At 71.8% G+C, this 55,286-nt stretch carries 55 protein-coding genes and 1 pseudogene (2 of these 56 running past the window's edge); 19 read left to right on the top strand and 37 right to left on the bottom strand.

Going from position 1 to position 55,286, the window contains the following annotated elements:
* The 10 genes from ACZ3UD_RS05235 to ACZ3UD_RS05280 form a co-directional block, all read right to left on the bottom strand.
* Positions 1-1,364, bottom strand: partial view of a transglycosylase domain-containing protein gene (locus ACZ3UD_RS05235; protein ID WP_465582464.1) — the 5' portion only. Its footprint begins 724 nt before the window's first position; the window shows 1,364 of its 2,088 coding nt (coding positions 1-1,364); its start codon is at positions 1,362-1,364; its stop codon lies beyond the left edge, outside the window.
* Between the two features lie 646 nt (positions 1,365-2,010).
* Positions 2,011-3,144, bottom strand: a complete 1,134-nt coding sequence (locus ACZ3UD_RS05240) for a methyltransferase domain-containing protein (protein WP_465582467.1) — start codon at positions 3,142-3,144, stop codon at positions 2,011-2,013.
* A gap of 62 nt (positions 3,145-3,206) precedes the next feature.
* Positions 3,207-4,289 carry a hypothetical protein gene (locus ACZ3UD_RS05245; protein WP_465582470.1) on the bottom strand — a complete coding sequence of 361 codons (1,083 nt, stop codon included), beginning with the start codon at positions 4,287-4,289 and terminating at the stop codon, positions 3,207-3,209.
* On the bottom strand, positions 4,214-4,666 hold the full coding sequence (locus ACZ3UD_RS05250) for an NUDIX domain-containing protein (RefSeq protein ID WP_465582473.1): 453 nt from the start codon (positions 4,664-4,666) through the stop codon (positions 4,214-4,216). The genes ACZ3UD_RS05245 and ACZ3UD_RS05250 overlap by 76 nt, the downstream gene beginning before the upstream one ends.
* A 292-nt stretch (positions 4,667-4,958) precedes the next feature.
* A complete protein-coding gene (locus ACZ3UD_RS05255; RefSeq protein ID WP_465582476.1) occupies positions 4,959-5,810 on the bottom strand; it encodes a helix-turn-helix domain-containing protein in 852 nt (283 codons plus the stop codon).
* Complete coding sequence (locus tag ACZ3UD_RS05260) at positions 5,807-6,319, bottom strand: DUF6879 family protein (protein WP_465582479.1); 513 nt, start codon at positions 6,317-6,319, stop codon at positions 5,807-5,809. Before ACZ3UD_RS05260 ends, ACZ3UD_RS05255 begins: the two co-directional genes overlap by 4 nt.
* Positions 6,303-6,494 carry a hypothetical protein gene (locus ACZ3UD_RS05265; protein ID WP_465582482.1) on the bottom strand — a complete coding sequence of 64 codons (192 nt, stop codon included), beginning with the start codon at positions 6,492-6,494 and terminating at the stop codon, positions 6,303-6,305. The genes ACZ3UD_RS05260 and ACZ3UD_RS05265 overlap by 17 nt, the downstream gene beginning before the upstream one ends.
* Positions 6,495-6,736: 242 nt before the next feature.
* Positions 6,737-7,144, bottom strand: coding sequence for a hypothetical protein (locus ACZ3UD_RS05270; RefSeq protein ID WP_465582485.1), 408 nt, complete (start codon positions 7,142-7,144; stop codon positions 6,737-6,739).
* Between the two features lie 160 nt (positions 7,145-7,304).
* Positions 7,305-7,505, bottom strand: coding sequence for a DUF397 domain-containing protein (locus ACZ3UD_RS05275; protein ID WP_465582488.1), 201 nt, complete (start codon positions 7,503-7,505; stop codon positions 7,305-7,307).
* Complete coding sequence (locus ACZ3UD_RS05280) at positions 7,498-8,361, bottom strand: helix-turn-helix domain-containing protein (RefSeq protein ID WP_465582491.1); 864 nt, start codon at positions 8,359-8,361, stop codon at positions 7,498-7,500. The genes ACZ3UD_RS05275 and ACZ3UD_RS05280 overlap by 8 nt, the downstream gene beginning before the upstream one ends.
* Before the next feature lie 264 nt (positions 8,362-8,625).
* Between ACZ3UD_RS05280 and ACZ3UD_RS05285 the strand changes: the two genes are divergently transcribed.
* Genes ACZ3UD_RS05285 through ACZ3UD_RS05295 form a run of 3 tightly spaced genes read left to right on the top strand, consistent with a single transcriptional unit; the run spans position 8,626 to position 9,355 of the window.
* Positions 8,626-8,988: an ATP-binding protein gene (locus ACZ3UD_RS05285; protein ID WP_465582494.1), complete on the top strand. Its 363-nt coding sequence runs from the start codon at positions 8,626-8,628 to the stop codon at positions 8,986-8,988.
* Positions 8,985-9,236, top strand: coding sequence for a hypothetical protein (locus tag ACZ3UD_RS05290; protein WP_465582496.1), 252 nt, complete (start codon positions 8,985-8,987; stop codon positions 9,234-9,236). The genes ACZ3UD_RS05285 and ACZ3UD_RS05290 overlap by 4 nt, the downstream gene beginning before the upstream one ends.
* On the top strand, positions 9,224-9,355 hold the full coding sequence (locus ACZ3UD_RS05295; protein ID WP_465582498.1) for a hypothetical protein: 132 nt from the start codon (positions 9,224-9,226) through the stop codon (positions 9,353-9,355). Before ACZ3UD_RS05290 ends, ACZ3UD_RS05295 begins: the two co-directional genes overlap by 13 nt.
* Positions 9,356-9,416: 61 nt before the next feature.
* Here the strand turns inward: ACZ3UD_RS05295 and ACZ3UD_RS05300 are convergent, their stop codons facing one another.
* The 5 genes from ACZ3UD_RS05300 to hisC form a co-directional block, all read right to left on the bottom strand.
* Positions 9,417-10,022 (bottom strand): hypothetical protein, encoded by a 606-nt coding sequence (locus ACZ3UD_RS05300; protein ID WP_465582500.1) that lies wholly within the window; start codon positions 10,020-10,022, stop codon positions 9,417-9,419.
* A 13-nt stretch (positions 10,023-10,035) separates the two neighbouring features.
* Positions 10,036-11,247 carry an ABC transporter permease gene (locus ACZ3UD_RS05305; protein ID WP_465582502.1) on the bottom strand — a complete coding sequence of 404 codons (1,212 nt, stop codon included), beginning with the start codon at positions 11,245-11,247 and terminating at the stop codon, positions 10,036-10,038.
* Complete coding sequence (locus ACZ3UD_RS05310) at positions 11,244-12,047, bottom strand: ABC transporter ATP-binding protein (RefSeq protein ID WP_465582504.1); 804 nt, start codon at positions 12,045-12,047, stop codon at positions 11,244-11,246. The genes ACZ3UD_RS05305 and ACZ3UD_RS05310 overlap by 4 nt, the downstream gene beginning before the upstream one ends.
* Positions 12,048-12,049: 2 nt before the next feature.
* Positions 12,050-13,462, bottom strand: a complete 1,413-nt coding sequence (locus ACZ3UD_RS05315) for an efflux RND transporter periplasmic adaptor subunit (RefSeq protein ID WP_465582506.1) — start codon at positions 13,460-13,462, stop codon at positions 12,050-12,052.
* Between the two features lie 257 nt (positions 13,463-13,719).
* Positions 13,720-14,805 (bottom strand): histidinol-phosphate transaminase, encoded by a 1,086-nt coding sequence (gene hisC / locus ACZ3UD_RS05320; protein ID WP_465582508.1) that lies wholly within the window; start codon positions 14,803-14,805, stop codon positions 13,720-13,722.
* Positions 14,806-15,141: 336 nt separating this feature from the next.
* Here hisC and ACZ3UD_RS05325 point away from each other — a divergent pair, with 336 nt between their 5' ends.
* The 3 genes from ACZ3UD_RS05325 to ACZ3UD_RS05335 all read left to right on the top strand — a co-directional run bounded on the left by ACZ3UD_RS05325 (position 15,142) and on the right by ACZ3UD_RS05335 (position 18,895).
* Positions 15,142-16,299, top strand: coding sequence for a LacI family DNA-binding transcriptional regulator (locus tag ACZ3UD_RS05325; protein WP_270145572.1), 1,158 nt, complete (start codon positions 15,142-15,144; stop codon positions 16,297-16,299).
* A gap of 158 nt (positions 16,300-16,457) precedes the next feature.
* Entirely contained in the window at positions 16,458-17,789 is a 1,332-nt protein-coding gene (locus tag ACZ3UD_RS05330) for a metallophosphoesterase (protein ID WP_465582510.1), read from the top strand.
* A gap of 248 nt (positions 17,790-18,037) precedes the next feature.
* Positions 18,038-18,895, top strand: coding sequence for a hypothetical protein (locus tag ACZ3UD_RS05335; RefSeq protein ID WP_465582511.1), 858 nt, complete (start codon positions 18,038-18,040; stop codon positions 18,893-18,895).
* Between the two features lie 85 nt (positions 18,896-18,980).
* On the opposite strand, the gene ACZ3UD_RS05340 is transcribed toward ACZ3UD_RS05335, so the two are convergent.
* On the bottom strand, positions 18,981-19,949 hold the full coding sequence (locus ACZ3UD_RS05340; RefSeq protein ID WP_465582513.1) for an aldo/keto reductase: 969 nt from the start codon (positions 19,947-19,949) through the stop codon (positions 18,981-18,983).
* Positions 19,950-19,962: 13 nt separating this feature from the next.
* Positions 19,963-20,559 (bottom strand): NADPH-dependent FMN reductase, encoded by a 597-nt coding sequence (locus ACZ3UD_RS05345; protein WP_465582515.1) that lies wholly within the window; start codon positions 20,557-20,559, stop codon positions 19,963-19,965.
* Between the two features lie 101 nt (positions 20,560-20,660).
* On the opposite strand from ACZ3UD_RS05345, the gene ACZ3UD_RS05350 reads away from it, so the two are divergent.
* A complete protein-coding gene (locus ACZ3UD_RS05350; protein ID WP_465582517.1) occupies positions 20,661-21,497 on the top strand; it encodes a helix-turn-helix domain-containing protein in 837 nt (278 codons plus the stop codon).
* 58 nt (positions 21,498-21,555) lie between these two features.
* Here ACZ3UD_RS05350 and ACZ3UD_RS05355 read toward each other — a convergent pair whose 3' ends face one another.
* The gene (locus ACZ3UD_RS05355) at positions 21,556-22,443 is read right to left on the bottom strand and encodes a LysR family transcriptional regulator (protein ID WP_465582519.1); all 888 of its coding nucleotides are present in this window, start codon (positions 22,441-22,443) and stop codon (positions 21,556-21,558) included.
* Positions 22,444-22,579: 136 nt separating this feature from the next.
* Between ACZ3UD_RS05355 and ACZ3UD_RS05360 the strand changes: the two genes are divergently transcribed.
* On the top strand, positions 22,580-22,966 hold the full coding sequence (locus ACZ3UD_RS05360) for a VOC family protein (RefSeq protein WP_380608927.1): 387 nt from the start codon (positions 22,580-22,582) through the stop codon (positions 22,964-22,966).
* 79 nt (positions 22,967-23,045) lie between these two features.
* Here the strand turns inward: ACZ3UD_RS05360 and ACZ3UD_RS05365 are convergent, their stop codons facing one another.
* The 4 genes and pseudogenes from ACZ3UD_RS05365 to ACZ3UD_RS05380 form a co-directional block, all read right to left on the bottom strand.
* On the bottom strand, positions 23,046-24,323 hold the full coding sequence (locus tag ACZ3UD_RS05365) for a hypothetical protein (protein WP_465582522.1): 1,278 nt from the start codon (positions 24,321-24,323) through the stop codon (positions 23,046-23,048).
* A gap of 251 nt (positions 24,324-24,574) precedes the next feature.
* Positions 24,575-24,775, bottom strand: a pseudogene (locus ACZ3UD_RS05370) (redoxin domain-containing protein); the annotation flags it as partial.
* Between the two features lie 85 nt (positions 24,776-24,860).
* Positions 24,861-25,013, bottom strand: coding sequence for a thiamine biosynthesis protein ThiC (locus tag ACZ3UD_RS05375; RefSeq protein ID WP_465582524.1), 153 nt, complete (start codon positions 25,011-25,013; stop codon positions 24,861-24,863).
* An 11-nt stretch (positions 25,014-25,024) separates the two neighbouring features.
* Positions 25,025-26,026, bottom strand: a complete 1,002-nt coding sequence (locus ACZ3UD_RS05380) for an ArsR/SmtB family transcription factor (RefSeq protein WP_465582526.1) — start codon at positions 26,024-26,026, stop codon at positions 25,025-25,027.
* A 111-nt stretch (positions 26,027-26,137) separates the two neighbouring features.
* Here ACZ3UD_RS05380 and ACZ3UD_RS05385 point away from each other — a divergent pair, with 111 nt between their 5' ends.
* Positions 26,138-27,430: an MFS transporter gene (locus ACZ3UD_RS05385; RefSeq protein WP_465582528.1), complete on the top strand. Its 1,293-nt coding sequence runs from the start codon at positions 26,138-26,140 to the stop codon at positions 27,428-27,430.
* A 60-nt stretch (positions 27,431-27,490) separates the two neighbouring features.
* On the opposite strand, the gene thiC is transcribed toward ACZ3UD_RS05385, so the two are convergent.
* From thiC to ACZ3UD_RS05405, 4 genes are all read right to left on the bottom strand, one after another.
* Complete coding sequence (gene thiC, locus ACZ3UD_RS05390) at positions 27,491-29,299, bottom strand: phosphomethylpyrimidine synthase ThiC (protein ID WP_465582530.1); 1,809 nt, start codon at positions 29,297-29,299, stop codon at positions 27,491-27,493.
* Positions 29,300-29,590: 291 nt separating this feature from the next.
* On the bottom strand, positions 29,591-29,791 hold the full coding sequence (locus tag ACZ3UD_RS05395) for a DUF5326 family protein (protein ID WP_380608924.1): 201 nt from the start codon (positions 29,789-29,791) through the stop codon (positions 29,591-29,593).
* 193 nt (positions 29,792-29,984) lie between these two features.
* The gene (tenA, locus tag ACZ3UD_RS05400) at positions 29,985-30,653 is read right to left on the bottom strand and encodes a thiaminase II (RefSeq protein WP_465582532.1); all 669 of its coding nucleotides are present in this window, start codon (positions 30,651-30,653) and stop codon (positions 29,985-29,987) included.
* Positions 30,654-30,677: 24 nt separating this feature from the next.
* Positions 30,678-30,995, bottom strand: a complete 318-nt coding sequence (locus ACZ3UD_RS05405) for a cupin domain-containing protein (RefSeq protein WP_380608921.1) — start codon at positions 30,993-30,995, stop codon at positions 30,678-30,680.
* 107 nt (positions 30,996-31,102) lie between these two features.
* On the opposite strand from ACZ3UD_RS05405, the gene ACZ3UD_RS05410 reads away from it, so the two are divergent.
* Entirely contained in the window at positions 31,103-31,483 is a 381-nt protein-coding gene (locus ACZ3UD_RS05410) for a phage holin family protein (protein WP_465582535.1), read from the top strand.
* A gap of 188 nt (positions 31,484-31,671) precedes the next feature.
* Positions 31,672-32,214, top strand: coding sequence for an NUDIX domain-containing protein (locus ACZ3UD_RS05415; RefSeq protein ID WP_465582537.1), 543 nt, complete (start codon positions 31,672-31,674; stop codon positions 32,212-32,214).
* Here ACZ3UD_RS05415 and ACZ3UD_RS05420 read toward each other — a convergent pair whose 3' ends face one another.
* From ACZ3UD_RS05420 to pdhA, 4 genes are all read right to left on the bottom strand, one after another.
* The gene (locus ACZ3UD_RS05420) at positions 32,215-33,987 is read right to left on the bottom strand and encodes a globin domain-containing protein (protein ID WP_465582539.1); all 1,773 of its coding nucleotides are present in this window, start codon (positions 33,985-33,987) and stop codon (positions 32,215-32,217) included. It lies immediately after the preceding gene.
* Between the two features lie 265 nt (positions 33,988-34,252).
* Positions 34,253-35,578, bottom strand: coding sequence for a dihydrolipoamide acetyltransferase family protein (locus tag ACZ3UD_RS05425; RefSeq protein WP_465582832.1), 1,326 nt, complete (start codon positions 35,576-35,578; stop codon positions 34,253-34,255).
* Positions 35,579-35,583: 5 nt separating this feature from the next.
* Positions 35,584-36,546 (bottom strand): alpha-ketoacid dehydrogenase subunit beta, encoded by a 963-nt coding sequence (locus ACZ3UD_RS05430; protein ID WP_465582835.1) that lies wholly within the window; start codon positions 36,544-36,546, stop codon positions 35,584-35,586.
* Positions 36,547-36,623: 77 nt separating this feature from the next.
* Positions 36,624-37,763, bottom strand: coding sequence for a pyruvate dehydrogenase (acetyl-transferring) E1 component subunit alpha (gene pdhA / locus ACZ3UD_RS05435; RefSeq protein ID WP_465582541.1), 1,140 nt, complete (start codon positions 37,761-37,763; stop codon positions 36,624-36,626).
* A gap of 164 nt (positions 37,764-37,927) precedes the next feature.
* Here pdhA and ACZ3UD_RS05440 point away from each other — a divergent pair, with 164 nt between their 5' ends.
* Positions 37,928-38,374, top strand: a complete 447-nt coding sequence (locus ACZ3UD_RS05440) for an Lrp/AsnC family transcriptional regulator (protein ID WP_072656332.1) — start codon at positions 37,928-37,930, stop codon at positions 38,372-38,374.
* 20 nt (positions 38,375-38,394) lie between these two features.
* On the opposite strand, the gene ACZ3UD_RS05445 is transcribed toward ACZ3UD_RS05440, so the two are convergent.
* Positions 38,395-38,979: a TetR/AcrR family transcriptional regulator gene (locus ACZ3UD_RS05445; protein WP_465582543.1), complete on the bottom strand. Its 585-nt coding sequence runs from the start codon at positions 38,977-38,979 to the stop codon at positions 38,395-38,397.
* Between the two features lie 147 nt (positions 38,980-39,126).
* Between ACZ3UD_RS05445 and ACZ3UD_RS05450 the strand changes: the two genes are divergently transcribed.
* From ACZ3UD_RS05450 to ACZ3UD_RS05460, 3 genes are all read left to right on the top strand, one after another.
* A complete protein-coding gene (locus tag ACZ3UD_RS05450; protein ID WP_465582545.1) occupies positions 39,127-40,392 on the top strand; it encodes a glycosyltransferase family 39 protein in 1,266 nt (421 codons plus the stop codon).
* Positions 40,393-40,543: 151 nt separating this feature from the next.
* The gene (gene paaN / locus ACZ3UD_RS05455; protein WP_465582547.1) at positions 40,544-42,244 is read left to right on the top strand and encodes a phenylacetic acid degradation protein PaaN; all 1,701 of its coding nucleotides are present in this window, start codon (positions 40,544-40,546) and stop codon (positions 42,242-42,244) included.
* Between the two features lie 149 nt (positions 42,245-42,393).
* On the top strand, positions 42,394-43,881 hold the full coding sequence (locus ACZ3UD_RS05460) for an FAD-dependent monooxygenase (RefSeq protein ID WP_465582549.1): 1,488 nt from the start codon (positions 42,394-42,396) through the stop codon (positions 43,879-43,881).
* Positions 43,882-43,940: 59 nt separating this feature from the next.
* On the opposite strand, the gene ACZ3UD_RS05465 is transcribed toward ACZ3UD_RS05460, so the two are convergent.
* Positions 43,941-44,507, bottom strand: coding sequence for a CGNR zinc finger domain-containing protein (locus ACZ3UD_RS05465; RefSeq protein ID WP_465582551.1), 567 nt, complete (start codon positions 44,505-44,507; stop codon positions 43,941-43,943).
* A 255-nt stretch (positions 44,508-44,762) separates the two neighbouring features.
* Here ACZ3UD_RS05465 and ACZ3UD_RS05470 point away from each other — a divergent pair, with 255 nt between their 5' ends.
* From ACZ3UD_RS05470 to ACZ3UD_RS05485, 4 genes are all read left to right on the top strand, one after another.
* Positions 44,763-46,931 (top strand): S53 family peptidase, encoded by a 2,169-nt coding sequence (locus tag ACZ3UD_RS05470; RefSeq protein ID WP_465582553.1) that lies wholly within the window; start codon positions 44,763-44,765, stop codon positions 46,929-46,931.
* Between the two features lie 313 nt (positions 46,932-47,244).
* Positions 47,245-48,279, top strand: coding sequence for an XRE family transcriptional regulator (locus tag ACZ3UD_RS05475; RefSeq protein ID WP_465582555.1), 1,035 nt, complete (start codon positions 47,245-47,247; stop codon positions 48,277-48,279).
* Positions 48,280-48,482: 203 nt separating this feature from the next.
* On the top strand, positions 48,483-48,953 hold the full coding sequence (locus ACZ3UD_RS05480) for a VOC family protein (protein WP_465582557.1): 471 nt from the start codon (positions 48,483-48,485) through the stop codon (positions 48,951-48,953).
* Positions 48,954-49,001: 48 nt separating this feature from the next.
* The gene (locus ACZ3UD_RS05485) at positions 49,002-49,913 is read left to right on the top strand and encodes a pyridoxamine 5'-phosphate oxidase family protein (protein WP_465582559.1); all 912 of its coding nucleotides are present in this window, start codon (positions 49,002-49,004) and stop codon (positions 49,911-49,913) included.
* A 247-nt stretch (positions 49,914-50,160) separates the two neighbouring features.
* Here ACZ3UD_RS05485 and ACZ3UD_RS05490 read toward each other — a convergent pair whose 3' ends face one another.
* From ACZ3UD_RS05490 to ACZ3UD_RS05510, 5 genes are all read right to left on the bottom strand, one after another.
* Positions 50,161-50,910, bottom strand: coding sequence for a TrmH family RNA methyltransferase (locus tag ACZ3UD_RS05490; RefSeq protein ID WP_465582838.1), 750 nt, complete (start codon positions 50,908-50,910; stop codon positions 50,161-50,163).
* A gap of 40 nt (positions 50,911-50,950) precedes the next feature.
* Positions 50,951-53,062, bottom strand: a complete 2,112-nt coding sequence (locus ACZ3UD_RS05495) for an FUSC family protein (RefSeq protein WP_465582561.1) — start codon at positions 53,060-53,062, stop codon at positions 50,951-50,953.
* Between the two features lie 9 nt (positions 53,063-53,071).
* Positions 53,072-54,376 carry an HTTM domain-containing protein gene (locus tag ACZ3UD_RS05500; protein ID WP_465582563.1) on the bottom strand — a complete coding sequence of 435 codons (1,305 nt, stop codon included), beginning with the start codon at positions 54,374-54,376 and terminating at the stop codon, positions 53,072-53,074.
* A gap of 53 nt (positions 54,377-54,429) precedes the next feature.
* Entirely contained in the window at positions 54,430-55,113 is a 684-nt protein-coding gene (locus tag ACZ3UD_RS05505; RefSeq protein WP_465582565.1) for a DUF5819 family protein, read from the bottom strand.
* 103 nt (positions 55,114-55,216) lie between these two features.
* Positions 55,217-55,286 carry the 3' end of a rhodanese-like domain-containing protein gene (locus ACZ3UD_RS05510; RefSeq protein WP_465582567.1) on the bottom strand. Its footprint extends 1,145 nt past the window's final position, so only the last 70 of its 1,215 coding nucleotides appear in the window; its start codon lies off the right edge, out of view — the gene reads right to left on this strand; it ends in the stop codon at positions 55,217-55,219.

Raw genomic sequence — 55,286 nt, forward strand, 5'->3', positions numbered from 1 at the left:
GCCATCTTCAGCTGGTAGGGGCCCTTCTCGCTCGCGGACTCGTTGGGCACCACCGTCTTGGGCCGGGCCTCGTTCTTCCAGGTCCCCTCGCAGGTCTTCATCGTCGGGTAAGGGAGCTCGTGCGGGGAGTCGTACTGCTGGGTCGCCGGCAGGCCCGCCTCCAGCGCCGCGGCCGCGACGATCGGCTTGAAGGTGGAGCCGGGCTGGAAGCCGTTGCCGCCGCCCATCGCCAAGTCGACGTTGAGGTTGACGACGGTCTGGTTCTTCTCCGTCACCAAGCCGTACGGGCGGGTCTGCGCCATCGCGAGGATCTTGCCTGTACCGGGCTCCACCATGGTGGCGGCGGCGGAGACGCTGTCGGTGACCTTCACGTTGCTGCTCACCGCGTTCTGGGCGGCGGCCTGCTTGTCCGGGTCCAGCGTGGTGTAGATGTTCAGACCGCCGGTGTCCCAGAGCTTCTTGCGCTCCTCGGCGGACTTGCCGAAGGCCGGGTCCTGCTTGACCACGTGGCGGACGTAGTCGCAGAAGAAGCCCATGCCGGCCTTGGCGGTGATGCAGCCGTTCTGCGGGTCCTTGTACTTCAGGCCCAGCGGGGCGGCCTTCGCCTCCTTGGCCTGGTCGGCGGTGATGTGCTTGTTCTCCAGCATCTTGTCGATGACGGTGTCCCGGCGCTTCTGCGCGGCCTGTGGGTGCAGCTTCGGGTCGTAGGACGACGGGTTCTGCACCAGCCCGGCGAGGGTGGCGGCCTCGGCGACGGTCAGGTCCTTGTTGCTCTTGCTGAAGTAGCGCTGGGACGCGGCCTCCACGCCGTAGGCGCCGTTCCCGTAGAAGGTGATGTTGAGGTAGTTGGTGAGGATCTGATCCTTCGGCAGGTCCTCCTCCAGCTTGATCGCGACCTTGAGCTCCTGGATCTTGCGGCCCAGGGTCTTGCGCTGGGCCTCCAGGACAGCCTCCTTGTCGTCGCCGGCCTTCTCCACGTTGACGTTCTTCACGTACTGCTGGGTCAGCGTGGAGGCACCCTGGGCGGCGGTACCGCTCTCCGCGTTCTTGCTGAGCGCGCGCAGGACGCCCTTGAGGTCGACGGCGCCGTGCTCGTAGAACCGGGCGTCCTCGATGTCGACCTGGGCCTGCCGCATGAACGGCGACATCTGGTCGGCCGTGAGGACGGTGCGGTCACGCTCGTAGACCTTGGCGATCAGACCGCCCTTGGCATCGAAGATCTGCGTCGCCTGGGCTAGCGGCGGAGTCTTGAAGTCGTCGGGGATCTCGTCGAAGCCCTCCGCCGTGCTCTTGGCGGTCAGCCCGATGCCGCCGGCGACGGGCAGGGCGAGGCCCGCCAGCAGCACACCGGACAGGACACTCACACCCAGGAAGGTCGCCCCGAAGCGGGCCAGCCGAAGCGGCCCGTTGCGGGACGGGCGGAGATCCGCGTCATCGGACGAATTCCGTATCGGAGGGAGATTCGATTCCATTCCGGAATGCTAACCCTGGAACCTCGCTGGTCGAACGGTTTTTCGCGCACAGTTGTCACGGCTGTGCAACAGCCATCGGAATCGACTCGAACAAGTCAAGTCGTGTACGTACTGAATGAATATGGCGAAATTCGGCAGACTGAACCGGACCAACTCACCCCGCGTGCGCGCCACTCCCCTCCCGCGCCCCTGTCATCTCTTTGATGCCGCGAGCGGGGCGAAACGTTGCATGCGTCCGAGCAATCCGTCCCGAGCTCGGGCGACCCGTCGCCCACCCGATCCACCGGGGCGGCCGGCTCGCTCCAAGGCCGGTGGAGCGGCCCCCGCCCTCCCCGCCCGGCCAACCGACCGACGGCACCTGCCCTGCCGGTTATGAGGCTAGTTTTCCGTTCTATGGGAGTTCCTGCCCCATTTTCGGCAATGCAGCGTCAACCACTCCGCAGCACTTCGCCCCGCCGAGCACAAGCTCGGCGGGGCGAAGTGGTCAGGGCCCGAATGAACCGACGGCACCCGAGGAGCAAGGCGCCGCCGGAACGATTCAGAAGTCCCAGCGGTCCGACGTGCCATCCGGAGCGGTGTGACTCACGAATTGCCCCTCCGGCGCGGCTTCGACCGTGAACCACTCCCGGCGGGGGCGGTTCTGAGCGAGCCAGGTTCGATGAGCCGCCTCGATGGTCTGCCAGAGGTCGTGCGGGCCGGTGAGCGCGACGGTGGACGAGCCGTCGGGGTGGTCCTGTCCATGGGCCACCGAGCCATCTGCGGGGTCGTGGAGGTTGCTGCCGTCGCGGATGACCGTCGGCCTCAGGTGAAGGCCTGCCCAGAAGGAGAATCCGGGATCATCCAGTACTCGGGCGCTGATCTCGGTGATCCGCTGACGTCCCGCCTCCGGTTCCGGGACCCGCCGGCAAGTGCCTTCGCCGGACCGCAGCGGCATGAAGGCGGCCGGGCGGTGGAGGAAACGCCCGACCGCGCGTCCGTCCGTCAGTTTGGTCAACCGAGCCACCGCACCACCCATCGGAGCAACGATGAGACCGCCCGGAGCGCACTGGTCGAGCCAGGCCTGAGGGAGACGGCGGACGGAGCAGGTGGCGATGATCCGGTCGTACGGCGCGCCGCTCGGGTGTCCGTCGGCTCCGTCGGCCCGGACGACGGTCGGCTCGAAGCCGGCCTGGTGCAGCCGACTGCGGGCGGTGCCCACCAGTTGGTCGGTGCGGTCGACCGTGGTGACGCCGGACGCTCCTGCGAGGTGACAGAGCAGGGCAGCGTTGTAGCCCGTCCCGGTCCCGATCTCCAACACCCGGTCCCCGGGCCGGACATCCAGCGCGTCGAGCATGTCGGCCATCAGGCTCGGCAGCGTGGACGAGGAGGTCGCCACCCCGCGCCGCCCCTCCGGCCCGGCGTCCTCCGCGTGCACGCCGTCCACCTCGGTGACGAGCACCTGGTCCGCGTACACCTCCCGAAGCCAGGCCTCATCCGCCACATCCGCTGCACACCAAGGCCGGTGGAGCCCGCCCTCCTCCCGGTAGAACACCGGGACGAACGGATGCCGGGGCACGTTCAGGAACGCCTCGACCACCCGCGAGGACAGCACGGCACACCCGCGCTCGACCTCCGAGGCCAGGGCGATCCGCGCTTGCAGGAGTTGTGCTTCGTCGTAGTGGGCGGTCGTCATGCGGGGTCGGCCCCTTCCAGGTAGTCATAGATGGCGGCAGTGATGGGCCCGGTGCTGCGTCCCTACTTGTTCGGGTCAGGCCCTGTGTAAGCCGGTGAGCGGAAGGTGCGACGGAACGCTTCGGGCCCGTGCCGCTCATCGAGCCAACTCATCAGGCCGGAAAGGTCACCGCTGATCACGGCGGCGATGATGAGCGTGTGCAACATGTCCGCATCGGTGCCGGCCATTTCGGCAAGGAAGCGCTGATAGCGCGCGCCGACGCCGCGCTCGTATCCGGACATCGCCAGGTGGAAGCGGTTGGCAATGTCTGAGTCGGCGTCATCGAAGTCGCTCGGCTCCAGCCGGCCTGTGGTGTCCCGGAATGCCACCTGGTCCGGCGATGCGATGCGCTCGGCCAGACCAAGGCGGTCGGCCACAGCGGCGGCAATCGTCCGGGCCTCGCGATCGGTTGCCCCTTCCATCACGATGCCCAGGTTCCGCGTCGAGGCAGTACCGCTGCTGTCCCGCGCCGAGTACGTTCGCCCTTGTGGATCAACCCGGTTGATTCCATAGCGGCTTCGAATAACCTGCCCGCCCCGGAGTCGGTACTCCCGGAACGACCCCCAATGCAGGCAGTCGTGCGCGTAGGCCCGCAGGAGATCGAGCGCGACCAGCTCCGGCGACGCCAGTTGTGGATCGTTCAGCCGCCCGTACCTCGTGATGACCGACGCCAACTGCTCGTGCCGGTAGCCCTGGTTCGGGTAGTGGAAGCCGCCGAACGCGTCGGGCCGGGTCGAGCGCACCCCGACCCACACCCGATCGATCGGGAGCAGTTGACTCAGCCCCAACACCCGGTAACGGTTGGCCAGTAGATCCGCCCCTTGACGGAACACCTCCCGGGATTCCTGGTCGAGCCAGGTGTCCAGCACCCAGTGAAGCAGCGAGAACGTCACGTGCGGGTGCGCCCGGTCGAGTGCGGCAGTCGCCCGCCGCGCGGCCAGCAGATGGGCCAGCTCGGCACGCTCGGCCGCGCCGCCACCCAGGTATTCGTTCGGGCCCAGGCAGGACGGTGTGAGCGAGCGGCCGAGGGTCAGTACGACCGACGCCTGATCAACTGCCGGTGCGAATCCTGCACTCCCTCGGGGAGATTGTCCGGTGAGAACCATTGAGCCTCCAGGATCTCGAACGAGGCCGCCTTGATCTGTCCGCTCACGTACAGGGCCTCGTAGGCAACTTCAACGCGTAGCTTGTAGCCACTCTTCAGGTGTGCCAGCTCGCACACCTTCACCATGAGTCCGGTCTCCTCCCGGACCTCACGCACGATCGTGTCCTCAAAGCTCTCGCCCGCGTTCGCGTAGCCGGTCGGCAGGCCCCACTGCCGGCCCTCCGGCCACATCCGGTGCTTCAGCAGCAGCACCCGGCCGTCCTGGTCGCGGACGATGCCCGTCACGCCGACCATGAACTTCGAGTGCCACAGCCACAACACGCGCCACTGCATCGGACCACGAATGATCCGCCAGAGCTTCGCAGCGATCTTCTTCATGGCTCACCCTTCGTCCGGCGGGCCGACCGCGCGGCGCGCACGATCGGCCCGCAATCCCGCACACCTGATGGCAGCGGACACGCTTGTCTCCCCTTCGCCCGGCGATGTGAGCGAGAAGCAGATTAGGGGAATTACCGACAGCCGCTCAATGATATTCGCGATATCACATAAAGACATCGCGACACCCGCGACAGCGACCAGGTCGCCCAGGTCCGAGACCTTGGCACAGGAGGTTGGACCGGCCGACTTCCTGCGGTTCACTCCACCTTGGAAGCGGTGTGAACCTGCTGCCCTACGAGCCCCGCCGGAACTCCTCGGACCACTGTTCCAGCAGGACTCTGGCACCGGCACCGCGCCGCGAATTCACATAGAAGAAATCAAACAGCCGCCGATAGTGATCTATGTCCTTCGGGTCGCGCAGAACAACGCGCCCGGTGAAGAGTTCGATGGTTACCAGATTGGCATCGTAGACCGTGAAGATATGGAATGGCACATCGGAGATCTGGGCAGTCAGCGGGATGATTCCAACATTGACGTTCGGAAGTCGAGAGATGGAGGCGATCCGGTCCAGCTGAACTGCCATGACCGCAGGAGCGCACAGCTTCCAGCGGACAGCCGATTCGGTCAGCAGGAAGTCGAAACGCTTGCTCTCGTCGTAGAGAATGCCCTGTCGTTCAAGCTTCAGTGCGATGGCTTGGGACACATCACCGTCGACAGGGTCGATCGGCGGGCTCATGGCTGTGCGCATGTACTCGGGTGTCTGAAGCAGCCCGGACGGCATGGCCGGCAAGAAGTAGCGGATGTGCTCGGCCCTGGTTTCGAGGGTGGCCAGTTCACGCTGCCGAAGATGCAGTCCACGACGGACCGATGCCCGAACGTCCTCGTACTCGGCATTGGCCGCGCTGGCCAGTTCAAGCAGTTCCCGAGCCAGATCGTCATCGACGCCCAGCGCGTTGATGATCTGCTGGACATCGACAACTGACGGCAAGGCCTTCCCGGTCTCGATCCGAGAGATCTTGCTCTGGCTCATGCCACAACGCACGGCCAGCCGTTCACCGGAAAGGCCGGAGGCACGCCGGAGATCCTTGACCGCCGCTGCAAGGTCTCGACGTTGTTCTCCGGCCCTACCGGGATCGAGGGTCAATCTGCGGTGTACTCCGCGAACGGGACCGAGAGGGACACCGCCAGATCACGCCAACGCCGATACTGTTCCAGGTCCGGGTCTTCCAGGAGATCTCGGCCGATCTGCGTACCGTCCGGCCGGTACCTCATGTCGACCACCTTGGTGTCGTCGAACATCCAGAAGTCCTGGTCCGGCAGGCCGGGGTCCTCCCGCTCGGTCAGGTCCAGGATGCGGATGTCCTCGCCGGCCTTGACGTTGTAGGCGTACGCGGCGAACTCGTAGCGCAGGTAGTCGGACAGCGGTCTGGTCAGGATGTGTACCCGCCCGATCCGGCGACCGCTCGCACGGTAGTTCCGCACGCGGGCGAGCCACGGATCGTCTTCCGGGATATGGAGCTCTCCCGTCGCCAGGAACTCCTGGAACTCCTCGTCCTCGCCAGGCATGGCGTAGCTACTCCGGGTTTCCACGCGAAATGCCTCGCGCTCGAAAGAGTCGAAGAAGGTGCGCCAGGCGTCACCATCCAAGAGCACGAAACGCCTCCCTCAACACGTCCTCGGGGATCTCCACTACGGCCTCGCCCTCGGGGGTCTGCCGCTCGACCGTATAGCCCTGGACGGCGATGGTGCCTCGGTCCGTGGTGTAGACCGTCGGGCAGTCGTCGTTACGGCAGTCCGGGTCGCCACCTGCGATCCTCTTGAGCTCCACTGTTCCCCTCCACGTTCTTATGCGGATTGGTGACTAGGACCCTAGGGAGCGCAGGTGAGCCCGGCAAGTGGCATTCACGTTCCTGCATAGACTCGTCAGCGGCTCGCCCGCGAGGAGGAACAGGCAGGTCAATCTCCCTACTGGGACCACCAGTTCGCGAACGGATGCGACCCCTCGCGCGGCTGAGCGCGAGGGCCGTAGCGGGGACCGCGTGGGAAGTCGGGTGGGTCGAGTTCCTGTGCTCACTTCGTCTTGGGGAAGGCGGAGGTGCGGGTGAGGATCGCGACGGGGATCAGGGCGAGGGCGGACAGGCCCTGAAGGACGGCGTACCAGGCCGGGCAGATGCCGGGGATCAGGTCGACGGCGATGATGGCGATCGGCATCACGGTGGAGATGGTCCGGATACGGTCGAAGGCCTTGGCGGAGCCGCCCTCGGCACGGGCGGTCACACGCAGGAGCACCGGGGCCAGGGCCGGGAAGATCACGCCGCGGATCCACATGAACGGCGTCGTCCCGTGGTCGAGCCAGGCCATCACGGCGACCGTCGCGAGGGTGATGACGCCGACCGCACCGAACAGCGTGATGCACTTCTTCGCCGTGGTGAAGGCGTCCTGGGTACGGGAGTTGCCGAGGGTCGCCGTCGCGGTCATCGCGATGTTTCTGTCCTCCGTGTCGTGGTGGTAACGACGTTACGGAGCAGGCGATCGGGCCAACACCGGTCTGGCCCCACACCTGGGGTGGGCCCAGACCCACCCTGCGGCCTTACCCGGCGGCCCCTTGCGAAGAGCAAGGGGCCACCGGAACGATTCGCTAGACGTTGGCGATCAGGTGGTCGAACTCGCCCGCCTGCGCGCCCTGGAGGAACTTGGCGAACTTGAGGGGCGTGGTGCGGACGATGACATCGCCCTCGTCGGACTCACGGAGTTCGATCAACCCATCGATGGCACGCACCTCGACACAGTTGTCGCTTGAGGCCGAGTAGCTGGACTTCTGCCACGCGGAGCTAGACATGCTGGCCTGCCATTTCTTCCTTGATCGACTGCATGAGGTCACGTGACTTCTCTTCGGAGAGCGCCGTGGAGTCCATCATGGCAAGGAGGGCTCGGAACCTTGTGAGGTGGGCTGGACTGTCGAAGAGCTGACCGCCATGACCGGTGTCCATCTGCGCCGCGTCCAGGTCAGTGATCGGCCCTTCGGCATAGGTGAAGTTCTCGCATGGGCTCGGAACAGCACCGGCAGCGAATGGCACGACTCGGACGGAGATGCTGGGCTGCTCCGAGTCCGCGATGAGAGCGTCGATCTGCTCGACGTTGACCCTCGGATCACTGAACTGCATGCGCAGTGCCGCCTCGTGAATGAAGGCAGAGTACGGCGTCGCTCCAGATCGGATGATGCGCTGTCGCTGCATGCGGAAGGCCGTCTTGAGATCGACCTCGTGGCGGAGCGGCGGTGGATAGGCCTGAGCGAACAACGCAGCCGTGTAGGCACCGGCCTGGAGCAGCCCCGGGATGAAGGTGGTCCCGTAGACCGAGAGTCGACGAGCATGACCTTCCAGTTCGGCGATGTCCAGGAAGTCCGTTGCCAGCGTTTCTCGATACTCCTCCCACCACCCGGGCTTGCCTCGCTCGGTGATGATGTCGGCGAGCGCGTCGATCAGAGGCTGGTTGGAACACATGCATGTGGTCGCGATCGTGTGCAACCGCTCCACGCTGATGCCGATCTTCCCCGACTCCATCTGCGTCACCTGGGCCGGGTTCATGCCGACCGCACGGCCGAGCTGGCTGCCACCGAGGCCAGCCTGCTCTCGCATCCTTCGCAGCTCTGTTCCCAGCCTGCGCTGACGAAGTGTGGGGTTCGTACGAGCCATAGACCCCAGTCTGCCGCGCCTGCCGGACGCGGGTCCATCTGGGGCGGTTGGCCACGATCGAGGGAATATTTGAGTTCCATGGAAAATTTTCCATGACCGTGAGTTATCGTCGTTCACAGCTCGATCCGACGGATCGTCAGTAATGCCTGCATTCAGGGCAGTAGGCGCCTGCTGCCCGCGCACCGAAGAGCAACCACTCGTGGCCTGGCTCACGGCGGCGCATCCGTCGTCTCCTCCTCACACCACCGCCTCACGGAGGTTCCCGTGTGCACCCGTAACACCCCCTCGCTCACCCTCTCCAAGCAGGCCCTGCGCAACGCCCTGACCCGCAGCAACTGCGACCCCGAGACCATCTTCAACGCCGAACTCGCCCTCGCCGAGCTGATCGTCAACGCCTGGCGGTACGGCGACACCACCGCCCCCGTCGTCTTCTTCTCCATCCTCGGCCGCACCCTCCACGTCTCCGTCTCCGACGAGTCCGACGCCCTCCCCCACCAGCGCACGCCCGCCGACCTCGCCGAAACGGGCCGTGGCCTCCAGCTCGTGGAGGGCCTCACCCACCGATGGGGCGTCGCCCCCCAGAAGCGCGGCAAGAGCGTCTGGTACGAGCTGGACTTCGCCTCGTGACCCGCGCGCCCATCGCCCCCGACGACCCCCGGATGCGCGACTACACCAGACCCCAGATCACTGCCCTCCTGGGCGAGTTGCACCGCCGAGGCATCCCGCACGGACTCCTCTGGGGCTCCGCCGCCACCCCCGAGACCACGCTCGACGGCCGCATCCTGGTCGACTTCGGCAACGCGCCTGTCAGCACCCTCCTCAACCTCCTCCACCTGCTCCGCGACCTGGACCGGAACGAGGCGTGGACCCCGTGAGGTTCTTCGTCGGCGCCGTCCTCCTCGCCCTCCTGGCCCTCGCGCTCGCCACCGTGGTCCTCGGTGTGATCGCGACCCTGAAGATGCCGCGCCCCAACGACAGCGAAGAACCCCGCTGAACAGGCGGAGGCCCTCGCCCCAAACAGGGCGAGGGCCTCGCGGGCGTCCGACGGCTCCGGGTCAGCCGCCGGACGGGTTCCGGTTACCGCCTCCGAAGCCACCGCCACCGCCACCGCCACCGAAACCGCCGGCAGCGGCGCCTTCGACGAGCTGGCTGGCGTTGTAGCCGCCGTTGGAGTCCGGCGTGCCGACGACCGTCACACTCTGGCCGGGCTGGAGGTCGGCGACCTTGCCCTCCTTGTTGAGCTGGACCTTGGTCGAGTCCGCCGTCGTCACCTTGATGGTGTTGCCGTTGGCATCCGTCAGGTACACGGTGTTGCCGTCCACGGCCTTGACGGTGCCCCGCGCGAAACCGGGCTGCGAGCCGCCCTGTCCGCCCTGACCACCCTGGCCGCCCTGACCACCTCGGCGCCCGCCGCCCTGCCCGTACCCGCCCGCCGCAGGGGCAGCAGCCGAAGCAGCCCGAGGAGAGGAGGACTTCCCGCTCGGAGCCTGCCCCTGCTGGTACCAGACCCCGCCGGCGAAAGCCACGGTGGCGATCACTCCACCCGCCAGCACCAAGCTCAGCCAAGGCAGCTTCCGCCTCGGCGGCGCCGCCAGCTCCCCACTGACGTCCCGCGCGTCCGGCGGAGTGGCGAGCAGTGCAACCTGATCGGCCTGATTCATCGAAGAACTGCTCCTACTCATGCCGGAGGGCGTCGATCGGCCGCAGCGAGGCGGCCCGGTTGGCGGGGTAGCTGCCGAAGAACAGCCCGATGGCGACGGCGATGCCGAACGCGCCGAGCACCGACTCGGGGATCACCACCGGCTTGATGCCGACGATGCTGAAGTGCGAGCCGGCGATCCCGGCCGCCACGCCCAACCCCGCGCCGACCACCGACAGCAGCGTCGACTCGGTCAGGAACTGCCCGAGGATCACGGCCCTCGGCGCACCCAGCGCCTTGCGGATGCCGATCTCACGCGTTCGTTCCGTCACCGTCACCAGCATGATGTTGGTGATCCCGATCCCGCCGACGAGCAGCGAGATCGCCGCCACCGCACCCAGCAGCACGGTGAAGGTCTTCGTCGTGCTCTCCCGGGCGGTCAGCAGGGACGCCTGGTTGGTGATCCGGAAGTCCGCCTTCGTCGGGTCGGTGATCGCGTGCGTCCCGAGCAGCACCCGGGTGATCTCCGACTGCGCCGCCGTCGTCGTGTCGGCCGACGAGGCCTGCACCAGGATCTGGTTGACCGGCCCGAAGCCCGTGAACGCGTTCTGCACCGTCGGCAGCGGCGCGATCACCACGTCGTCCGGGTCGGTGAAGCCGCTGCCGCCCTTGGCCTGCAGGACACCCACCACCGTGAACGGCGTGCCACCGAGCACGATCTTCTTCCCGACCGGGTCCTCGGTGTCGAACAGCTGCTTGGCCGTCGTGGCGCCGAGCACCGCGACCTTGCGCGACCCCAGCACGTCGTCATCGGTGAAGTACTCGCCGTGCGCGACCTTCTGGTTGGAGGTCTCGAAGTACGCCGGGTACGTGCCCACGATCGAGCCGGGACTGTACGAGATGTCGCCGTACAGCGCCGTCCCGCTCGTGGTGACCACCGGTGCGACCGACTTGATCGCCGAGGAGTCGCCGTCGCTCGCCAGCGCCTTGGCGTCGGCGACCGTCAGCTTCTTCACCGAGGACGTGGCCCGCGAGCCACCGGCCGCCGAACCAGCGCTGACCGTCAGCGAGTTGGTGCCGAGCGAGGTGATCGAGTCCTTCACCGCCTGGGACGAGCCGTTGCCGACCGCCAGCAGCAGGATCACCGAGGCGACACCGATCAGCACCCCCAGCATGGTGAGCGCCGAGCGCACCTTGTTGGCGGCCAGGCCGCCGACCGCGAAGCGGAGCGTCTGCCAGAGGATCACGCCGGCACTCCCATCTGGTGCAGGAAGGGCGGCGGCCCGTCCGCGGGCGCCTGCCGGACGTCGCTCACGATCTGGCCGTCGACCAGCCGCAGCACCCGCTTGGCGTGCCGGGCGACCTCGTCCTCGTGGGTGATCAGCACGACCGTGCGGCCGGTGGCGTTGAGCCCGTCGATCAGGGCCAGCACCTCGTCCGTCGAACGGCTGTCGAGGTTGCCGGTGGGCTCGTCGGCCAGCAGCAGCGCGGGGGCCGTGACCAGGGCGCGCGCCACCGCGACGCGCTGCTGCTGGCCGCCGGAGAGCTGGTTGGGCTTGTGCCCGCCGCGCTCACCCAGCCCGACCAGCGACAGCGCGGCCAGCGCCCGGCGCCGCCGCTCGGCGGCGCGCACGCCCGCGTAGGCGAGCGGCAGCTCGACCTGGGCGAGGGCGGTGGTGCGGGGCACCAGGTTGAAGGACTGGAAGACGAAGCCGATCTTGCGGTTGCGGACCAGCGAGAGCTGCTGCTCGTCGAGGTGGCCGACGTCGATGCCGTCCAGCAGGTAGCGGCCGGAGGTCGGGACGTCCAGGCAGCCGAGGATGTTCATCAGGGTGGACTTGCCGGAGCCCGAGCTGCCCATCACCGCGACGTAGTCGCCCTGCTCGATGTCCAGGCTGACGCCCATCGGGCCGCCGGTCGCCGGGTCGTCCGGGCCGCGCAGGGCGTGCACGGTGGCGTCGCCGTGCCCGTACGACTTGGTGAGCCGGCTGATCCGGATCACCGGTACGGGATGCGCGGGGACGCGCTTGTCGATGACGTGCTGCATGCTCAGCCCTTACCGCCGCGGCCGCCGCCGGCGCCGCCGCCACCGCCCGAGAAGCCACCGCCACCACCACCCGGGAAGCCGCCTGCGCCGCCGGCGCCGCCGCCCCGGCCGCCCGCCCCGCCGCCGAGGCCCGGGAAGGAGGCGTTCGGGAAGCCGTTGCCGCCGCTGGTGGTGGGGAGTTCGACCTTGTCGCCCTCCTTCAGCCCGGAGACGACCTGCACGGTGCTGTCGCCCTCGACGCCGACCCCGACGGTGACCCGCTCGGAGCTGCCGTCCGTGTGCACCACGGTCGCGGTCCGCGAGGTTCCGGTGCCCGACAGGGCGGAGGTGGGCAGCGAGAGCGCGTTGTCCGCCTCGCCGGTGATCACCTGGACGGTCGCGCTGAGGCCGGTGCGCAGGGTGCTGGTGTCGCCGCTGAGCTGCAGCGTGGCCGCGTACTGGACGGCCGACGAACCGGCGGCACCGCCGGAGCTGCTCGACGGCAGCGAACTGACCGACAGGACGGTCGCGTTGAGCTTGGTGTCGGACTGCGCGTTCAGGGTGACGGAGGCCGCCTCGCCCTTCTTCAGCTTGAGCGAGTCCAGCTCGGAGAAGTTGGCGGTGACCTGCATCCCGGTCGGGTTGGTCAGCACGATGAAGCCGCTGGGGGAGCCGGAACCGGCGCTCGTACCGGTCGACTTGGCCCCGGAGGAGGACGAGGATCCGGAGGCGGAGGCGGAGGCCCCGACGGTGTCGCCGACCTTCGCCGAGATCGAGGCGACCGTCCCGTCCACCGTCGCGGTCAGGGTGGTGCCGGCCAGCGCCGCCTGGGCGTTGGTGAGGTTGGTCTGCGCGGTGGCGACCTGCTGCTGGGCCTGGGCGACGGCCGCGTCGTCGACCTTGGTGGTGGTGATGGTGGTGGTCTGCGGGGCGGGCACACTGCTCCCGCCCGCCCCGCGACCGCCGCCGCTGCCCGACGCCGCACCCGAGGGTGCGGGCGAGGGAGCGGAGGTCTGGGGCAGCGGCTCGGTGGTCGTCGTGGTGACCCCGGCCTGCGCCTTCGTGAGATTGGCGTTGGCCGTGGTGAGGGCCGCCTGCGCGGCGTCCACCTGCTGCTGGGCCGCCGTGGTGTCGACGGTCGCGAGCACCTGCCCCTTCTTGACGGCATCCCCCACCGCGACCTTGACGGCCGTGAGCCGCCCGCCGGTGGTGAAGTCCTGGGCCGCGTCGGTCGGCGAGACCAGGGTGCCGGTTCCGGACACGGTGGCCAGGACCGTCCCCTTGGCGACGGTCGCGGTACGGGCGACGGGTTTGGCCGCAGCCGTGCCGCCGCTGCCGTCGACCGTGGCGTACACCAGGGCCGCACCGCCCAGCAGGGCCACGCCGAGCGCGGAGTTGACGAGGACGGCGCCTCGCCGCCGTGGGAGCACCTTCATGGCGGACAGCTTCGCCGGGCGCTCTTGCGGAGCTCTGGGCACGAGCTGGGAGAAGACTGACCGGCCGGATCCGGGCATTGCGGACTTATCGCTCACCCAGCGCGGACGCCTTGGCCCGGGCCTGGCCAGCCGTTGGCCGAACTCCCAGCGCCCTCCCAGCGATCCCCAGCCATCCGGCAGCGCATCCTCAGACGGCCGGCCCGGGGACGCCGCAGGGGCGCACCCCCGTGGAGTGCGCCCCTGCGAACCGGAGGACGTCAGCCGTTGATCTCCTTGCGGAACGCCTCCGCCACCGACAGGAAGATCGAGTTGCCCTCGGCCTCCCCGATCGACACCCGCACGCCCTCCGGGAACGGCCGGACGATCACGCCGGCCTCGGCGCAGGCCGCGGCGAACTCCGTCGAACGCTCGCCGAGCCAGAGCCAGACGAAGTTGGCCTGCGAGTCCGGGATCTCCCAGCCCTGGGCGCGCAGCCCGGCCACCACCCGGTTGCGCTCCTCGACCAGCGCCTCCACCCGCTCCAGCAGCGCCTGCTCCGAGCGCAGCGAGGCGACCGCGGCGTCCTGGGCGAGCTGGCTGACGCCGAACGGGACGGCGGTCTTGCGCAGCGCGTTCGCCACCGGCTCGTGGGCGATCGCGAAGCCGACCCGCAGGCCCGCCAGGCCGTACGCCTTGGAGAAGGTGCGCAGCACGCAGACGTTCGGGCGGTCGCGGTAGAGGTCGATGCCGTTGGGCACCTCGGGGTCGCGGATGAACTCGATGTACGCCTCGTCGACGACCACCAGGACGTCGCTCGGCACGGCGTCGATGAAGCGTTCCAGCTCGGCGCGGTGGATCACGTTGCCGGTGGGGTTGTTGGGGTTGCAGACGAAGATCAGCCGGGTGTTCGGCGTGATCGCGGCCAGCATCGCGTCCAGGTCGTGGTCGCCGCCCGCGGTGAGCGGCACCGGGACGGGCGTGGCACCGGCGATCTGGGTGATGATCGGGTAGGCCTCGAAGGAGCGCCAGGCGAACATCACCTCGTCGCCCGGGCCGGCCGTGGCCAGGACCAGCGACTGGGCGACGCCGACCGAGCCGGTGCCGGTGGCGATGTGCTCGGCGGGCACGCCGAAGCGCGCGGCCAGCTCCGCGGTCAGTTCACCGACGCCCATGTCCGGGTAGCGGTTGAACGAGCCGGCCGCCGCGACCGCCGCCTCCAGCACACCCGGCAGCGGGTTGTTGGGGTTCTCGTTCGAGGACAGCTTGTAGGCATCGGCGCCGGCCGGCTTGCCGGGCTTGTAGGTGGGGATGCCGTCCAGGGTCGGCCGCAGGCGCGGGCCCTGCGCTGACGTACCACTGCTCACGGTCGTACTCCTTCGTGTCTCTCCGGTCCGCCCGCCGTGCCACGGTCGGGATCACCGCCATGCCCCGGGAACTCGGAACGCGCCCGGACCACCCCGGTCGGGTGCCTTGCACGATACCGACCGGCCCTCACCCGTAGGAGTGAGATGCCCGGACGGGTTACAGACGCAGATCAGCCATTCTGCCTGGTTCCCATGGCACATGTCAGAGGTAAGACGGCTGGTTTCGAGCGGGTATCGAAGGGGCGCACCCCGGCTCACTAGCGGAGAAACGTATCTCCAAAGGCTCCCGATGCGCCGGTCACAGACCCTTGTCAGGAGCCATACGATCGGTCCGCCATGACAGCAGCAGCCAACCAGAGCGGTCGGCGTCCCACCACCTCACGGCGTTTGGAGCGGGCCGGCATCCGGGATGTGGCAGCAGCCGCCGGAGTGTCGATCACCACCGTCTCCGACGCGCTGAACGGAAAGGGCCGCCTGCCCGACGAGACCCGCAGCCGGGTGCGCGAGGTCGCCGAGCGCCTCGGCTACCGCCCCTCGGCGGCCGCCCGCACCCTGCGCACCGGACGGTCCGGCCTGATCGGGCTGACCGTCACGACCTACGGCGAAGAACCCTTCACCTTCACCGAGTTCGCGTACTTCGCCGAGATGGCCCGGGCCGCCACCAGCGCCGCCCTGGGCCGCGGCTACGCGCTGGTGGTGCTGCCCGCCTCCTCCCGGCACGACGTCTGGGGCAACATCGCCCTGGACGGCACCGTGGTGATCGACCCGCCCGACCAGGACCCGCTGGTCAGCGAGCTGTACCGGTCCGGCGTCCCGGTGGTCAGCGACGGCAAGCCCGGCAACTGCCCGGTCACCGCCTGGGTCGACAACGACCACGAGGCCGCCGTGCTCGGCATCCTCGACCACCTCTCCGAGGCCGGAGCCCGCCGGATCGGCCTGCTCACCGGCACCAGCACCGACACCTACACCCGGCTCTCCACCGAGGCCTACCTCGGCTGGTGCGCCAAGGTCGGCCAGGAGCCGGTGTACGAGGCCTACCCGGCGCACGACCCGGCGGCCGGCGCGGTGGCCGCCGACCGGCTGCTCGCCCGCCCGGACCGGCCGGACGCCGTCTACGGACTGTTCGACCCCAACGGCACCGACCTGCTCGCCGCCGCGCGCCGCTACGGCCTGCGGGTGCCGGACGACCTGTTGCTGGTCTGCTGCAGCGAGAGCGACGTCTACGCCGCCACCGAACCGCCGATCACGACACTCTCGCTCAAGCCGCGCAAGATCGGCACCACCGTGGTCAACCTGCTCATCGACGCCATCGAGGGCGTCGACTCCGGGACGGGCGTGGACATCGCCCGGCTCTTCCCGCCGCGCTTCCGCACCGCCGGGAACGGCCCGCCGCCGGGCACCCTGATGCCCACCGAGCTGATCGTCCGCGCCTCCTCCCAGCGGCGGAGTCCGCGCACCACCGTCAGCCCGCCCCGACCCCCGGGTGAGGTCTAGACCCCACTCGGCCCGGGCCGACACCCCGTCGAGGCGCCGACGAGACCATACCGAGCCGGGACAAAACGGACCTTGCGGGACCGCCCGGCTGACGCTCCGGAGGATTGGATACCCACCAGGTGACGACGGCGGGAGAGAGGTCTTCCTATGATGGGCGAATGACACCCGAGGACCGCTTCCCCGGACCTGAGCACCCCCACTCAGGCCCCCGCCACCAGCCGGACCTCGATGTGCTGCCGTACGGCACCTACTACGAACCCGAGCCCGCCCAGGGCTACCAGGGCACGCCGTACGACGCGGAGACCTACAGCGGCTACGGCGGCGCCCGCTACCTGGAGCAGCACTGGCCCGCGGACGGTCAGGGACACGGCCACACCGTGCACGCCCAGGGGCTCAACACCGACCAGGCCCCGGCGTTCCCGCACCAGGGACAGTACGACGGCGCCTACGAGGGCCAGGACGCCTACGAGAACCAGGACGTCTACGAGGGCCAGGACGCCTACGAGAGCCAGGACCAGAGCGGCTACGACGACCGCGCCGGCTACGAGCCCACCCTGCCCGACCAGCCCTCCCCCGCCCTCCAGCTCCCCGGCCGCGACGACCCGCCGACCATCGAGCTCGGCCCGCCGCTGCCCGACCCCGCCGCGCCGACCTACCCGTACCCGGCCCCCGGCCCCGACGAGCCGCCCGGCCCGGTCTACGTCGTCGGCGACGTGCACGGCTACCTGGAGGAGCTGCGCGCCGAACTGCGCCACCAGGGCCTGATCGACGCCGACGGCCACTGGTCGGCCGGCCGGGCCCGGATCTGGTTCCTCGGCGACTTCACCGACCGAGGCCCGGACGGCATCGGCGTCATCGACCTGGTCATGCAGCTCGCCGCCGAGGCCGCCGCCGCCGGTGGCTACTGCCGCGCCCTGATGGGCAATCACGAACTGCTCTTCCTCGGCGCCGCCAAGTACGGCGACGAGCCCGTGCAGTCCACCGCCGGCACCGCCTCCTTCCTCGCCGCCTGGCGGCTCAACGGCGGCCAGCAGAACGACCTGGACCGGCTGGAGGCCCACCACATCAGCTGGCTCTCCCGGCTGCCCGCCGTCGCGCTGGAGGACGGGCACCTGCTGCTGCACTCCGACACCACCGCGTACCTGGAGTACGGCGAGTCCATCCCCGACGTCAACGACGCGGTGCACAGCCTGCTCTCGGACGGCAGCGTGGACGAGTGGTGGGACTGCTTCCGCCGCTTCACCAAGCGCTTCGCCTTCCGCGGCGACGCCGGGCCGATGGCCGTCCACGAGCTGCTCGACACCTACGGCGGCACCCGGATCGTGCACGGGCACAGCCCGATCCCGTACCTCACCGGCGCGGCGCACGCGGACGACGGGCAGCCGCCGCACATCCCCGGGCCGTACGTCTACGCGGACGACCTGGCGGTGGCGATGGACGGCGGGGTCACCATGGAAGGGCGTCTGCTGGTCGCGCGGCTGCCGATCTGACCACCCGACCGGTAGTCAACTCCCGCCAATACTCGAACAGTTGTTCCCGGCGCTCGGGCCGCCACGCGCGCGCGGTCCGGGGCGCGAAATTCCGGAAACCGACTGTCAGCACGGCTGCACCCGCCCCTACCATGAGGCACACCACACCCGGCCGCCCGTCCGGCGGCCCGCCTCCGCGCCCGTTTCGGCCTCCTGAGGGTCCCCGCGTCCTCGATGCGCGTCCCTCCGCGATGCCGATCGGAGTCCGCATGAACGGGGTCCCCATGTCCAACCCCCCGCCGCTGCTCGCCGAGGACCGCCCGGAGTACGAGCGCCTCCTCGGCGAAGCCCTGCGCGACCGCACCGTCCTCACCGCCCTGCGCGCCCCCGGCGCGCTCACCGCCGACCAGCTGCGCGTCCGCGCGCTGCGCGACGCCGACCGCATCAACGCCGCGGCCGCCACCGAGTACGCCCACTACACCGCGCTGCGCGAGAACCTGCGCGCCACGCCCCCGCCGCCGGCCGGCGTCGAACCGTACGCCCCCAGCCTGCTCAGCCAGCTGCGCTCCGCCAACGGCGGCGCCGGGCTGTTCCCCGTCCTCACCGTGCTCACCCCGATCCTCGCCTGGGCCGCCGCACTGGCCCTGCTGCTGATCGGCTACCTGCTGCGCGCCGCCGACTCCGGGCTCCCCCTCGCCCGCTCCCTGGTCACCGCCGGCTGGGTGGCGCTCGCCGCCGGAGTCGCCGCGATGGCCGTCGGCATCACCGGGCTGCTCCTCACCGCCATACGCGACGGCGCCGCCGCCGTCCCGGCGGGCACCGACCGGGAGCTGGCCGCCGAACTCGCCGCCGCCCGCCACGAGTGGCGCACCGCCCTGCGGGAGCGCGGGCTGCTGCCCTACCTGCTCACCCATCTGCCCGCCGTCCCCGGCCGACCCGCACCCGGCTTCAGCAGCCCCGACTTCAGCAGCCCCGGCTACACCCCGCCCGCCTTCACCAGCCCCGGCCCGGACGGCCTCACCGACCCCGACGGCCACGCCCCCCGGCCCGCCGCCTTCACCCCGCCCGACTTCACCGGCCCCGGCTACACCTCGCCGGACTTCACCGGACCGGACGACGTGGGCTGAGCCGAGCCGGACGTCCGTCAGGAGCCACCCCTCGGGAAACCGGGCGGGCGCGCCGCGCGGCCGCTCGGCGGTTCGGCGGTTCGACTCAGAAGCCGGTCGGCAGCCGGGGCGTGTACGGCGTCTCCAGCGCCGTCACCTCCGCCCCGGTCAACCGGACGTCCAACGCGGCCACCGCGTCGTCGAGGTGGCCCGGTCGGGTGGCGCCGACGATCGGGGCGGTGACCACCGGATTGCCCAGCACCCAGGCCAGTGCGACCCGCGCCATCGGCACCCCGCGGGCCTCGGCGACGGACTGCACGGCGTCCACGATCGGCCGGTCGACGTCCGCGAAGAACCGCCCGGCCACCTGGTCCCCGGCCGATCGGGCCGTCGACTGCCCATACGGGCGGGCCAGCCGACCCGAGGCCAGCGGGCACCACACCAGGCTGCCCACCTCCTGGTCGGCGAGCAGCGGGAACATCTCCCGCTCCTCCTCGCGCTGCACCAGGCTGTACTGGTGCTGCATCGACACGAAGGCCGGGCCGCCGTCCCGGGCCGCGGCGTGCCGCAGCTTCGCGAACCGCCACGCCCACATCGAGGACGCCCCGACGTACCGGACCTTCCCGGCCGCCACCACCTCGCGCAGCGCCGCCACGGTCTCCTCGACCGGGGTCGCCGGGTCGAAGCGGTGCAGCTGGAAGAGGTCCAGGTGGTCGGTGCCGAGCCGAGCCAGCGAACCGTCGACCTGCTCCAGGATCGCCCGCCGGGACAGCCCCGAGCCGCCCGGTCCGTCGTGCATCGGCAGGCCCGCCTTGGTCGCCAGGACGACGTCCTCGCGCCGGGTGTACCGCCGCACCGCGCGGCCCACCAGCTCCTCGGAGGCGCCGCCGCCGTACACATTGGCGGTGTCCCAGAAGGTGATGCCGAGCTCCACCGCCCGCCGGAAGACCGGCGCGGCCGCCTCCTCGTCCAGCGCCCAGGGGTTGTGCCCGCGGCCGCTGCCGCCGAAGCCCATGCAGCCGAGCGCGATCCGGCTGACTTCCAGCTCGGTGCCGCCGAGCTTCACGTACTCCATCGTCGCCCCCGACTCAGGCCGGATACGGGGCGGCGGCCCGGGCGTTCTTCAACGCGCCTGCCCACCAGGACAGTTGGTCGAGCATGGCCTTGGCGTAGCCGGCCGCCTGCGGGTCGTCCGGGCGGCCGTCCGACCAGGCGGTGAAGTAGTTCGGGAAGGCCAGGCCGTCCCGGATGGTCACCGCGTGCAGCTCGTTCAGCACGTTCTCCAGGTGCAGCACCGCGTGCCGGCCGCCGGCCGCTCCGCCGTAGCTCACGAAGGCGACCGGTTTGGCCGTCCACTGGGTGAAGTGCCAGTCGATGGCGGCCTTCAGTGAGGCGGGGTAGCTGTGGTTGTACTCGGGGGTGACGATCAGGACGGCGTCCGCGCCCTCCAGCGCCCCGGTCAGCTTCGCCATCCCGGCCGGGCGGGGGTAGTCGGCGCCCGCGAACTTCGGCGAGGCGGCGGGCAGGGCCAGCGGCACGTCCACCTCCGCCAGATCGACCACCTCGACCTCGAACCCGCCGTGCGCGGCGGCCTGTTCGGCCACCCACGCGGACACCACCGGGCCGAACCGGCCCTCCCTGACACTGCCGACCAGGACGACCAACTTGTGCGTGTTCTTCTCCATGGCCACCACTCTCGGCCCGCCCGGCAGGCGCAGCCAGACCGTGCCCAGGCTGGCCCCCACAGGGCCACCCTCCGCACCGCCCCGGCCCGTACGATCGCCACATGGGCACACCACTGGGGGACTTCATCCGCGCCAAGCGCGACAGCATCCAGCCCGAGACGCTCGGCCTGCCCGACCACGGCCGCCGACGCTCACCCGGACTGCGCCGCGCCGACCTCGCGATCCGCGCGGGCATCAGCGTCGAGTACCTCACCCGGATGGAACAGGGCCGCGACCGCAACCCCTCCATCGCCGTGGTCAACGCCCTCGCCGACGCCCTCAGCCTCGACCCCGCCGAGCGCACCCACCTGCGCTACCTCGCGAAGATCGCCGGCGGCGCCTGCCCCAACCACGTCCGCCCGGCCCCGCCCTCCCGCGAGGTCCGCCCCACCGTCCGCGACACCCTCCGACTGCTCGAACCGGGCATCGCCGCCGTCACCAACCGCCTCGGCGACGTCCTCGCCCACACGCCCGGCTACGCCACCGTCCTCGGCGCCGCCGGTCTCCTCGACCACCCCGCCCCCAACCTCACCCGTTACGTCTTCACCGACCCCCGCGCCCGCGCCCTCTTCGCCGACTGGGACGACATCGCCGACGAACAGGCCTTCGACCTCTGGCTCGGTCCCTCCGCAGAGAGCTCCGAGTGGCTCAGCACCGAACTCGCCCCCGTCGCCGGCCCCGAGTTCACCCGCCGCCTGGGCAACCAACTCGTCCCCCGCCGCGGCCCGTTGCGCCTCCAGCACCCGACCGGACCCGAACTCCGGCTCCACCGCGAGATCCTGGAGTTCCCCGCCGACGCCCAACAGCTCCTGGTCCTCCTCCCCGCCGATCCCGAAACCGCCGCCCACCTCGACCGGTTGACCCGGCCGGCCCCGACCCGCCTGCGCGCGATCTCCTGACGCCCGAGCCGGGATCCCCGCCAGGGGAAGCCGGCTCACCCCGGCCGCGGACGCCCCGCTACCCGCCGGCGGCCACCTCGGCCGCGGCCCGGGCGAACTCGCGGACCCGCGCGGTGGTGTTGCCCGGCCGCCAGATCAGACCGCGTTCGATCGGCGGGGCGTCGTGGATCGGGACGTAGGCGAGATCGGGGCGCGGGTAGTACTGGCGGCAGTGCTCACCGACCGGGAGGACGCCCCGGCCCATGGCGACCAGGCTGAGCATCTCGGAGAAGGTCCCGCCGGACGGGCCCTGGGGGACGAGGCGCCCGGACGGGGTGCGGTCCGGGGTGCGGTCACGCTTGAAGCCGATCGAGGTCACCGCCGGGTACTGCACCACCGGGTGGTCGGCGAGCACTTCGAGCGACACCGAGGCCTCCGCGGCCAGCGGGTGCCCGGCCGGGACGGCCAGGGCGCGCCGCTCGGTGAGCAGGACCGGGCCGAGGGTCATGCCGTCGAAGGGGTAGGAGGCGACCAGGATGTCGATCGAGCCGTCCTCCAGGCTCAAGCGGGAGTTGGAGAGATGGACCTCCCGGACGTCCACCCGGCAGTCAGGGTGGCGCTCGCCGAACAGCGCCACCGCCCTGAGCAGCACCGGCGCCGTCCACTCCCCGAGGAACGCGACCCGCAGCTCGCCGGTCACCCCCCGGCTGGCGTCCACCGCCCGGCGCAGCGCCTCCTCCAGGGCTGCCACCACCGGAGCGAGGTCCTCGGCCAGCTGCCGCCCGACCGGGGTGAGCCGGACGGACCGGCTGGTGCGCTCGAACAGCGGGCCACCGACCCGGCGCTCCAGAGTCTTGACCACCTGGCTGACCCGCCCGGTGGTGAGGCGCAGCCGCTCGGCGGTCCGGCCGAAGTGCAGTTCCTCGGTCAGCGCGAGGAAGACCTCGATCTCCAGCCGCTCCAGCATGTCTCCCCCGTCATCGAGCCCCGAACCGTTTAGTCCGACTCAACGATCGTACGGCGATCCGGCATTGATGATCTCCTCCGCGCGGAGGATCGTTGAACCCGTCCCCAGCGAACCCACCCCACCGGAGCCGATCACCATGCGCGTCGTCGCCCTCGACCACCTGGTCCTCAACGTCGCCGACATCGAGCGATCCCTCGCCTTCTACACCGGCCTCCTCGGCCTGGAGCCGGTCAGGGTCGACGAGTGGCGGGCCGGCAAGGTCTCGTTCCCGTCCGTGCGGGTCACCCCCGAGACCATCATCGACCTGTTCCACCGCCCCCGGCACGAGTCCAACGTCGACCACATCTGCCTCACCGTCGAGCCCCTCGACTGGCAGGAGGTCGTCGACTCCGGCGTCTTCACCGTCCTCGACGGCCCCGGCCCCCGCTACGGCGCCCGCGGCACCGCCACCTCCCTCTACGTCCAGGACCCGGACGGCAACACCGTCGAACTCCGCTGGTACCCCCAGGACGCCACCAGCTGAACAGCCGCCACCGGAAAAGGGCGCTGTCCCGGCCCCACGGGGGAGGACCGGGACGGCGCCCGTCGTCGTCAAGCCGATGTCAGCTGCGGCGGGCCCGGCGGGCCAGCACCACTGCGGCCCCGCCGGCCGCCAGCAGGGCACCGCCGATACCGGTGGTCAGCCCGAGGCCGCTGGAGCCGGTGTCGGCCAGCTCGGAGCGGTCACCGGTGCCGGCGGCCGAGGCCGAGGCGGGCGCCGTGGTCGCTGCGGCCGTGGTGGGCGCGGAGACCGGGACGACGGCCGGCGCGGAGGTCGCGGCGGGCACGGTGGGCGTCACGGTCGGCGCGGTCGTCGTGGAAGGCGCCGGGGTGGGCGCGTCCGGGTTCACGCACTCGGGAGCGCCCTCGACCGGCGTGGCGGCGAACGGCTGCGTGGCCCAGAACAGCATGGGACCGGCACCCGGGTAGTAGCCGAAGCCGAGCGAGGCGTCCTTGTCGGTCTTGAAGTTCCTGCCGAGCGTGATCCGGGCGTTGAGCACCCGGTTGTCCACCGGACCGGTGGCCCACTTGGTCAGGTTGACGTCCTGGCCGTCGATGCCGGCGGCCACCGTGCCGACCTTGTGCCAGCTGCCGTCCTTCGGGTCCTGGACGTCCACCTGGGCGTCGCAGGCGGCCGGTCCGTGCCCACCGTACTTCTGGCCGGCCCAGACGAAGAAGGACGCCTGGGTGAGGTGCCAGTCGAAGCCGTTGGCGGTCTTGATCGAGACCTGGAACGGGTGCGGCTTCCCGTCCGCCGGGACGTCCTTGGGCAGGCCGGTGACGGCGGTGGTGAGCCCGGTCGTCCTGACGGTCTTCTGCGTCGTGGCCGTCCAGTCCTTGACCTGGCCGTTCGCGTCGAGCGCCGCCGCCAGCATGGCCTGGACGGAGACGTCCTCCCACGGGCCCTCGTGCTTGGACTGCACCAGCTTGAACCGCAGCTTGAAGGTGCGGGCGGCGTGCGGCTGGACGTCGATCCCGGCGCCGGTCAGATCGGCCGCGACACCCTCGTAGCCCGTGGGCTTGTTGCTCATCGCCTGGTTGACCAGCTTCACCGGCTGCCAACTACCGGAGGCGCCGTCCGCGTACTCGGCGACGACCTGGTCCGTACCGAGCATCTCGCTGCCCAGGTAGAGCACCAGGTGCTGGCCGCCGTACGGCGCGTCCGCGTCGTTCTTGACGGTCACCGTGCCCTCGGACCAACCCCCGCCGGCCTCCACCGAGGTGAAGCCCTCGATCTGCACGGAGTGGTCCTTGTCCGGGCCCGCCGCCTGGGCCGGCAGCGCCAGCGCGAGCGGGGACGCGAGCAGCGAGGCCGCCAGAATTGCGCGCCGAAGTCTCAACTCAACCCCAAAAAGTTCGAAATGCCCGCTATCTAATGCGGCAACGCGTGGAATCCCCCCACCGCGCCGTGCCGGAGAATAGCGGATGACCATTCGGCGGACCAGCCGGATTAAATACCGCCCGTCGAGTTCCTGACATTAAATCGACAAGCCGACCGCCTCCTCCACGGAATTTGGGGCGGCTTGGGCGAGCAGACCTCGCTCCCGCCGTGAACTCCTCGGACATGGCGTGCACGCCGGCCTCGGCGTGCGTTGACGCGTTGCAGGTCGAAGCCCAACCGGTCGTAGACAGCCCCCAGTTCATCGGACAGGTCGAAAGCAATGCCGAACTGCTTCGCGACATCGGAGCCGAGGTCGCTGAGCACGTCGAAGGCGAGTTGCTCGCGCTCGGCCAACGAGAGGGACTCATCCGGGATCTGCGGCGACACGGTCACCAGACGCGCGCCGCGGGCCAGTCGCGGCCGCGAAGGCCGTTGACGCGACGACTGAGCGCCGCCCCGGGATCGGAAACACCCTCGGGACGGCGCTCAGCGTGCGTCAGTCGGCCAGCGGGAGGTAGACCCGGTTGCCGCGCTCCGCGAACTCCTCGGACTTGGCCCGCATGCCGGCCAGCGCCTCGGCGTCGAACTCGGTATCGACGGCGCTGGAGCCGTCACCGTGCTCGTCGCGGATCTTCTGCGAGATCTTCATCGAGGAGAGTTTCAGCCCGAAGGCAGCACATCCGCCTCGTCATTACGTGCATCCGCAGCGGCAAGCAGGACTTCTGCCGCCTCGGTGCGGACGTACAGCACGTACCGGCCGCTGCGGTGGGCACCGACCAGGCCGGCGGCGCGGAGGGCGGCCAGGTGTTGGGAAACTCCGCCGGCGGTGATCCCTGTGCGGCGGGCCAGGTCGGTCGTCGGGGCGGGCGTGTCGAGTTCGGCCAGCAGGCGGGCCCGGGACCGGCCGATGACCGATGCCAGGGCCTGCGGGAGGGCGGACCGCCGTTCCCACAGTGTGGCCACGCCGCGCGGCGGATAGCGCAGGGCGGGTTGCCAGTTCGGGGTGATGACGGAAAAGACCCGGGGCCAGACGAACACCGACGGAACCAGCAGCAGACCGCGCCCGCCGAGTTGCCGACTGCCGCGGGCGTAGTGGTGCCCGACGTACAGGGTGTCCTCGTCCCAGGTCACGCTGGACCCCAGGTCACCCAGCAACTGGTCCGCTCCGCGCTCGGCGAACAGCCTGGCCCGGTACAGCACGTCACCCTCCAGGAGCGAGCGCATCCGGGGCCAGTACGGTGCGATGGCGATCTCCCAGTAGGCCGCCACGAGTTCGGCGAGCTCCGCGAGACCATGGCGCGGATCGCCGCGCAGCCGATCGATCCGCTCGGAACGCGGCGCGCGTGGACCGCTGAGGCCGGAGCGAACCTGCTCGGACGGCGTGGCGCGCAGCACGGCCAGCTCAAGTCCCAGATCGACGACCGAGGTTGTCGGTGGCGGCGCGACGAAGACCGGTATCGCGCGGGGCGGTTCCGGAACCAGATCGGCCAACAAACGCCAGTCGAGCCCCGAGGCGGCCAACCGGCGACGGACCTCGTCACTCCATGAGCGGTACAGCGGGTGCTCGGCCGGGCGCTTCAACACCCTGACACTGGCGACCACCTCCCACAGCGGCGACAGGGCGAACCTCGTGCGGGCCAGGTCGCGGACCGAGAACGCCATGTCCAGCACGGTGCAGCCCTTCTGCGGCGGAAGACCTCGCGGCCAACGGGTCAGGATTCAGTACAGCCTAAATTCCTTGTCGGCCGCCCGGCGCGACAGGAACCTCGTTCCATGACCAGCACTGATCTCGTCCACGGGCCGGGCACGGCCGCGCCCACCCTCGATCCGTATCCCTCGGCCCTTCGGAACCCAGGCTTCCGTCTGCTCGTCGCCGCCGCCGCGGCGAGCAAGCTCGGCACCGCAGTGAGCTCCCTGGCGACACCACTGACCGCCGTCATTGCCCTGCACAGCTCACCCGGACAGGTCGGCCTGCTGGCGATGCTGAGCACCCTCGCCTTCCTGCTGATCGGCCTGCCGGCCGGAGCATGGGTGGACCGGATCCGGAAGCGACCGGTGATGATCGCGGCCGACCTGGTCAGGACCGTGCTCTTCGGGTCGGTGCCGGCCGCCTGGCTGTTCGGCTGCCTGACGATCCAACAGCTCTTCCTGGTGGTCCTGCTGGCGGGCGCGGCCACGGTCTTCTTCGACGTGGCCACGCTGAGCCAACTGCCCGAACTGGTCGGCCGGGACCAACTCACCCAGGCCAACGCCCATCTGGTGACCGTGGACGCCCTCACCCAGATCGGCGGGCGCAGCGCGGGCGGCTTCCTGGTGGCGCTGCTGTCCGCCCCGACAGCGATCGTGGTCGACGCGGCCAGCTACCTGTGGTCGGCGATCCTCCTGCTGCGCATCCGCCGGGCTGAGCCGCAGCCGCAGCACCGGCGCGACGCACGCCTCAGCGGCGAGATCCGCGAAGGCCTGCGCTTCGTGTTCGGCCATCCGACCCTGCGGGCCGTCGCGCTCGCCGGAGCCTGCACCAACCTGTCGATCCAGCTGTGCCAGACCATGCTGCCGGTGCTGTTCGCCCGTGAACTCGGTCTCTCCGACGGCGTCATCGGCCTGTTCTTCGCGGTCGGCGGCCTCGGGGTGTTCATCGGTTCAGTCGCGGCCCGCCGGCTGGCCCGTCGGTTCGGCGCCGGGCGGGTGCTGTGGCTGATGGGCTTGGCCGTCGCACCGTTCGGTGTCCTGCTGGCGCTGGCCGGTCGCGGCCCGGCGCTCTGGCTCGCGGCCTTGGCCTGGCTGATCACCACCTGCAAGGTCGGCATCGACAACGTGATCAAAGTGAGCTTCCGCCAGAGCGTGACGCCGGACCACTTGCTCGGCCGGATGAACGCCACCATGCGAGTCCTGCTGACCGGCTCACTCGCGATCGGTGCGGCCCTGGCCGGCCTGCTGGGCGAACTCGCCTCCGTTCGCACCGCCCTGTGGGTCGCCGCGGCAGGTCTCGCCACGGTCTGGGTACCGGTCTTCTTCTCGCCGCTGCGAACCCAGCGCGAACTGCCCGGCCCCGGCTCCCCGCGGTGAGCGGGCGAGCACGAGAGAGCGCCGCCCCGAGATCGATCGGGACGGCGCTCCGGTTGTGCGTCAGTCCGCCATCGGCAAGTAGACCTTGTTGCCGTGGGCCTTGAACTCCTCGGACATGGCCTTCATGCCCTCGACGGCGGTCTCGTCGTACTCCGGCGAGGCCTGACCCTGGCCGAACTGCTCATTGATGCTTTTGCTGATCTTCATCGAGCAGAACTTCGGGCCGCACATCGAGCAGAAGTGGGCCGTCTTGGCGGGTTCGGCGGGGAGGGTCTCGTCGTGGAAGTCGCGAGCGGTCTCCGGGTCGAGGGCCAGGTTGAACTGGTCCTCCCAGCGGAACTCGAAGCGGGCGTCGGAGAGGGCGTCGTCCCATTCCTGGGCGCCGGGGTGGCCCTTGGCGAGGTCGGCGGCGTGGGCGGCGATCTTGTAGGTGATCACGCCGGTCTTGACGTCGTCCCGGTTGGGCAGGCCCAGGTGCTCCTTGGGGGTGACGTAGCAGAGCATCGCGGTGCCCCACCAGGCGATCATCGCGGCGCCGATGCCCGAGGTGATGTGGTCGTAGCCGGGGGCGACGTCGGTGGTGAGGGGGCCGAGGGTGTAGAACGGCGCCTCGTCGCAGATCTCCTTCTGGAGATCCATGTTCTCCTTGATCTTGTGCATCGGGACGTGTCCCGGGCCCTCGATCATCACCTGGACGTCGCGCTCGCGGGCGATCCGGCCCAGCTCGCCGAGGGTCTGCAGCTCGGCGAACTGCGCCTCGTCATTGGCGTCCGCGATCGAGCCGGGGCGCAGGCCGTCACCGAGCGAGAAGGTGACGTCGTAGCTCGCCAGGATGTCGCAGAGTTCCTCGAAGTTGGTGTAGAGGAAGTTCTCCTTGTGGTGCGCCAGGCACCACGCGGCCATGATCGAGCCGCCGCGCGAGACGATGCCGGTCTTGCGGCGTGCGGTGAGCGGGACGTACCGCAGCAGCACGCCGGCGTGGACGGTCATGTAGTCGACGCCCTGCTCGCACTGCTCGATGATGGTGTCCCGGTAGACCTCCCAGCTCAGGTCCTCGGCCTTGCCGTCCACCTTCTCCAGGGCCTGGTAGAGCGGCACGGTGCCGATCGGCACCGGGGAGTTGCGCAGGATCCACTCGCGGGTGGTGTGGATGTTGCGGCCGGTGGAGAGGTCCATGACGGTGTCGGCGCCCCAGCGGGTGGCCCAGGTCATCTTCTCCACCTCCTCCTCGATCGAGGAGGTCACGGCGGAGTTGCCGATGTTGGCGTTGATCTTCACGAGGAAGTTGGTGCCGATGATGGCCGGCTCCACCTCGGGGTGGTTCACGTTCACCGGGATGACGGCGCGGCCGCGGGCCACCTCGTCACGCACGAACTCGGGCTCCAGGCCCTCGCGCAGCGCCACGAACTCCATCTCCGGCGTCACCACGCCCCGCTTGGCGTAGGCGAGTTGAGTGACGGCCACACCACCGCGACCGCGCAGCGGGCGGCGCGGGCGGCCGGGGAAGACGGCGTCCAGGTTGCGCAGGTTGCCGCCGCGCGGCGAGGTGTGCTTGATCCCGTCGTCCTCGGGGCGCGCCTCACGGCCGTCGTACTCCTCGACGTCGCCGCGCTGGCGGATCCAGGAGTCGCGCAGGGCGGGCAGGCCGCGCCGCACGTCGGGCTCGTACGCCGGGTCGGTGTACGGGCCGGAGGTGTCGTACAGCGGCACGGTCCTGCCGTTGGTGAGCCGCACCTCGCGGTAGGGCACCCGCAGGTCCGGGCGGGACCCGTCCCGGTAGGCCTTGCGCCAGGCCGGGGTCGGGTAGCCGGTGCGCTCGCTGCTGGGGGTGGTCCGGGCAGACTGCGGCTGTGCTTCGAACGTGGTCATCTGACCTCTACTCCCTACGCCGGCATTACCCGGTCCAGGTTCCTGCGGTCGACGCAGCCGTCGGTCCGTCCGTCGACGTTCCGGTCAGCGCCCTCTCAGCCCGGTGCTCCGAGCTCCCGCGTCGCAGGCGGTGTTGCCTGCATATGACGCCCAACACGGTAGCGAGCCGATCGCCGCAGGTCCAGACGGCCCCCGAACCGAAATCCGGCCGAAAAGGCCGAGGCCCGGCCCCCGTTCACGGGGTGCCGGGCCTCCGGGGTGCTCCGCCGCGGTCCGCGCGGCGGAGCGGATTCAGCTCTTCGCGGCCTTCTTCACCAGGATCACCACGGCGGCCGCGATGCCCACCACGACCAGCAGCTTGATCAGGATGCTCAGCAGGGCGCCGACCACGCCGAAGACGAAGGCGATGATGTTCCAGGCCAGCACCAGGACCAGCACCGGGATGACGATGTTGCGCACCCAGGAGGGCAGCGACTTCCAGAGCTCAGCCATGTCGGTTCCTCTTCTCCCCTCGGGCCGGCTGCCGACTCGGTGCCGCATCCCGCTTGCTTTCGATGCTTCGATCGTACGGTGGCCGTAGCCCCGGAACGAGGCCCAACGGCCCGGAGAGAACCCCGAGATCACCCCGATCCCCACCCCCGGGGAGACCCCCGAGACCGACTGGGCGGGGCACCCCGGACGGCGGTCAGACCGGCCAGCGCTCCCCGCGCCAGGCGGCGTCCCAGAACATCCACTCGTAGCGCGCGGTGGTCCTGAAGTGCTCGACCACCTTGCGGCGTTCGGCTGCGGACAGCTCCTCTCCGAGCCGGTCGGTGAGCGCCAGCACCCGGCGCACCACGGACTGGAAGGCCTCGTCGCCGTAGGTGGCGATCCACTTGGCGTACAGCGGGTCGGGGGAGCCCTGGGCGAGCAGCGCCCCGCCGACCCGGGCGTAGATCCAGTAGCAGGGCAGCACCGCGCCGAGCGCCTCGGCGAAGGACCCGCCGTAGACGGTGGCCAGCAGGTAGCTGGTGTAGGCCCGGGTGGTGGGCAGCACCGGCTCGGCGGCGGCCTCCTCGACGGTGCCGCCGAAGGCCGTGAGGAACTCGGCGTGCATGCCCTGCTCGGCGGCCAGCGCGCCGACCGCGTCGTCGGCGAAGGCCCGTACGTCCTGCTCGCCGGGCGCCTTGGCGGCGCAGACGGCGAGCGCGCGGGCGTAGTCGCGCAGGTAGTGCGAGTCCTGGACGACGAAGTGGCGGAAGGCCTCGCGCGGCAGGGTGCCGTCGGTGAGGCCGCCGATGAAGGGATGGGCGAGGATCTCGGCGTAGATCGGCTCGATCGACGCCCAGAGTTCTTCGGTCAGACTGCGGCTCATACGAACGACCCTAGCCGCCCGGCGTCAGTCCTCCGGTGGGGAGAACACCACCAGCACCCGCAGCTCCTCGGTGATGTGGTGGAACCTGTGCGGGGTGCCGGCCGGGACGTACACCACGGTGCCGCGCGCGACGGTCGCGGTCTCGGCGCCGACGGTCAGCTCGGCGCGGCCGCTGATCACCTGGTAGATCTCGTCCTGCTCGTGCGCGGTCTGCGGGTCGGTGTCGCCGGGGGAGAGCGCGTACAGCCCGGCGGACATCCGCGGTTCGCGCAGGAAGCGCAGGTACGCACCGTCGTTGGCCGCCCGCTCGGCATCCAGTTCGTCCAGCCGGAACAGCTTCACCGCTGCCGTCCTCCCTCGTCCGTACACCGCGTGGACCAGGTGCATTCAACACCACTCGTCCGACGGGAGCTTCCCCCCGGGCTGGGCGCCTGCCACGCTTGGGCGGCATGAAGGGTTTCGTCATCAAGACACTGATCAACGCGGCGGCCATCTGGGTCGCCGCCTGGATCGTCAGCGGCATCCAGCTCGGTGAGGGCAAGGCCGACTGGCAGCACAAGGCCATGACGGTGCTCGCCGTCGCCGTGGTCTTCGGCGTCATCAACTGGCTGATCAAGCCCGTGGTGAAGCTGTTCTCGCTCCCGCTGTTCATCCTCACGCTCGGCCTGATCACCTTCGTGATCAACGCCCTGATGCTGCTGCTGACCTCCTGGGCGTCCACCAAGCTGTCGCTGGACTTCCACGTGGTCAACTTCGGCTCCGCACTGGTCGGTGCGCTGATCATCAGCCTGGTCGCCTGGGGCCTGCACCTGGCCCTGGACGACGACTGACCGCCGCCGTGCGCGGATCCGAAGCGGCCCGTGCACGGATGCGAGAGGGGCCCGTGCCCGGGTGGCTCCACCCGGTCCGGGCCCCTTCGTCGTTCGGAACCCCGAACGGATGCACCCGCCCGGTCGGCGTTTCGACCCCCGCCCGGTGCGGGAGACTTCCGCACAACGCTCCAGCCCCGGAGGTCACCATGGACCCCGACAACCGAACCCCGCCACCGCGCCCGGTCGTCAAGCGCACGGCCCGGGCCATCCTGCTGGAGCTGGACCCGGACGATCCGCACGGCCCGGCCTCGATCGTGCTGATCCGGCGGGTCCGGCCCGGGGCGCCGCACCCGTACTGGATCACCCCCGGCGGCGGGGTCGAGCGCGACGACCGGACGGTGGTCGACGCGCTGCACCGCGAGGTGGACGAGGAACTCGGCGGCAAGGTCGTGGACGTGGTGCCCGCCTTCGTCGACACCATCAGCCACACCCACCACGACGACGGCACCCTGCTGCACCCGCACGGGGTCAAGGTGCAGCACTTCTTCGTCTGCCGGCTGGCCTCGATGGACCTCAGCCGCCGGCACGGGCCCGAGGTGTCGGACCCGAACGGCGAGTACGAGGTGGTCCGGCTGCCGTTCACCCGCGAGGGCGTGACCTCGGTGAACGTCGTCCCGCCCAAACTGCGGGCGTACCTGGCGGCCAACATCGAGGGCATCCGCGCGCTCCTCGCACCCGACCTGGGGTGATCACCGGGACGCGAGGTCGCCCACCAGGTCGTGCCGGATCCGCCCGGCCGGCACGCCCGCCCGCAGCAGCGCCTCGACGCCGCGGCGGACCATCGCGGGCGGCCCGCTGAGCACCGCGTCGCGGCCCGTCCAGGAGCCGAACCGGCCCACCACCTCGGGGAGCTCACCGGTCAGCGCGCCCTCGGCCGGCCCGGTGCCGGACAGCACCGGCCGCACGGTCAGCCAGGGGTGGCGGGCGGCCAGCTCGCGCAGCCCGTCCAGCTCGTACAACTCGGCGGCGCGGCGGGCCCCGTAGAACACCTCGACGCCGCGGCCGGGCACGCCGTGCTCGGCCGCCTCCTCGACCAGGGCTCGGATCGGCGCGATGCCGGTGCCGCCGCCGAGGCAGAGCAGATCGACCCCGGCGCTGTGGTCGACGGTCATCGAGCCGGCCGCCGGGCCCAGCCGCAGCACGTCCCCGGGCGCGGCCCGGTGCACCAGCGCGTTGCTCACCCAGCCCGCCTGGACGGCCTTGACGTGGAAGGTCAGCAGCCCGTCCGGACGGGGCGCGGTGGCGAAGGAGTAGTGCCGCCAGACCCGTGGCCACCAAGGCGTCTCCAGGCTGCAGTACTGGCCGGCCCGGAACGGGTACGCCTGGTCCGGGCGGACGGTGACCACCGCGACGTCCCGGGTGCGGCGCTCGTGCCGGACCACCTCGCCCTGCCACCAGGGCGGCGAGGTGCGGGCGGCTTCCTCGGCGGCCTCGATCATGATGGTGGAGATCAGCCGGTAGGCCCGGCGCCAGGCCAGCTCGGTGTCGGCGTCCCAGCGGCCGCCCGCGTACCTGGCCAGCGCCTGCACCAGGCACTCCCCCACCGGGGCGTAGTGGCCGGTCAGGGTGCCGTAGCGGCGGTGGCCGCGGCCGAGCGCGCCCAGCCGGGCGCGCAGCGCCGCCGGGTCCTCGGCGCCGCGGGCGGCGGACAGCAAGGCGCGGAACAGCCGGTCGCGCTGGACGTCCATGGCGGCCGGGAAGAGCGAGCGGACCTCGGGGTGGTGCAGGAAGAGCAGCGCGTAGAAGTGCGCGGTGGCCCGGTCGGCGACCGGCTCGACCGCCGCGAGGCTGGCCCGGATCAGCTCGATGTCCCGTGCGGTCAGGGGGAGCTCGACGGCGGGGCTGCTCTGCGTGGCGCCGATCTGTGCGGCGCCGACCTGCCCGGAGGGGAGCTCGGCCGGGAGATGCCGGGCGGGTGGCTGCGTGGCCCAGGCCTCGCTCCAACTGTCTCCGGGTCCAGCCCAGTTGAGGCTGGGAGCGTCGGCGAACAGGGGCTGGAAGGCGGGGGCGGTGCCGGTGATCGAGGGCGGCTCGGGGCAGCTCGGCGCGGGGACGGTCGGCGGCTGGGCGGGCGGGTCCGGGATCACCGGGTGGACGGGCGCGGGGCTCAGTTCGGGCGCGGCTCCGCGCGCGGGCGCGGCTCCGAGCGCGGGCGCGGCTCCGCGCGCGGGCGCGGCTCCGAGCGCGGGCGCGGCTCCGAGCGCGGGCGCGGCTCCGAGCGCGGGCGCGGGTGCGGCCGGCTCCGTGAGGTCCGTCACCGGCGGCAGGACGGCCGTCGGCGCGTCCGCCGCGACCAGCGGAGGGAGGTCCGGCGGGTCCAGCGGCATCGGCGGCCGCACGGACTGCGCCTCGATCGGGCTCTCCGCCGCCGGTTCGGGCGGCAGTTCCGGCAGGCCCGGGACGGAGGCGGCCCCCGCCGAGCCGTGCCCGGTGCGGATCAGGAGTGTTCTGCGGGACTTCACCGCTACGTTTCGAGTACCCAAGAGAATCGTTTCGCCTCCGGCCGGCCTGCGCCACCACCTGGCTTGTCTCTGCTGACGCCTAGGCAGCGTGGCACGCCCGAAGTGCTCATCCGACGAATCACGCGAAGCCCGGACACCCGGCCCGGGAACGCGCTACTCTCGCTCGATCGGCGGTCGCCCTGAGTGCCGAGCAGCACACCCAGGGCGACCCCGCGCTGATCAGGCCCCCCGGCCTGATCAGATCCATCTGCTCACAGCTGCCCGCTCACAGCTGCCGCAGCAGCATCCCCGGCTGCTCGACGCAGTCCGCGACGAAGCGCAGGAACCCACCGGCCGTCCCGCCGTCGCAGACCCGGTGGTCGAAGGTGAACGACAGCTGCGTCACCTCGCGCACCGCCAGCTCCCCGCCGAGCACCCAGGGTTTGGCCACGATCCGGCCGACCCCGAGCATCGCCGCCTCGGGGTGGTTGAGGATCGGGGTGGAGCCGTCCACACCGAACACCCCGTAGTTGTTCAACGTGAAGGTGCCGCCGGTCAGTTCGGCCGGGGTGAGCGAGCCCTTGCGGGCCGCCTCGGTCAACCGGCCCAGCTCCTCGCCGAGCTGCTCGGTGCTGCGGGCGTGCGCGTCCCGCACCACTGGGACGACCAGGCCGCGTTCGCCCTGTGCCGCGAAGCCCAGGTGCACCGCCGAATGCCGGACGATGCCCGAACCGTCCTCGGTCACACTGGAGTTGAGCTCGGGGAAGCGCGCCAGCGCGACCGTGCAGATCCGGGCCAGCAACGCCAGCACGCTCACCTTCGGGCCCGGCGTCGCGTTCAACTTCCGCCGCAGCGCCATCAGTTCGGTGGCGTCGACGTCCACCCAGCAGGTCGCGGCGGGGATCTCCCGGTGGCTGCGGCTGAGCTTCTCGGCCACCGCCTTGCGCAGTCCGCGCAGCGGGACGACACCCTCCTGAGCCGCCGGAGCGACGGCGGGCGCGGCGACCGTCGGAGCCGCCACCTTGGCCGCGACCGCCCGTTCGACGTCCGCGCGCATGATCAGCCCGTCCGGCCCGCTCCCGGCGAGCGCGGCCAGGTCGACCCCCTGCTCCCGGGCCAGCCGCCGCACCAGCGGCGAGATCACCGGCACCACGGCCGGAGCGGCCGGAGCGGAGGGTACGGCGGGCGCGGCAGGAGCCGGAGCAGCGGCGACCGCAACCGGCGCGGCAGCGGCCGGAGCCGCAGCCCCGACCCGGCGCCGCCGCCCGCCCTTGCTCTCGACGACCCCGTACCCCACCAACGGCCGCTCGACCTCAGCGGCGAGCGCGGCGGCCGGCGCCTCGGGAAGGGCTCCTTCCGTCGGCGCCGCCGCGACCGCGACCGTCACCAGCGGCGCGCCCACGGCGATCTCCTCGCCGAGCTCGCCGTACCGCGCGGTGACCACCCCGCCGTACGGGCAGGGCACCTCCACCACGGCCTTGGCCGTCTCGACCTCCACCACCGGCTGGTCGACCGCGATCACCTCGCCGACCTCGACCATCCAGCGAACCACCTCCGCCCCGGTGAGTCCCTCACCGAGGTCGGGCAGCCTGAACTCCCGTACGACGGGCATCATCCTCAGTCCTCCCACTGCAGCCGGGCGACCGCGTCCAGGATCCGGTCCACCCCGGGGAGGTGGTGGTGCTCCAGCATCGGCGGCGGGTACGGGATGTCGAAGCCGGTGACCCGCACCACGGGCGCGGCCAGGTGGTGGAAGCAGCGCTCGGTGACCCGCGCGGCGATCTCCGCTCCGGTGCCGCCGAAGCCGCTCGCCTCGTGCACCACCACGGCCCGGCCGATCGAGCGCACCACCCGGGTGACCGTCTCGTCGTCGAAGGGCACCAGGGTGCGCAGGTCCAGCACCGCGAGGTCCCAGCCCTCGGCCTTCGCCGCCTCGGCCGCCTCCAGGCAGACCGGCAGCGAGGGGCCGTAGGTGATCAGTACGGCGGAGGTTCCGGTGCGCCGCAGCACGGCCCGGCCGATCGGCTCGACCGGCGCGGCCGGGTCGAACTCGGCCTTGCCCCAGTAGAGCCGCTTGGGCTCCAGGAACACCACCGGGTCGTCGGAGGCGATCGAGGCGCGCAGCAGCCCGTACGCGTCCGCCACCGTCCCCGGGGTGACCACGTGCAGGCCCGGGGTGCTGGTGTAGTAGGCCTCGGAGGCGTCGCTGTGGTGCTCGACGCCGCCGATGCCGCCGCCGTAGGGGATGCGCACGGTGATCGGCAGCGGGAGCCTGCCCGCCGTACGGTTGCGCATCTTGGCGACGTGCGAGAACAGCTGTTCCAGCGCCGGGTAGGCGAAGGCGTCGAACTGCATCTCGACCACCGGGCGCAGCCCGTACATCGCCATGCCGATCGCGGTGCCGAGGATGCCGGCCTCGGCCAGCGGGGTGTCCAGGCAGCGCTCGGGGCCGAACTCGGCGGTGAGCCCGTCGGTGATCCGGAAGACGCCGCCGAGCCGGCCGACGTCCTCGCCGAGCACGTGCACCGTCGGGTCCTCGCGCATGGCGTCCCGCAGTGCGGAGTTGAGCGCCTGCGCCATCGACGCGGTGTGCACACCGGAGGGGTGCCGCGCAGCGGCTCGGCCGAGGGTGGGGGCGGGCGACGGGTGGGAGGACATCAGTGCTGCACCTCGGCCTCGGCGGCCAGCTCGGCGGACAACTGGGCGGCCTGCTCCCGCAGTTGCGGGGTCGGCTCGGCGTAGACGTGGGCGAACAGCGCCATCGGGTCGAGCTCCGGGTCGGCGTGGAACTCGGCCCGCATCCGGGCCGCCAGCGCCTCCGCCTCGTCCGCCGCCTCCTGCACCAACCGGTCGTCCAGCACGTCGAGTTCGCGCAGCGCGCGCTCCATCAGCAGGATCGGGTCGTGCTCCCGCCAGGCGGCGACCTCGGGCTCGGTGCGGTAGCGGGTGGCGTCGTCGGCGTTGGTGTGGGCCTCGATCCGGTAGGTCAGCGCCTCGATCAGGGTCGGACCCTCGCCGCCGCGGGCCCGCTCGACCGCCTCGCCGAGCACGGAGTGCAGCGCGGGGGCGTCGTTGCCGTCGACCAGCCGGCCGGGCATGCCGTAGCCGACGGCCTTGTGGGCCAGGCTGGGCGCGGCGGACTGGGCGCTGAGCGGGACGGAGATGGCGTAGCCGTTGTTCTGCACCAGGAAGACCACCGGGGCCCGGAGCACGGCCGCGAAGTTCAGTGCCTCGTGGAAGTCGCCCTCGCTGGTGCCGCCGTCGCCGAGCATGGCCAGCGCGACCACCGGCTCGCCGCGCAGCCGGGCGGCGTGCGCCAGTCCGACGGCGTGCGGCGCCTGGGTGCCGAGCGGGGTGCAGAGCGGGGCGGTGCGGCTGGCGCGCGGGTCGTAGCCGGTGTGGGCGTTGCCGCGCAGCAGGGTCAGCGCCTCCAGCGGGTCGACGCCCCGGGAGACCACGGCGAGGGTGTCGCGGTAGCTGGGGAAGAGCCAGTCGCGCTCGCCGAGCACCAGCGCGGCGGCGACCTGGCAGGCCTCCTGGCCGGTGGAGGCGGGGTAGACGGCGAGGCGGCCCTGCTTGGTGAGGGTGGTGGCCTGCTGGTTGTAGCGGCGGCCGACCACCAGGCGGCGGTAGAGCTCGCGCAGCAGCGCCGGGTCGTACTTCTCCAGCGCGGGGGTGCCGAGCACCCGGACGGGGGAGACGTCCGGGAGGAGCGGGGCCGGATCGGTGCGCGGGGCGGTGGCCCCGGGCAGCCAGCCGGGCACCGCGGTGTGGTGTCTGTGGTCGAGAACGGTCATCTCGGGGCACCTCCTGGGGTGGCGGGGGCTCCCTACCGATTGTTCGGTCGTCTGTTCATCTTGACCAGAACCGTGACAAGGTGGTGGACATTCGGCCTGTGCGGGGGTCGACTGGTGGCAGTGCGTCCAATCGGTGAGGGTGGGGGGTCATGTCGGCTGAACAGATGTCCAGACTCGACCGGGTCGACCGGTCGATCCTGCGACTGCTGCAGCAGGACGGTCGCGCCTCGATCCGCTCGGTGGCCGAGCGGGTCCACGTGTCCCGGGCCAATGCGTACGCCCGGATCTCCAGGATGGTCGAGGACGGCATCATTCGCGGCTTCACTGCCAGGGTGGACCACGAACGGGCCGGTCAGGGCGCGTCCGCGTACATCACCCTGAAGATCGTCCAGAACTCCTGGCGCACCGTGCGCGAGCAGTTGCTGGAGCTGCCCGGGGTCGCCCACATCGCCCTGGTCGGCGGGGACTTCGACGTGCTGCTGCTGGTGCACACCGCCGACAACCACGCCCTGCGGGAGCTGGTGCTCAACCGGATCCAGTCCATCCCGCAGGTGCTTGGTACACGAACCATGCTGGTGTTCGAGGAGACGGACCAGGTCCCGCCGGATTGAGGGATCAGCGGATCAAGCGGTCAGCGCGCCCGCAGCCCGTCGAAGGCCAGGTGCACCACCGCGTCCGCGACCCCGTCGGCCGCCTTCAGCCCCGGCCGGTACCACTCCACGATCGAGTTGATCATCCCGAACAGCAGCCGGGTGGCCAGCCGCGGCTCCACGTCCGCGCGCAGCGCGCCGTCCGCGACCGCCGCCCGCAGCAGCTCGGCGACCTGGTGGTCGAAGTCCCGCCGGCGCTCCAGCGCCCACAGTTCGGTGGCCGTGTTGCCACGCACCCGCAGCAGCAGCGTCACGTACGGCAGCTCCGCCAGCAGCACCTCGGCGGTGCGCCGCACCACGTGCTCCAGCCGCTCCACCGCAGGCCCCTGCACCGCGGCCGGCTCGGCCAGGATCGCGAACAGCCCGTCCAGTGCCCGCCCCACGGCCAGCCGCAGCAGCTCCTCCTTGCCACGGACGTGGTGGTAGATGGAGGACTTGGAAATCCCGGCCGCCCGGGACAGGTCCTCCATCGAGGTGCCGTCGTAACCGCGCTCGTTGAACACGTCGACGGTCACCGCGAGCAGTGACTCGACGGTGTAGGCGGTGCGCGTGGTGTGATCGGCCATCCTCCGAGTATCCCCGGCCGCCCCGGACCCCACGCGATCGGGTCGGCCGGTCCGTGCCGGGCCGCTCGGTCCATGCCCGGCCCGGTACGGACCGCCTAGACTTCGGCGGACGATCGTCCACGTCCAGCAGGCTGGGGTCCACCGCTGATGAACGCAATACCGGCAGTCTCCTCCGACGTGCCCGAGCAGCGCAGCGAGGAGCCGGAGCGCGTCCCGGGCACCTGGCAGGAGCGCGCCCGCGCGCTGGTGGTCCGCTTCGGCCCGGCCGTGTGGTGCTACGCGGCGCTCAAGCTGATCGGCTTCACCGTGTTCATGAAGCTGCTCTCCTTCGCCGGGGACTACGCCAAGAAGCCGGCCCGGTTCGGCGGCGGCGCCAACACCTGGGACGTGCTGGCCAGCTGGGACGGCTGGTGGTACCAGCAGGTCGCGCAGTTCGGCTACCACCCGGCGCTGATCCCGGTCCCGGGCGGGCAGCCCGGCTTCACCATCGAGCAGAACTCGGCCGCCTTCTTCCCGCTCTACCCGGGCCTGATGCGGCTGACCTCGGACGTCACCGGGCTCGGCCCGTACGGTGCCGGGATGCTGGTCTCGATCCTGGCCTCGCTGTTCGCCGCCGCCGGGATCTACGCCGTGGTGGAGAAGATGTCCGGCCCCCGGGCGGGCGTGATCGCCGCCGGGATCTGGGCGATCGCCCCGGGCTCGGGCGCCGAGTGGGCGGTCTACTCGGACTCCCTGTTCGTCGCGCTGGCCGCCTGGGCCTGCTACTTCGTGATGACCAAGCAGTGGGTCACGGCCGGGGCGATCACCCTGATCGCCGGGCTCAACCGGCCGACCTCGGCGGCGCTGATCGGCGCGGTCGGCCTGGCCGCGCTGGTCGAGCTGTACCGGCGGGAGAGCGGCGTGCCGCGCCCGCTGGCGGCGATGCTGCTGGCCCCGGTCGGCCTGCTCGGCTACGTGGCCTGGGTGGGCTGGCGGACCGGCGAGTGGGGCGGCTACTTCCGGCTGCAGCACGACGCCTGGCTGCACTACTTCGACTGGGGCCAGGGCACCTGGCACTCGATCCGCGGCGTGCTGCTGGGCCGCGGCGACTACCCCTTCGCCTTCCCGGTGCCGGACCTGCTGGCCACCCTGATCGTGTTCAGCCTGCCGGTGCTGATCGTGCTGCTGATCCGGCTGCGCCCGCCGCTGGTGCTGACCGCCTACACGCTGGCCACGATCGTCTCGGTGCTCGGCAGCCTGGGCATCTTCGGCAACGTCTCGCGCTACCTGCTGCCGGCGTTCCCGCTGTTCATCGCGCTCGCGGTGGGGATGCGCAAGCTCAGCTGGCCGGTGCTGGCCGCCGTGCTGGGCACCGGCGCGGTCGCCTCCGGCTGGTACGCCGGGTACGTGCTCTTCGAGCTCGGCGTGCCGTAACCACGACGCGCACGAAGCAGCAGGGGGCGCGTCCGCCGAGGACGCGCCCCCTGCATTTTCTGCCGGAATCCGACCCCTGCACCCTCTTGAGCCGACCGATCGTTCGGTTACTCTGTGACGTGTCCCGTCCTCCCCCCTGAGGAGCGCACAGATGTCCGCAGCGGTCACCCACCCCCTCGTCAGCGAGCTGGTCGAGCGCCACCAGGCCACCCTGGACGCCGCGCTCGCCGCCGCCGCGAAGCGCGACTACTGGTCCCCGTACCCCGAGTTCCCGAAGGCCTACGGCGAGACCGGCCCGGCGGACGGCAAGGCCGCCTTCGACGCCCTGCTCGGCAGGCCCTTCGCCATCGACGGCCACCCCACCGACGGCGACCAGGTCGGCGGCGAGGCCTCCCCGTACGGCGTCGAGCTGGGCATCACCTACCCGCACGCCGACCCGGACGCGCTGATCGCCGCGATGCGCGCCGCCCAGCCCGGCTGGGCCGCCGCCTCGCCGCTGGAGCGCGCCGCCGTCTGCCTGGAGATCCTGCACCGGATCAACGCCCGCTCGCACGAGTTCGCCCAGGCCGTCATGCACACCACCGGCCAGGCCTACGGCATGGCCTTCCAGGCCGGCGGCCCGCACGCCCAGGACCGCGGCCTGGAGGCCGTCACCTACGCCTACGCCGAGCAGACCCGGCTGCCCAAGCAGGCCGGCTGGACCAAGCCGCAGGGCAAGCGCGAGCCGCTGGTGATGACCAAGGAGTTCACCGTCGTGCCGCGCGGCCTCGCGCTGCTCATCGGCTGCAACACCTTCCCCACCTGGAACGGCTACCCGGGCCTGTTCGCCTCGCTGGCCACCGGCAACCCGGTGCTGGTCAAGCCGCACCCGCGGGCCGTGCTGCCGCTCGCGCTGACCGTCGCGATCGCCCGCGAGGTGCTCACCGAGGCCGGCTTCGACCCCAACCTGGTCTGCCTCGCCGCCGAGCACGAGGGCGGCACCGTCGCCCAGACCCTCGCCGTGCGGCCCGAGATCAAGATGATCGACTACACCGGCTCGACCGCCTTCGGCGACTGGCTGGAGGAGCACGCCAAGCAGGCGCAGGTCTACACCGAGAAGGCCGGCGTCAACGCGGTGGTGATCGACTCCACCGACGACTACAAGGGCATGCTCGGCAACCTGGCCTTCGCGCTCTCGCTCTACAGCGGCCAGATGTGCACCACCCCGCAGAACCTGCTGATCCCGCGCGGCGGCATCGGCACCGACCAGGGCGACAAGTCCTTCGACCAGGTGGTCTCCGACCTCGCCGCCGCCATCGAGGGCCTGCTCTCCGACGACGCCCGCGCCGCCGCCATCCTCGGCGCCGTGGTCAACCCGGGCGTGCTGCAGCGCTCGGCCGCCGCGGCCGGCGGCGAGTACGGCGAACTCGCCCTCGCCCCGCGCGCGGTGACCTCGCCCGACTTCCCCGGCGCGACCGTCCGCACCCCCGCGCTGATCAAGCTCAACGCCGACAAGCCGGACGACCGCTCGGTGTTCCGCAGCGAGTGCTTCGGCCCGGTCTCCTTCGCCGTCGCCGTCGAGTCCACCCCCGCCGCCGTGGAGCTGCTGCGCACCACCGTCCGGGAGAAGGGCGCGATGACCGCCTCCGGCTACACCACCTCGCCCGAGGTGGAGGCCCTGCTGGTCGAGGCCGCGCTGGACGCCGGCGTCTCGCTCTCGCTCAACCTCACCGGCGGCGTCTACCCCAACCAGACCGCCGCCTTCTCCGACCTGCACGGCACCGGCGCCAACCCGGCCGCCAACTCGGCCTACTGCGACGGCGCCTTCGTCGCCAACCGGTTCCGCACGGTGGAGATCCGCCGGCACAGCTGAGCCGGCGCACGGGCGGCACCCGGTCCCCCGGTGGTCATCGGCCACCGGGGGACCGGCGGTTCACAGCGATCGTCGGGCCCGGGATGATGGAGGCTGGGAGAGCGCCGGAAACGGCGTCCAACCGCCCTCCGAACAACGGGAGCTGATACATGGCCGTGAAGCCGACGCCCGAGACCGACGTCGTCATCGTCGGTGCCGGACCGACCGGACTGCTGCTGGCCGGCGACCTCGCCGCCGCCGGAGTCGGCGTCACCGTCCTGGAGAAGCGCACCGCCGAGTCCAACCTGACCCGCGCCTTCGCCGTGCACGCCCGCAGCCTGGAACTGCTGGACGCCCGGGGACTGGCCGACGAGCTCATCGCCACCGGCCGCCCGCTCGACTCGCTGCGGATGTTCAACCGGGTCGCGATCGACCTCAGCCCGCTGCCCACCCGCTTCCCGTTCGTCCTGATCACCCCGCAGTACAACGTCGAACGGCTGCTCCAGGACCGCGCCGAGAAGGCGGGCGCCACGATCGTGCGCGGCGCCGAGGTCACCGGACTGCGCCAGGACGCCGAGGGCGTCACCCTGGAGACCCGCGACGGGCAGACCCACCGCGCCCGGTACGCGGTCGGCACCGACGGCGTCCGCTCCGCGGTCCGCGACCTGCTCGGCATCCCCTTCCCCGGTGAGGCCGTCGTCGAATCCGTGCTGCTGGCCGACGTCCGGCTGGAGCGCGAGCCCGCCGACGCGATCGCCGTCGGCGCCAACAAGAGCGGCTTCTCCTTCATCGCCCCGTTCGGCGACGGCTGGTACCGGGTCATCGCCTGGGACCGCAACGAGCACCACACCGACGGCGCCACCCCCACCCCCGAGCAGCTCACCGCGATCGTCCTGGCCACCCAGGGCGAGGACTACGGCCTGCACGACGTGCGGTGGAGCTCCACCTTCCACAGCGACGAGCGCCAGGCCCCCAACTACCGCTCCGGCCGGGTCTTCCTGGCCGGCGACGCCGCCCACTGCCACTCCCCGGCCGGCGGCCAGGGCATGAACACCGGCCTCCAGGACGCCGCCAACCTCTCCTGGAAGCTCGCCGCCGCCCTCCAGGGCCGGGCCACCGACGCGCTGCTGGACACCTACCAGACCGAGCGGCACCCGGTCGGCAAGACGGTGCTGCGCACCTCCGGCGCGCTGATCCGGATCGCCCTCGCCGAGTCCGCCCCCACCCGCGCCCTGCGCGGGGCGCTCACCGCGCTCGGCAGCCACCTCGACCTGCTGAGCGAGCGCGGCGCCCGGCTGGTCTCCGGCATCGAGACCTCCTACCCGGCCCCCAAGGGCGCCCACCCGCAGGTCGGCAAGCGCGTCCCGGACCTGCGGCTGACCGCGCTGAGCAAGCCCGAGGAGGGCGCCCCGGCCGGTCCCGAGCGGCTCTACGAGGCGCTGCGCGCCGGGCGGTTCGTACTGGTCAGCAATGACGAGCTGGCCGCCGCCGAGCCCTGGGCGGACCGCATGGTCTCCGCCGCCCCCGCCGACCCGCACGGCAAGCTGGCCGACACCGTCCTGCTGATCCGCCCGGACGGCTACGTCGCCTGGGCCGCCGTCGACCCCGGCCAGGGCGAGCTGAGGGACGCCCTCACCACCTGGCTGGGCGCGGTCTGACACGCGGTCGGCGGGTGCGGCACCTCGCCGCACCCGCCGACCCTTCGTTCGGTCGTCCCTTAACCCCGCGCCTTCACATAGTGCCGCGCCGCCTTCGCCCGGTTCCCGCAGACCGCCATCCGGCACCACCGCCGGCGGCCGTTCTGCGAGGCGTCGAAGAAATGCAGAATGCACGCCTCGTGTGCGCACTGCTTCACCCGGTGCGCGCCCTGTCCGAGCAGCGTCAGGAAGTCGTCCGCCGCCAGCCAGGGCGCCAGCCACTCCGGCCGGTCGGCCTCCACCCGGTCCTCGGCCCCGCCCGGTCCGGCCGTCCGCCGGATCCGTCCGTGCACCAGCACCGCGTCCAGTCCCTCGCGCGCCCGTAGGCTCAACTCGCCCTGTTCACTGGCGTCTTGGGCGGCCAGCCGGATCGCCTCGCGGGTCTCGCGGATCGCCGCCAGCCCGGCCTCGTCGGCCGCGCAGCGCCCGCTCAGCCCGTTGCTGGAGAGCCAGATCCCGTACTCCTCGACGCCGGTGAGCAGATCGTTGACGGGCGTCCCGGTCCAGCGAGTGTTGAGCAGGTCGAGCGCGAGCGGCTCGCCGGTCAGCGGTCGGGGGTCCCTCGGGTCTGCCGTCACGTCAGTCATCCCTCTCCCTCGGATCCGACCGATTCTACGTCCGCGCCCCGCACCGCGAATTGGTATGGACCGGTGCCGGAATTCCGGCCATTCACTGTATGGAATCACCGGCCGTCCTGGGATCCACAGTTGACTGTTTTTTAGCAACGAATTACTTGATCATGATCCAATCAACGGACTTTTCCTGTCATGTTCTAGCCAGCGTTCTACCCCGGAACGCACTGGCCCCTTGCCGGCCCCCACAGCCGGCCAGAGGAGGATCCGTTGCGCCCCCGCACCCTTGCCCTCGCCGCGGCGATAGCCGTCCTGCCGCTGACCGCCGTCTCGCTCGGTGTCTCCACCGCGCAGGCCGCCCCCGCCCCCCACGCCACCCCGCGCGTCGCCCTGCCGAACACCGTGAACCCCGCGGTGGCCCACTCGGAGAAGAAGGGCGACGTCCCGGCCGAGCAGCAGATCTCGGTGGCCGTCAACCTGAAGCTGCGCAACGCCGACGCCCTGGACCGCTTCCTCACCGCGGTCACCACGCCCGGCTCGCCGCAGTTCGGCAAGTACCTGACGCCCGAGCAGTTCTCCGCCCAGTTCGGCCCGGCCCAGCAGGACGTCGAGAAGGTCAAGGCCTACCTGACCGCGCAGGGCCTGACCGTCGGCGACGTCAGCGCCAACCGCCAGGTGGTCAACGCCCACGGCACCACCGCGCAGATCTCGCAGGCCTTCGGCACCCACGAGAGCTCCTACGTCGACCCGCAGTCGCAGCGCGCGTTCTTCGCCAACGACGACGCCGCCTCGATCCCCTCCGACCTGGCCACCGTGGTCCAGGGCGTGAGCGGCCTGGACAACCACGCGGTGCGCAAGACCCACCTGGCCAAGCCGAACGCGGTCACCCCGAACACCGCCTCCGCCACCCCGAGCGGCACGAGCCCGGCCCAGTACACCGGCGCCTACAACCTGAACAAGACCGGCGCCGACGGCACCGGCACGACGGTCGCCCTCTGGGAGTTCGACGGCTACAAGTCCTCGGACCTGACCACCTACGACGCGCAGTACGGCCTGACCGGCCCGGCCGTCTCCACCGTCTCGGTGGACGGCGCCAACTACGACTCCGCGCCCGGCGAGGGCGAGGGCGAGGTCGAGCTGGACAGCGAGATCGTCCGCGGCGCCGCCCCCAAGGCCACCCAGCTGATCTACGAGGCCCCCAACAACGACCAGGGCGAGATCGACATGGCCAACAAGATCGTGGCCGACAACAAGGCCTCGGTCATCTCGATCTCCTGGGGCTCCTGCGAGCCGGACACCACCGCCTCCTCGATGACCGCGGTCGACAACGCCTTCAAGCAGGCCGCCGCCCAGGGCATCTCGATCTTCTCCGCCTCCGGCGACGACGGCTCGCGCGACTGCACCCGCTCCACCAGCGGCTCGACCGTCAAGGCCGTCGACTTCCCGGCGTCCAGCCCGCACCAGACCGGTGTCGGCGGCACCAACCTCAAGGTCACCAGCAGCAACACCTACTCCTCGGAGAGCGCCTGGAGCACCGCCGGCGGCGGCGTCTCCACCGTGTTCAGCAAGCCGAGCTGGCAGACCGGCACCGGCGTCAGCGGCACCATGCGCACCGTCCCGGACGTCGCCTCCAACGCCGACCCGCAGAGCGGCTTCGCGATCTACACCGGCGGCGCCTGGCAGGTCTACGGCGGCACCAGCGCGGCCGCCCCGCTGTGGTCCGGCTACGCGGCCCAGTTCAACCAGAAGGCCAAGGCCGCCGGGCAGCCGGTCCTCGGCGAGGCCAGCCCCCGCCTGTACTCGGTCGCCAACAGCAGCAACTACGGCAGCACGTTCCACGACGTGACCACCGGCGCCAACCAGGACTTCTCCGCCCGCGCCGGCTACGACCAGGTCACCGGCTGGGGCTCCCCGGTCGCCGACGCCCTGACCACCGCCCTGCTCGGCGGTAGCAGCGGCACCACCCCGCCGCCCACCGGCGGCTGCACCGCCGCCCAGCTGATCGGCAACGGCGGCTTCGAGTCCGGCACCGCCGCCCCGTGGACCACCTCCTCGGGCGTCGTCGACAACAGCTCCTCGCAGCCGGCCCACTCGGGCAGCTGGAAGGCCTGGCTGGACGGCTACGGCAGCACCCACACCGACACCCTGTCGCAGACCGTCTCGGTCCCGACCGGCTGCGCCTCCGCCACCCTCACCTTCTGGCTGCACATCGACACCGCGGAGACCGGCGGCACCGCGTACGACACGCTGACCCTGCAGGCCAACAACACCACGCTGAAGACCTGGTCCAACGTGAACGCGGCCTCCGGCTACGTCCAGCAGACGGTGGACCTGACCTCCTTCGCCGGCCAGACCGTGACCCTCAAGTTCACCGGCACCGAGGACGGCTCCAACCAGACCAGCTTCGTGATCGACGACGCCGCGCTGAACGTCAAGTGATCACCGGCCGGTAGCTCCACCGAGCAGCACCACCGAGACCCCCGCCGGGGCGGCGCCGACACGGCCCGCCCCGGCGGTGTCCGTTTCCGTCCCGGTTCGCGCCTTCCGCCCTCCCGGGTTCCGGTCGTGTTTCCGGACTGTTTCAAGATCGATAACCATCTGGTCGACCTGTCGTGACCACTGTCATACGCGCGACTGATGACGTAGCCTCTCGACCGTGCATAGGGTTCCCCAAAGCTCGGTGAAGCCGCTGGCGGCGCGCCTCGGCGCCGGCCCGGTGCCACCGAACTCACCTGGTGGGGAGGGTCACCGCATGGCCGCACAGCAGCCTCAGGACGCCGCACGGCTGCGGCTGGTCGGATCGCGTACGGAGCGTACGGAGCGTCCCGACCCGCCCGTCCCCGCACCTGCGGCCCCGGCCGCGACCCCCGTGCCGTCCGCCGGACGCCCCGGCGTGACCGGCGGCTTCGCGGACGCCCTGCACCTGGCCATCGAGGCCAGCGGCCTCAGCCTGGACCGGATCCGCGCGGCGCTCGCCGGGCGCGGCGTCAGAGTCAGTGTGACGACCCTGAGTTACTGGCGCCGCGGGCGCAGCCAGCCCGAGCGGGCCAGCTCGCTGCGCGCCGTCCACCTGCTGGAGGAACTGCTCGGCCTGCCGCACAGCTCGCTCTCCTCGCTGCTCGGCCCGCCGCGCCCGCGCGGCCGCTGGGCCGCCGCCGCCAGCATCAGCCACCTCGGGCTGGAGGACGTCTGGCCGGGCGAGCAGGAGATCGCCGCGATCTTCGCCGAGCTGGACGCCCCGCCGGTCGGCGAGCTGGAGCGGCTCAGCATCCACGACTCGTACTACGTGGACGCCGAGCGGCGCGCCAACCTGCTCCGGATGCGCCAGGTGGTGCGCGCCACGGTCGGCGGCGTCGGCCGCTGCCTGGTCGTGCACAAGGCCGACGAGGAAGCCACCGGCTGCCCGGAGATCACCTCGGTGCGGCACGGCCGGCTGGGCCGGGTCCGCCGCCGCCCGGAGGTCGGGCTGACCGTCGCCGAGCTGATGCTGGACCGCCCGCTCGGGCTCGGCGACAGCACGGTCTTCGAGTACGAGGTGGAGATCCCGCCGGGCGGCCCGACCACGGAGTACAGCCGCCGCTTCGCCACCCAGGTGCGCGAGTACGTGCTCCAGGTGCACTTCGACCCGGCAGCCGTCCCGGTGCACTGCGAGCGCTACGACCGCGAGCCGGGCGCCGACGTCGACCACCGCCGCGAACAGCTGTGGATCGGCGCCTCGGCGAGCGCCCACGTGCTGGCCCCGGACCAGCAGCCGGGCCACATCGGCATCCGCTGGGAGTGGGCGTAGCCGCCTTCCCACCCCCAAGCCCCGCAGCCCCGCAGCCCCGTCGGACCGTCAGGTCCTACGGGGCTCTCGCGTTCCCGCCCCGGAAAACCTAACCCCTTCACCCCGGAGAACTGGTTGACGCTCCATCATCTAACCCTTACTCTCATGAGTACCGGTTAGGCAGGAGCCTCGCCGGACCGCCCCAGCCACGGGAGTGACCAGGCATGTCCAGCACCACCCTGCTCCGCACCCTGCAGACCGGCCACGTGGGCCTGAACGTCACCGACCTGACCCGCTCGATCGACTTCTACCGCGCCGTCCTCGGCCTCCAGCTCGCCCACGAGGGCACCGACCCCGAGCGCCGCTACGCCCTGCTCGGCCGCGACGGCCGCCTGGTGGTCACCCTCTGGCAGCAGAGCACCGGCACCTTCTCCACCGCGACCCCCGGCCTGCACCACCTCTCCTTCGAGGTGGAGAGCCTCGACGAGGTCCGCGCCACCGAGCAGCTGCTGCGCGAGCTGGGCGCCGAGTTCGCCTACGACGGCGTCGTCCCGCACGGCGAGGGCTCGGCCTCCGGCGGCATCTTCTTCTCCGACCCGGACGGCATCCGGCTGGAGGTCTACACCCGCACCGGGGTCGACGGGACCGACGCCGAGGCACCCACCACCGACGCCCCGACCTGCGGCTTCTTCTAAGCCGACACCGAGCGCAGACCGCCGCCACCGAGCCGAGGGGAGCACGCCATGACGACCGTCAGCACGCCGTACCACGCCGGCGAGCGGGCCGCCCAGGCCCGGGCCGGCCTGACCGAACGGGCCGACCACGCCGGTCGGTCGATCCGCAGCACCGTCCCGGCGGTCGCCGCCCGCTTCCTCGCCGAACGGCGGACGCTGGTGGTCGGCGCCGCCGACCTCGACGGCCGGATCTGGGCCACCCAGCTGGCCGGCCCGGCCGGCTTCCTGCGGGCCGCGGACGAGCAGACGATGGCGGTCGCCGCCCGCCCGGCCGGGGCCGACCCGCTGGCCGAGGCGCTGGCCCGCCCGGCCCGGGTCGGCACCATCGCCCTGGACCCGGCCGGCCGCCGCCGGATGCGGCTCAACGGCCGCTCGGCGCCGGACGGCCGGGGCGGGCTGACGGTCCACGCCGAGGAGGTGGTCTCCAACTGCCCGAAGTACATCCAGCGCCGCACCCCGTTGGACCGCCCGGACGCGGGCGCGCCCCGCGCGGTCGCCGCCGGCCCGGTGCTGTCCATGGCGCAGCAGCTGGCCGTGGCCACCGCGGACACCTTCTTCATCGCCACCGCCGGCCCGGACGGCAGCGTGGACGCCTCGCACCGCGGCGGCTTCCCCGGCTTCCTGGAGGCGGTCGGGCCGGACCGGGTGCGCTGGCCGGAGTACCGGGGGAACAGCATGTTCATGACGCTCGGAAACCTGGAGCTGGACCCGCGGGCCGGCCTGCTGCTGCCCGACTGGGAGACCGGCGGGGCGCTGCTGGTCACCGGCGAGGCCCGCGCCGACTGGTCCGAGCAGGCCCGGGAGTCCGCCCCGGGCGCCGAGCGGATGGTCGAACTGACCGTCACCGGCGTGCTGGAACTCGTCGACGCCACGCCGCTGACCTGGACCGATCCCGAGTACTCGCCCGCCAACCCGCGCTGAGCCGCCGTCGGGTTCGTACCGGCACCACCTGCTCCGCCCCGCCCCCAGGGCGAGGTCAGCGGCCTCTACGGCCAGGCACCCGGCTCCCGCTCCTTCGCCGCCGAGTCCGTCACCCGGGCCCGGATCATCCAGCGGGCGCAGACCCGCTGCCGCCCTCACCACCGACTGCCCCCCGTCTTCCCGGGCGCGCAGCACTTCGGCCCCGGCCCGGACACCTGGCGCAGGCCGTTCTCCTGACGCCCCTTCCTCAGCGCTTGCCGGACCGCCAGTGGAACAGGCCCATCGCGACGCTGGTCGCCAGGTTGAAACTGGACACCCCCGGCTGCATCGGCACCGCGACCAGCTGGTCGGCGCGGGCCTTGAGCTCCGCCGAGACGCCGTGCCGCTCGGTGCCGAAGGCGAGCAGCGCGTCGTCCGGGAACGGCAGGTCCCGGATGTCCGCGCCCTCCGGGTCCAGCACGTACAGCGGCCCTGCGGGCAGCTCCGGCAGGCTCAGCCGCTCGACGGCGGTCGCGAAGTGCAGGCCCGCGCTGCCGCGCAGCACCGTCGGGTGCCAGGGGTCCAGATCACCGGTGGTCACCACCCCGGTGGCGCCGAACCCGGCCGCCAGCCGGATCACCGCCCCGACGTTGCCCAGGTTGCGCGGGTTCTCCAGCAGCACCACCGGCGCCCTGCGCGGCCGGTGCGCCAGCACCGCCCGGTTGGCGTCGGCGGACGGCCGGACGGCCAGCGCGATCACCCCGGTCGGGTGCGGCCGGGGCACCAGCGTCCGCAGCCGGGCCTCCGGCAGCTCCACCGCGAGCCCGTCCAACGCCGGGACGACGTCCTCGGCCAGCTCGGCGGCGAGCTCCAGCAGCGCCGCCCGGTCGGCCGTCAGCACCCGGCGGACGTCACCACCGAAGCGCAGCGCGTGCTTCAGCGCGTGGAACCCGTCCAACAGCACCGCCCCCGGCTCCCGCTCAGCCGTCCGCCACGCCCGCACCAGCTCCTCATCCATGCTGCTCATGCTCCCACCCCCCACACAACAGACCCCACGCCTACCGCCCCTCCGAACTCCCCCGCAGAGCCCGCTCCAGATCCCGCAAAGCCACCCCCAGCAACCGCGTCCCCGCCCGCACCACATCCCGCTGCACCCCCGCCGGCACCTGCGCCAGCCGCTCCTCCAACCGCGCCTGCGCTTCCCGCACGGCCCCGAACTCCACCGGTCGCCCCGTCAGCAGCGCCCCCGCCGCCAGCGCCGTCGCCAGCCGCAGCTCCTCCGCGTACTCCGCCGCCCCCGGCACGGGATCCGCGTCGGCGGCCGGCAGGTGCGCCTCCAGCAGCACCGCCGCCCGCCCGAGGTGTCCGACCGCCGCCCGGGCCCGGTCGATCTGGCGCCGGCTCACCCCGGTCAACCCGGACTCGTGCCGCCCCGGTTCGGCGTCGGCCCGCTGCATGGCCTGGATCAGCTCGGACCGCGCCTCCCGCGAGTCCAGCAGCGCCGACCGCACCACCCGCCCCCGGGGCGCCGCCGGCTGCTCGTAGCAGGCGACCACCGCCGCCGCGTACCGCCCGGCCGCCGCCAGCCATTCGGCGAGCCGCTCCCCGAGCCGCGCGGTCTGCCAGGTGGGGAACAACGCGTACGTCAGCAGCGCGACCGACCCGCCGAGCAGTGTCAGCCCGACCCGTTCGAAGGCCGTCGCCAACGGGTCGCCCGCCTGCAGCCCGAGCAGGAACACCACGTACGAGGAGATCCCGACCGTGGTCAGCGCGTACCCGGTCCGGAACGCGAGGTACGCCCCGCCGATGCACAGCACCGCGAGCGCGGCCAGCACCCATTCCCCGGGGTGGGCGAGCTGCACCACCAGCGTGGAGGCGGCGACCCCGACGACCGTCCCGGCCAGCCGGGCGACGCCCCGGCTGTACGTCTGGGCGAAGTCCGGCCGCATCACCATCGCGGCGGTCATCGGTGCCCAGTACCCGTGGTGGAACCCGGCCAGCCGGGCCAGCAGGTAGGCGACGGTGACGACCCCGGCCAGCCGTACGGCGTGCTGGAAGATCGCCGAGCGCGGCTGCAGCTGCCGCCGTACGGCCCGCGCCGCGACCGGCAGCATCCGGACGATGGACGGCTTGTGCAGCGCCCCGCCGGCCCCGACCACGGGGGTGGTGATGGTGTCCTCGTCGCTGCGGTCCAGTGTGTCCGCGGCCTTGCGCAGCAGTCCGCCGAGCCGTCGGGCGGAGCGCCCGGCCGCGCCCCGCAGCCGTGCCCCCTCGTCGGGCCGGACGAGGGTGAGGGTGGGCGCCGAGCGGGGGATCCGGACCGGGTCGCCGGTGCGGATCGCCCGGGCGAGGGCGTCCATCACCTCGGCGGAGGCCGCCAGCACCTCGCGGGCCCGGTCGCGCTCCGGTCCTTCCCCGGGGGCGCCCACCTTGGGGTCGGCGAGCGCGGCGAGGGTGGGCCGGATGCGTTCGGCGAGGCCGCGCAGGCCGCGCAGTTCGGGCGGCCGGTGGCGGTCCTGCCAGGGGGTCAGGGCGGCGGCGTACCGGGCGGTCATGAACGGCGCCGGGTCCACCTGCGCGGTCTGGTCCTGCCGCAACCGGCGTGCGTAGTCGGCGAGTTCGGCGTAGGTGTCGGCGAGGGCGCCCCGCTGGCGGGTCCAACTCCCGATCGGCCACAGGGTGATGACGACGGCCTGGACGATCCCGCCGAGCGCGGCGACCAGTCCGTGGCCGAGCGCGGTGAACGCGCTGACCGGCAGCTGGAGGACGATCAGCATCACCGAGAGGGTGTTGGCCGCGACCACCCCGGCGGTCGGCCCGATCGCCCAGGCGAGCCCGGCGCCGAAGGCCCACACCGCGAGCAGCACCGGGAACAGTCCGGTGACCCCGGCGGCCAGGTAGCCGAGGAAGGTGCTGACGCCGAGTCCGAACCCGGCCGCGACGGCGAGGCTGGCCCGGGGCCGGAAGCTGCGCTGGAAGGTGGCCGAGCCGGCGATGAACGCCCCCATCGCGGCCGAGGTGGCGAGCGGGACCCCGCCGAGTGCCAGAGTCGGGAACAGCACCAGCGCCACGGCGACCGCCCCGCGCGCGGCCCGCTTGGGGTCGGTGAGCGCCCGGTCCAGGGTGAGTCCGGTCCGCGCGGTGTCACGAAGGGCGGCGAACCAGGACATAGCGACATCCTAGGTGGCGGGCCCCCCGCGCTCGCGCCGGGTGGAGCCGATGCCCCTGACGGATCCGAGGGACCTGCCCGGTCCGATCCGCCCGAGCCGCGCCGCCACCCAGAGCAGGGCGCCGGTCGGCAGGAACACCGCGTCCGCCGCGACCATCGCGAGCGAGAACACCGGCAGCCCGAGCACCACCGCGATCCCCACGTGCTCAACCATCATCACCACCAGCAGCACGTTCTTGACCCGCCGGTTGACCAGCGTGAACGGGAAGGCGACCTGCAGGATCACCGTGCCGTACGAGATCAGGAACACCGGCAGCAGCGCCGAGCCGACCAGCGCCGACAGCCCCGGCCAGGGGCTGAAGTAGTCCAGGTGCAGCGGGTAGTACAGCGCGGTGCCGTCCTGCCAGCGCGAGCCCTGCACCTTGTACCAGCCGGCCGTCGCGTAGATCAGCACCACCTCGGCGGCGATCACCAGCAGCGCGCAGTTGTGCACCATGTTCGCCAGCGCGTCGAGCACCGCCCGCGGCTCGCCGTCCGGCCGCAGCCGCCCGAGCGCCCACCAGATCCCGGCCACCGCCCAGAGCCCCCAGAACAGCGGCGACCAGCCCAGGTACGGGAAGGTCGGGCTGGTCCAGGTCAGGCTGTCGCCGGAGAAGTCACCGAACTGACAGGCCGCCAGTACCGCGCCGAGCAGCGCCCACAGCCCCACCCCGGACCACTCGGACCACCCAGACCACCCAGACCACCTGGACCGGCCGGACCGACCGGCCCGGGCCCGCCGGGCGTCCAGCGACCAGACCTCGGCGCAGCGGGTGAAGACCAGGTAGACCGCCATCAGGTGGACGACGTTGTCCCCGCCGTCGCCGAGCAGGACGCTGCGGTTCTGCAGCGACAGCACGGTGACCAGGAACAGCACCGTGCCCGCCCGGGTCCGCCAGCCCAGCAGCACCGCCAGGGCGGCCAGCACGGACAGGTGGTAGACCAGCTCGAACCAGAGCCGCCCGCCGAACCAGGGCAGCACGGTGAACGCCCCGGTGTCGGCCAGCAGCCGCTGGGCGAGCGCCATCGACCAGGGCGAGCGGTCGCCGTACAGCACCCGCCGGTTGGGCCACTCGCGCAGCAGGTAGGCGAGCCAGACCAGCCCGAAGCCGATCCGCACCACCGCGGCCTGGTGCCGTCCGAGCACCCGCCCGGTGAAGGCCTCCATCGCCCGCCCGAGCACCGCCCCCGGCCCGCGCGGCACCACCACCGGGACGGGCGGCTGCCCGCCCTGCCGCGGGACGCGGTCCGACAGTGGCGGCTCCACGGCCTCCACCGACCGCGGCTCCGCGGGCTCCACCGGCTGCGGAGCCCGCGCCGACACCTCGCTCACCCGAGCCCCCGGTAGTCCTCGTCCCCGACCGGCCACCACGGCAGCTCCCGCACCTTGGGCGCGGGCGGCGCGGCCTCACCGCTCCAGGACGGCGGCGGGACGGTGGTCGAGGTCACCCGGAACTCGATCTCCAGGACCCGCTCGCCGTCCACCTCCCGCCCGATCCGCTGCAGCGCGATCCGCTTGAGGTACTGCTCGGCGAGCCGGCCGCGCGGGTTGGTCTGCTTCTCGTCCTGGTCGTGCGAGCCGTCGTAGAAGTCCCAGGCGCGGCGCAGCAGGTTCTGGTCGGCGTGGCTGGGCGCGGGGTTGCCCCGGATCGCGGCGAGGTCCTGCGCGGTCAGCCCGGTCCAGTCACGGGTATGGGTGGTTGCGCCGTCGGCGACGGTGCGCACCCGGGCGTCCACGCTGATGTTCTGCTGCAGCGGGTTGGGAGCGAACAGCTTCCAGTTCTGCTCGAACTCCGGGTACACCACACCGTCGACCTGGTCCCGGTACTGCCGGGACAGCGAGTTGGGGGGCGCCACGTGCAGGAACACCGCGCTCAGGAACAGCCCGGTGCCACCCACCAGCACCGCCCCGGCGAGGCCGAGGACGAGCTGCGCGGGCTTCGACCAGACCCTCCCCGGGCCTTCGGCCGGGAGGTCCCCCCGGGTGGCAGGCCGATCCGTGGTCTCCGTCATGGCCTCCCCCGCCCGACCGGCGCTCCGCCGGCCCCGTACCGGCGCGTCGCGCGCCCATCCTGCCCCAAGGCCTGTCCGGCATGGCCCAACCCCCGAACGGGACCTACAGGACGAAGGCCGCCTGGCCGGTGCTGCTGACCATCGGACGGCCAGCGCCCTCCCAGGCGTACATC

This window comes from Kitasatospora sp. NPDC023118 (genome assembly GCF_055560875.1).

What these genes read in the sequence shown, in the direction of transcription:
- ACZ3UD_RS05240 (WP_465582467.1), bottom strand. Translation starts at nt 3,144, where the DNA reads ATGACGACCGCCCACTACGACGAAGCACAACTCCTGCAAGCGCGGATC.
- ACZ3UD_RS05245 (WP_465582470.1), bottom strand. Translation starts at nt 4,289, where the DNA reads ATGGTTCTCACCGGACAATCTCCCCGAGGGAGTGCAGGATTCGCACCG.
- ACZ3UD_RS05250 (WP_465582473.1), bottom strand. Translation starts at nt 4,666, where the DNA reads ATGAAGAAGATCGCTGCGAAGCTCTGGCGGATCATTCGTGGTCCGATG.
- ACZ3UD_RS05270 (WP_465582485.1), bottom strand. Translation starts at nt 7,144, where the DNA reads ATGACCGCGACGGCGACCCTCGGCAACTCCCGTACCCAGGACGCCTTC.
- ACZ3UD_RS05275 (WP_465582488.1), bottom strand. Translation starts at nt 7,505, where the DNA reads ATGTCTAGCTCCGCGTGGCAGAAGTCCAGCTACTCGGCCTCAAGCGAC.
- ACZ3UD_RS05280 (WP_465582491.1), bottom strand. Translation starts at nt 8,361, where the DNA reads ATGGCTCGTACGAACCCCACACTTCGTCAGCGCAGGCTGGGAACAGAG.
- ACZ3UD_RS05300 (WP_465582500.1), bottom strand. Translation starts at nt 10,022, where the DNA reads ATGAATCAGGCCGATCAGGTTGCACTGCTCGCCACTCCGCCGGACGCG.
- ACZ3UD_RS05310 (WP_465582504.1), bottom strand. Translation starts at nt 12,047, where the DNA reads ATGCAGCACGTCATCGACAAGCGCGTCCCCGCGCATCCCGTACCGGTG.
- ACZ3UD_RS05315 (WP_465582506.1), bottom strand. Translation starts at nt 13,462, where the DNA reads ATGAAGGTGCTCCCACGGCGGCGAGGCGCCGTCCTCGTCAACTCCGCG.
- ACZ3UD_RS05325 (WP_270145572.1), top strand. Translation starts at nt 15,142, where the DNA reads ATGACAGCAGCAGCCAACCAGAGCGGTCGGCGTCCCACCACCTCACGG.
- ACZ3UD_RS05330 (WP_465582510.1), top strand. Translation starts at nt 16,458, where the DNA reads ATGACACCCGAGGACCGCTTCCCCGGACCTGAGCACCCCCACTCAGGC.
- ACZ3UD_RS05335 (WP_465582511.1), top strand. Translation starts at nt 18,038, where the DNA reads ATGAACGGGGTCCCCATGTCCAACCCCCCGCCGCTGCTCGCCGAGGAC.
- ACZ3UD_RS05340 (WP_465582513.1), bottom strand. Translation starts at nt 19,949, where the DNA reads ATGGAGTACGTGAAGCTCGGCGGCACCGAGCTGGAAGTCAGCCGGATC.
- ACZ3UD_RS05345 (WP_465582515.1), bottom strand. Translation starts at nt 20,559, where the DNA reads ATGGAGAAGAACACGCACAAGTTGGTCGTCCTGGTCGGCAGTGTCAGG.
- ACZ3UD_RS05350 (WP_465582517.1), top strand. Translation starts at nt 20,661, where the DNA reads ATGGGCACACCACTGGGGGACTTCATCCGCGCCAAGCGCGACAGCATC.
- ACZ3UD_RS05355 (WP_465582519.1), bottom strand. Translation starts at nt 22,443, where the DNA reads ATGCTGGAGCGGCTGGAGATCGAGGTCTTCCTCGCGCTGACCGAGGAA.
- ACZ3UD_RS05360 (WP_380608927.1), top strand. Translation starts at nt 22,580, where the DNA reads ATGCGCGTCGTCGCCCTCGACCACCTGGTCCTCAACGTCGCCGACATC.
- ACZ3UD_RS05375 (WP_465582524.1), bottom strand. Translation starts at nt 25,013, where the DNA reads ATGAAGATCTCGCAGAAGATCCGCGACGAGCACGGTGACGGCTCCAGC.
- ACZ3UD_RS05380 (WP_465582526.1), bottom strand. Translation starts at nt 26,026, where the DNA reads ATGGCGTTCTCGGTCCGCGACCTGGCCCGCACGAGGTTCGCCCTGTCG.
- ACZ3UD_RS05385 (WP_465582528.1), top strand. Translation starts at nt 26,138, where the DNA reads ATGACCAGCACTGATCTCGTCCACGGGCCGGGCACGGCCGCGCCCACC.
- thiC (WP_465582530.1), bottom strand. Translation starts at nt 29,299, where the DNA reads ATGACCACGTTCGAAGCACAGCCGCAGTCTGCCCGGACCACCCCCAGC.
- ACZ3UD_RS05395 (WP_380608924.1), bottom strand. Translation starts at nt 29,791, where the DNA reads ATGGCTGAGCTCTGGAAGTCGCTGCCCTCCTGGGTGCGCAACATCGTC.
- tenA (WP_465582532.1), bottom strand. Translation starts at nt 30,653, where the DNA reads ATGAGCCGCAGTCTGACCGAAGAACTCTGGGCGTCGATCGAGCCGATC.
- ACZ3UD_RS05410 (WP_465582535.1), top strand. Translation starts at nt 31,103, where the DNA reads ATGAAGGGTTTCGTCATCAAGACACTGATCAACGCGGCGGCCATCTGG.
- ACZ3UD_RS05415 (WP_465582537.1), top strand. Translation starts at nt 31,672, where the DNA reads ATGGACCCCGACAACCGAACCCCGCCACCGCGCCCGGTCGTCAAGCGC.
- ACZ3UD_RS05425 (WP_465582832.1), bottom strand. Translation starts at nt 35,578, where the DNA reads ATGCCCGTCGTACGGGAGTTCAGGCTGCCCGACCTCGGTGAGGGACTC.
- ACZ3UD_RS05430 (WP_465582835.1), bottom strand. Translation starts at nt 36,546, where the DNA reads ATGGCGCAGGCGCTCAACTCCGCACTGCGGGACGCCATGCGCGAGGAC.
- pdhA (WP_465582541.1), bottom strand. Translation starts at nt 37,763, where the DNA reads ATGACCGTTCTCGACCACAGACACCACACCGCGGTGCCCGGCTGGCTG.
- ACZ3UD_RS05440 (WP_072656332.1), top strand. Translation starts at nt 37,928, where the DNA reads ATGTCCAGACTCGACCGGGTCGACCGGTCGATCCTGCGACTGCTGCAG.
- ACZ3UD_RS05445 (WP_465582543.1), bottom strand. Translation starts at nt 38,979, where the DNA reads ATGGCCGATCACACCACGCGCACCGCCTACACCGTCGAGTCACTGCTC.
- ACZ3UD_RS05450 (WP_465582545.1), top strand. Translation starts at nt 39,127, where the DNA reads ATGAACGCAATACCGGCAGTCTCCTCCGACGTGCCCGAGCAGCGCAGC.
- paaN (WP_465582547.1), top strand. Translation starts at nt 40,544, where the DNA reads ATGTCCGCAGCGGTCACCCACCCCCTCGTCAGCGAGCTGGTCGAGCGC.
- ACZ3UD_RS05460 (WP_465582549.1), top strand. Translation starts at nt 42,394, where the DNA reads ATGGCCGTGAAGCCGACGCCCGAGACCGACGTCGTCATCGTCGGTGCC.
- ACZ3UD_RS05465 (WP_465582551.1), bottom strand. Translation starts at nt 44,507, where the DNA reads ATGACTGACGTGACGGCAGACCCGAGGGACCCCCGACCGCTGACCGGC.
- ACZ3UD_RS05475 (WP_465582555.1), top strand. Translation starts at nt 47,245, where the DNA reads ATGGCCGCACAGCAGCCTCAGGACGCCGCACGGCTGCGGCTGGTCGGA.
- ACZ3UD_RS05480 (WP_465582557.1), top strand. Translation starts at nt 48,483, where the DNA reads ATGTCCAGCACCACCCTGCTCCGCACCCTGCAGACCGGCCACGTGGGC.
- ACZ3UD_RS05485 (WP_465582559.1), top strand. Translation starts at nt 49,002, where the DNA reads ATGACGACCGTCAGCACGCCGTACCACGCCGGCGAGCGGGCCGCCCAG.
- ACZ3UD_RS05490 (WP_465582838.1), bottom strand. Translation starts at nt 50,910, where the DNA reads ATGGATGAGGAGCTGGTGCGGGCGTGGCGGACGGCTGAGCGGGAGCCG.
- ACZ3UD_RS05495 (WP_465582561.1), bottom strand. Translation starts at nt 53,062, where the DNA reads ATGTCCTGGTTCGCCGCCCTTCGTGACACCGCGCGGACCGGACTCACC.
- ACZ3UD_RS05505 (WP_465582565.1), bottom strand. Translation starts at nt 55,113, where the DNA reads ATGACGGAGACCACGGATCGGCCTGCCACCCGGGGGGACCTCCCGGCC.